At 68.7% G+C, this 56,929-nt stretch carries 56 protein-coding genes and 1 tRNA gene (1 of these 57 running past the window's edge); 22 read left to right on the top strand and 35 right to left on the bottom strand.

Annotated features, from left to right (window positions below; all coding sequences use genetic code 11):
* On the top strand, positions 1–222 hold the final stretch of the coding sequence (locus tag BLW75_RS27725; RefSeq protein WP_034310131.1) for an MFS transporter. The gene continues 933 nt to the left of window position 1, outside the view; the window shows 222 of its 1,155 coding nt (coding positions 934–1,155); the start codon falls outside the window, past its left edge; the stop codon is at positions 220–222.
* Here the strand turns inward: BLW75_RS27725 and BLW75_RS27730 are convergent.
* From BLW75_RS27730 to BLW75_RS27745, 4 genes are all read right to left on the bottom strand, one after another.
* Positions 167–1,129 (bottom strand): peptidoglycan recognition protein family protein, encoded by a 963-nt coding sequence (locus BLW75_RS27730; protein WP_091598446.1) that lies wholly within the window; start codon positions 1,127–1,129, stop codon positions 167–169. The two genes, BLW75_RS27725 and BLW75_RS27730, sit on opposite strands and share 56 nt — an antisense overlap.
* Positions 1,130–1,217: 88 nt before the next feature.
* Positions 1,218–2,093: an HhH-GPD family protein gene (locus BLW75_RS27735; protein WP_034310135.1), complete on the bottom strand. Its 876-nt coding sequence runs from the start codon at positions 2,091–2,093 to the stop codon at positions 1,218–1,220.
* A gap of 18 nt (positions 2,094–2,111) precedes the next feature.
* Positions 2,112–2,603: a beta-class carbonic anhydrase gene (locus BLW75_RS27740; protein WP_034310136.1), complete on the bottom strand. Its 492-nt coding sequence runs from the start codon at positions 2,601–2,603 to the stop codon at positions 2,112–2,114.
* A 51-nt stretch (positions 2,604–2,654) separates the two neighbouring features.
* Complete coding sequence (locus BLW75_RS27745; RefSeq protein WP_034310329.1) at positions 2,655–3,755, bottom strand: LacI family DNA-binding transcriptional regulator; 1,101 nt, start codon at positions 3,753–3,755, stop codon at positions 2,655–2,657.
* Between the two features lie 200 nt (positions 3,756–3,955).
* Here BLW75_RS27745 and BLW75_RS27750 point away from each other — a divergent pair, with 200 nt between their 5' ends.
* The 3 genes from BLW75_RS27750 to BLW75_RS27760 all read left to right on the top strand — a co-directional run bounded on the left by BLW75_RS27750 (position 3,956) and on the right by BLW75_RS27760 (position 6,714).
* The gene (locus BLW75_RS27750) at positions 3,956–4,888 is read left to right on the top strand and encodes a metal ABC transporter solute-binding protein, Zn/Mn family (RefSeq protein ID WP_034310138.1); all 933 of its coding nucleotides are present in this window, start codon (positions 3,956–3,958) and stop codon (positions 4,886–4,888) included.
* Positions 4,888–5,721: a metal ABC transporter ATP-binding protein gene (locus tag BLW75_RS27755; RefSeq protein ID WP_034310140.1), complete on the top strand. Its 834-nt coding sequence runs from the start codon at positions 4,888–4,890 to the stop codon at positions 5,719–5,721. The genes BLW75_RS27750 and BLW75_RS27755 overlap by 1 nt, the downstream gene beginning before the upstream one ends.
* 111 nt (positions 5,722–5,832) lie before the next feature.
* Positions 5,833–6,714 (top strand): metal ABC transporter permease, encoded by an 882-nt coding sequence (locus BLW75_RS27760; RefSeq protein WP_034310143.1) that lies wholly within the window; start codon positions 5,833–5,835, stop codon positions 6,712–6,714.
* A 184-nt stretch (positions 6,715–6,898) separates the two neighbouring features.
* On the opposite strand, the gene BLW75_RS27765 is transcribed toward BLW75_RS27760, so the two are convergent.
* From BLW75_RS27765 to BLW75_RS27775, 3 genes are read right to left on the bottom strand one after another with little or no spacing between them, the layout of a single operon-like run.
* On the bottom strand, positions 6,899–8,122 hold the full coding sequence (locus BLW75_RS27765) for a DUF445 domain-containing protein (protein WP_034310145.1): 1,224 nt from the start codon (positions 8,120–8,122) through the stop codon (positions 6,899–6,901).
* A 49-nt stretch (positions 8,123–8,171) separates the two neighbouring features.
* A complete protein-coding gene (locus BLW75_RS27770; RefSeq protein WP_034310149.1) occupies positions 8,172–9,398 on the bottom strand; it encodes a DUF445 domain-containing protein in 1,227 nt (408 codons plus the stop codon).
* Between the two features lie 50 nt (positions 9,399–9,448).
* A complete protein-coding gene (locus tag BLW75_RS27775; protein ID WP_034310151.1) occupies positions 9,449–10,678 on the bottom strand; it encodes a DUF445 family protein in 1,230 nt (409 codons plus the stop codon).
* Between the two features lie 123 nt (positions 10,679–10,801).
* Here BLW75_RS27775 and BLW75_RS27780 point away from each other — a divergent pair, with 123 nt between their 5' ends.
* Positions 10,802–11,740 carry a coiled-coil domain-containing protein gene (locus tag BLW75_RS27780; protein WP_034310153.1) on the top strand — a complete coding sequence of 313 codons (939 nt, stop codon included), beginning with the start codon at positions 10,802–10,804 and terminating at the stop codon, positions 11,738–11,740.
* A gap of 4 nt (positions 11,741–11,744) precedes the next feature.
* On the opposite strand, the gene BLW75_RS27785 is transcribed toward BLW75_RS27780, so the two are convergent.
* The 4 genes from BLW75_RS27785 to BLW75_RS27800 all read right to left on the bottom strand — a co-directional run bounded on the left by BLW75_RS27785 (position 11,745) and on the right by BLW75_RS27800 (position 16,281).
* Entirely contained in the window at positions 11,745–13,184 is a 1,440-nt protein-coding gene (locus BLW75_RS27785) for an FGGY-family carbohydrate kinase (RefSeq protein ID WP_034310155.1), read from the bottom strand.
* Positions 13,181–14,515 (bottom strand): MFS transporter, encoded by a 1,335-nt coding sequence (locus BLW75_RS27790; protein WP_091598449.1) that lies wholly within the window; start codon positions 14,513–14,515, stop codon positions 13,181–13,183. The genes BLW75_RS27785 and BLW75_RS27790 overlap by 4 nt, the downstream gene beginning before the upstream one ends.
* Positions 14,516–14,863: 348 nt before the next feature.
* Entirely contained in the window at positions 14,864–15,658 is a 795-nt protein-coding gene (locus tag BLW75_RS27795; RefSeq protein ID WP_034310157.1) for a DeoR/GlpR family DNA-binding transcription regulator, read from the bottom strand.
* 5 nt (positions 15,659–15,663) lie between these two features.
* A complete protein-coding gene (locus BLW75_RS27800) occupies positions 15,664–16,281 on the bottom strand; it encodes a histidine phosphatase family protein (protein ID WP_034310160.1) in 618 nt (205 codons plus the stop codon).
* 77 nt (positions 16,282–16,358) lie between these two features.
* On the opposite strand from BLW75_RS27800, the gene BLW75_RS27805 reads away from it, so the two are divergent.
* From BLW75_RS27805 to BLW75_RS27830, 6 genes are all read left to right on the top strand, one after another.
* Positions 16,359–17,045 carry an HAD family hydrolase gene (locus tag BLW75_RS27805; protein WP_034310162.1) on the top strand — a complete coding sequence of 229 codons (687 nt, stop codon included), beginning with the start codon at positions 16,359–16,361 and terminating at the stop codon, positions 17,043–17,045.
* The gene (locus tag BLW75_RS27810; protein ID WP_034310165.1) at positions 17,042–18,727 is read left to right on the top strand and encodes a dihydroxyacetone kinase family protein; all 1,686 of its coding nucleotides are present in this window, start codon (positions 17,042–17,044) and stop codon (positions 18,725–18,727) included. Before BLW75_RS27805 ends, BLW75_RS27810 begins: the two co-directional genes overlap by 4 nt.
* Before the next feature lies 1 nt (position 18,728).
* On the top strand, positions 18,729–19,184 hold the full coding sequence (locus BLW75_RS27815) for a ribose-5-phosphate isomerase (protein WP_034310167.1): 456 nt from the start codon (positions 18,729–18,731) through the stop codon (positions 19,182–19,184).
* Positions 19,185–19,280: 96 nt separating this feature from the next.
* On the top strand, positions 19,281–20,315 hold the full coding sequence (locus tag BLW75_RS27820) for a 2-hydroxyacid dehydrogenase (protein WP_034310169.1): 1,035 nt from the start codon (positions 19,281–19,283) through the stop codon (positions 20,313–20,315).
* Positions 20,312–21,760 carry an FGGY-family carbohydrate kinase gene (locus BLW75_RS27825; RefSeq protein ID WP_034310171.1) on the top strand — a complete coding sequence of 483 codons (1,449 nt, stop codon included), beginning with the start codon at positions 20,312–20,314 and terminating at the stop codon, positions 21,758–21,760. The genes BLW75_RS27820 and BLW75_RS27825 overlap by 4 nt, the downstream gene beginning before the upstream one ends.
* A 2-nt stretch (positions 21,761–21,762) precedes the next feature.
* Positions 21,763–22,413: a class II aldolase/adducin family protein gene (locus BLW75_RS27830; RefSeq protein ID WP_034310335.1), complete on the top strand. Its 651-nt coding sequence runs from the start codon at positions 21,763–21,765 to the stop codon at positions 22,411–22,413.
* A gap of 5 nt (positions 22,414–22,418) precedes the next feature.
* Here the strand turns inward: BLW75_RS27830 and BLW75_RS27835 are convergent, their stop codons facing one another.
* From BLW75_RS27835 to BLW75_RS27855, 5 genes are all read right to left on the bottom strand, one after another.
* Complete coding sequence (locus BLW75_RS27835; protein WP_034310173.1) at positions 22,419–23,102, bottom strand: HD domain-containing protein; 684 nt, start codon at positions 23,100–23,102, stop codon at positions 22,419–22,421.
* Positions 23,103–23,168: 66 nt separating this feature from the next.
* Positions 23,169–23,807, bottom strand: coding sequence for a hypothetical protein (locus BLW75_RS27840; RefSeq protein WP_034310175.1), 639 nt, complete (start codon positions 23,805–23,807; stop codon positions 23,169–23,171).
* A 40-nt stretch (positions 23,808–23,847) separates the two neighbouring features.
* Positions 23,848–24,894 (bottom strand): hypothetical protein, encoded by a 1,047-nt coding sequence (locus BLW75_RS27845; RefSeq protein WP_241783516.1) that lies wholly within the window; start codon positions 24,892–24,894, stop codon positions 23,848–23,850.
* Between the two features lie 149 nt (positions 24,895–25,043).
* Entirely contained in the window at positions 25,044–25,649 is a 606-nt protein-coding gene (locus BLW75_RS27850) for a transglutaminase-like domain-containing protein (protein ID WP_034310178.1), read from the bottom strand.
* On the bottom strand, positions 25,646–26,206 hold the full coding sequence (locus tag BLW75_RS27855; RefSeq protein WP_034310179.1) for a TetR/AcrR family transcriptional regulator: 561 nt from the start codon (positions 26,204–26,206) through the stop codon (positions 25,646–25,648). The genes BLW75_RS27850 and BLW75_RS27855 overlap by 4 nt, the downstream gene beginning before the upstream one ends.
* An 87-nt stretch (positions 26,207–26,293) precedes the next feature.
* Between BLW75_RS27855 and BLW75_RS27860 the strand changes: the two genes are divergently transcribed.
* Positions 26,294–27,013, top strand: a complete 720-nt coding sequence (locus BLW75_RS27860) for an alpha/beta fold hydrolase (protein WP_034310181.1) — start codon at positions 26,294–26,296, stop codon at positions 27,011–27,013.
* On the opposite strand, the gene BLW75_RS27865 is transcribed toward BLW75_RS27860, so the two are convergent.
* The 11 genes from BLW75_RS27865 to BLW75_RS27915 form a co-directional block, all read right to left on the bottom strand.
* Positions 26,941–27,420 (bottom strand): HIT family protein, encoded by a 480-nt coding sequence (locus tag BLW75_RS27865; RefSeq protein WP_034310184.1) that lies wholly within the window; start codon positions 27,418–27,420, stop codon positions 26,941–26,943. The two genes, BLW75_RS27860 and BLW75_RS27865, sit on opposite strands and share 73 nt — an antisense overlap.
* Before the next feature lie 9 nt (positions 27,421–27,429).
* Positions 27,430–27,783, bottom strand: a complete 354-nt coding sequence (locus tag BLW75_RS27870; RefSeq protein WP_034310186.1) for a hypothetical protein — start codon at positions 27,781–27,783, stop codon at positions 27,430–27,432.
* Between the two features lie 13 nt (positions 27,784–27,796).
* On the bottom strand, positions 27,797–29,230 hold the full coding sequence (locus tag BLW75_RS27875) for an MBOAT family O-acyltransferase (protein ID WP_034310189.1): 1,434 nt from the start codon (positions 29,228–29,230) through the stop codon (positions 27,797–27,799).
* Positions 29,231–29,315: 85 nt separating this feature from the next.
* Positions 29,316–30,272 carry a 23S rRNA (guanosine(2251)-2'-O)-methyltransferase RlmB gene (rlmB, locus tag BLW75_RS27880; protein ID WP_034310192.1) on the bottom strand — a complete coding sequence of 319 codons (957 nt, stop codon included), beginning with the start codon at positions 30,270–30,272 and terminating at the stop codon, positions 29,316–29,318.
* 35 nt (positions 30,273–30,307) lie between these two features.
* A complete protein-coding gene (gene cysS / locus BLW75_RS27885) occupies positions 30,308–31,699 on the bottom strand; it encodes a cysteine--tRNA ligase (RefSeq protein ID WP_034310195.1) in 1,392 nt (463 codons plus the stop codon).
* 46 nt (positions 31,700–31,745) lie between these two features.
* Positions 31,746–32,432, bottom strand: coding sequence for an HAD family hydrolase (locus BLW75_RS27890; RefSeq protein WP_034310341.1), 687 nt, complete (start codon positions 32,430–32,432; stop codon positions 31,746–31,748).
* A 107-nt stretch (positions 32,433–32,539) separates the two neighbouring features.
* Positions 32,540–32,935, bottom strand: coding sequence for a PPOX class F420-dependent oxidoreductase (locus tag BLW75_RS27895; RefSeq protein ID WP_034310197.1), 396 nt, complete (start codon positions 32,933–32,935; stop codon positions 32,540–32,542).
* Positions 32,936–32,957: 22 nt separating this feature from the next.
* Positions 32,958–33,353, bottom strand: coding sequence for a PPOX class F420-dependent oxidoreductase (locus tag BLW75_RS27900; protein WP_034310201.1), 396 nt, complete (start codon positions 33,351–33,353; stop codon positions 32,958–32,960).
* Positions 33,354–33,381: 28 nt separating this feature from the next.
* Positions 33,382–33,852 (bottom strand): 2-C-methyl-D-erythritol 2,4-cyclodiphosphate synthase, encoded by a 471-nt coding sequence (ispF, locus tag BLW75_RS27905; RefSeq protein ID WP_034310203.1) that lies wholly within the window; start codon positions 33,850–33,852, stop codon positions 33,382–33,384.
* Positions 33,853–33,924: 72 nt separating this feature from the next.
* Positions 33,925–34,557, bottom strand: coding sequence for an IspD/TarI family cytidylyltransferase (locus BLW75_RS27910; protein WP_034310205.1), 633 nt, complete (start codon positions 34,555–34,557; stop codon positions 33,925–33,927).
* A 74-nt stretch (positions 34,558–34,631) separates the two neighbouring features.
* Entirely contained in the window at positions 34,632–35,123 is a 492-nt protein-coding gene (locus BLW75_RS27915) for a CarD family transcriptional regulator (RefSeq protein ID WP_005165253.1), read from the bottom strand.
* A gap of 297 nt (positions 35,124–35,420) precedes the next feature.
* Here BLW75_RS27915 and BLW75_RS27920 point away from each other — a divergent pair, with 297 nt between their 5' ends.
* Both BLW75_RS27920 and radA read left to right on the top strand, forming a co-directional pair.
* Entirely contained in the window at positions 35,421–36,143 is a 723-nt protein-coding gene (locus BLW75_RS27920) for a copper chaperone PCu(A)C domain-containing protein (RefSeq protein WP_034310208.1), read from the top strand.
* Between the two features lie 138 nt (positions 36,144–36,281).
* On the top strand, positions 36,282–37,640 hold the full coding sequence (gene radA / locus BLW75_RS27925) for a DNA repair protein RadA (protein WP_034310209.1): 1,359 nt from the start codon (positions 36,282–36,284) through the stop codon (positions 37,638–37,640).
* Here radA and BLW75_RS27930 read toward each other — a convergent pair.
* A complete protein-coding gene (locus BLW75_RS27930) occupies positions 37,637–38,770 on the bottom strand; it encodes a CU044_5270 family protein (protein WP_034310212.1) in 1,134 nt (377 codons plus the stop codon). The genes radA and BLW75_RS27930 overlap by 4 nt on opposite strands.
* Entirely contained in the window at positions 38,757–39,368 is a 612-nt protein-coding gene (locus BLW75_RS27935) for an RNA polymerase sigma factor (RefSeq protein WP_198935711.1), read from the bottom strand. Before BLW75_RS27935 ends, BLW75_RS27930 begins: the two co-directional genes overlap by 14 nt.
* A 158-nt stretch (positions 39,369–39,526) precedes the next feature.
* Between BLW75_RS27935 and BLW75_RS27940 the strand changes: the two genes are divergently transcribed.
* The 4 genes from BLW75_RS27940 to BLW75_RS27955 all read left to right on the top strand — a co-directional run bounded on the left by BLW75_RS27940 (position 39,527) and on the right by BLW75_RS27955 (position 42,744).
* Entirely contained in the window at positions 39,527–40,192 is a 666-nt protein-coding gene (locus BLW75_RS27940) for a C39 family peptidase (protein ID WP_034310216.1), read from the top strand.
* 107 nt (positions 40,193–40,299) lie between these two features.
* The gene (locus BLW75_RS27945; RefSeq protein WP_034310219.1) at positions 40,300–41,256 is read left to right on the top strand and encodes a glycoside hydrolase family 6 protein; all 957 of its coding nucleotides are present in this window, start codon (positions 40,300–40,302) and stop codon (positions 41,254–41,256) included.
* Positions 41,257–41,418: 162 nt separating this feature from the next.
* A complete protein-coding gene (locus tag BLW75_RS27950) occupies positions 41,419–42,471 on the top strand; it encodes a WD40/YVTN/BNR-like repeat-containing protein (protein ID WP_034310221.1) in 1,053 nt (350 codons plus the stop codon).
* Positions 42,472–42,744, top strand: coding sequence for a MoaD/ThiS family protein (locus tag BLW75_RS27955; protein ID WP_091598452.1), 273 nt, complete (start codon positions 42,472–42,474; stop codon positions 42,742–42,744).
* A gap of 73 nt (positions 42,745–42,817) precedes the next feature.
* Here BLW75_RS27955 and otsB read toward each other — a convergent pair whose 3' ends face one another.
* The 3 genes from otsB to BLW75_RS27970 form a co-directional block, all read right to left on the bottom strand.
* Positions 42,818–45,346 (bottom strand): trehalose-phosphatase, encoded by a 2,529-nt coding sequence (gene otsB / locus BLW75_RS27960; protein WP_034310223.1) that lies wholly within the window; start codon positions 45,344–45,346, stop codon positions 42,818–42,820.
* 36 nt (positions 45,347–45,382) lie between these two features.
* On the bottom strand, positions 45,383–46,834 hold the full coding sequence (locus BLW75_RS27965; RefSeq protein WP_034310226.1) for an alpha,alpha-trehalose-phosphate synthase (UDP-forming): 1,452 nt from the start codon (positions 46,832–46,834) through the stop codon (positions 45,383–45,385).
* 81 nt (positions 46,835–46,915) lie between these two features.
* A complete protein-coding gene (locus tag BLW75_RS27970) occupies positions 46,916–48,481 on the bottom strand; it encodes a threonine/serine exporter family protein (RefSeq protein WP_034310229.1) in 1,566 nt (521 codons plus the stop codon).
* A gap of 149 nt (positions 48,482–48,630) precedes the next feature.
* On the opposite strand from BLW75_RS27970, the gene BLW75_RS27975 reads away from it, so the two are divergent.
* Both BLW75_RS27975 and BLW75_RS27980 read left to right on the top strand, forming a co-directional pair.
* Positions 48,631–50,199 carry an alkaline phosphatase D family protein gene (locus BLW75_RS27975; protein WP_034310231.1) on the top strand — a complete coding sequence of 523 codons (1,569 nt, stop codon included), beginning with the start codon at positions 48,631–48,633 and terminating at the stop codon, positions 50,197–50,199.
* A gap of 44 nt (positions 50,200–50,243) precedes the next feature.
* A tRNA-Thr gene (locus BLW75_RS27980) sits at positions 50,244–50,316 on the top strand.
* Positions 50,317–50,800: 484 nt separating this feature from the next.
* Here the strand turns inward: BLW75_RS27980 and BLW75_RS27985 are convergent.
* The gene (locus tag BLW75_RS27985; protein WP_034310234.1) at positions 50,801–52,051 is read right to left on the bottom strand and encodes a hypothetical protein; all 1,251 of its coding nucleotides are present in this window, start codon (positions 52,049–52,051) and stop codon (positions 50,801–50,803) included.
* Positions 52,048–52,632: an RNA polymerase sigma factor gene (locus BLW75_RS27990; protein WP_034310236.1), complete on the bottom strand. Its 585-nt coding sequence runs from the start codon at positions 52,630–52,632 to the stop codon at positions 52,048–52,050. The genes BLW75_RS27985 and BLW75_RS27990 overlap by 4 nt, the downstream gene beginning before the upstream one ends.
* 70 nt (positions 52,633–52,702) lie before the next feature.
* Between BLW75_RS27990 and BLW75_RS27995 the strand changes: the two genes are divergently transcribed.
* Complete coding sequence (locus BLW75_RS27995; protein ID WP_091598458.1) at positions 52,703–54,145, top strand: hypothetical protein; 1,443 nt, start codon at positions 52,703–52,705, stop codon at positions 54,143–54,145.
* A gap of 100 nt (positions 54,146–54,245) precedes the next feature.
* On the opposite strand, the gene BLW75_RS28000 is transcribed toward BLW75_RS27995, so the two are convergent.
* The gene (locus BLW75_RS28000) at positions 54,246–55,823 is read right to left on the bottom strand and encodes an MFS transporter (protein ID WP_091598461.1); all 1,578 of its coding nucleotides are present in this window, start codon (positions 55,821–55,823) and stop codon (positions 54,246–54,248) included.
* Between the two features lie 88 nt (positions 55,824–55,911).
* Here BLW75_RS28000 and BLW75_RS28005 point away from each other — a divergent pair, with 88 nt between their 5' ends.
* The gene (locus tag BLW75_RS28005; protein ID WP_091598464.1) at positions 55,912–56,604 is read left to right on the top strand and encodes a TetR/AcrR family transcriptional regulator; all 693 of its coding nucleotides are present in this window, start codon (positions 55,912–55,914) and stop codon (positions 56,602–56,604) included.
* The last annotated feature ends 325 nt before the right edge of the window (positions 56,605–56,929 follow it).

Below are 56,929 nucleotides of genomic sequence, written 5' to 3' on the forward strand. Positions count from 1 at the left end.
ACCGCGTTGCTCGCGGGCCCCACGGCCGACGCCGCCCAGTCGCTCACGATCGCGGCCTGGAACGGCGCCGTCGCCGGGGGCGCGCTCCTCGGCGGCTTGCTGCTGCCGCTGGGAACGGGTCTGCTCCCTTGGTGTGCCGCCTTGGTGATCTTGTCGCCGCTGCTGTTCAGCCGGCGAGTCGTGCTTTCAGCGCCTGGAGATCGGTGCCGGACCCGACGATGAGCGGCCAGACGTCGGAGCCGAGGAAGCCGGTCTCGTCGGTCGCCGCGGTCGCGCCGCAGGCGTCGCGCTCCAGCCCGTGCCGTGCCGCCACCGCGGCGACCGCGTCCTTTGTGGACTGTCCGAAAAGGCCGTCGGTGGGGATGGCGAAACCGCGTGCCCGCAGGAGTTCCTGTGCCATCCGCACCCGCGGCCCGCTGTCGCCGGGTTTGAGCAGCGGCCACTCCGGCAGATCCGCCTTCGGCGACGAGGTCCCCAGCAGCTTGCCGACCTCGGTGCGCAGCTCCGGAAGCCGGTTGTACAGCACGGTGCCTGGGCATTCGGTGGAGTTGAAGTCGCGGTGTCCCTTGATGAACTCCGGCGAGATCCCGTACTGCGAAGCCATGTACGCGACCAGCTTCACCAGCGAGTCCCAGAGCGCGGGCGTGACGTCCTCCGTGCTGTAGAGGCCTTCGTTCTCGATCCCGATGCAGGTGCTGTTGTTGTTGCCCACGTTCGCGCCCAGCACGTGCCGGGTTCCGCCGCGCAGGATCTCCAGGCTGCGGTGCCGCCCTTCGGTGATATGCCCGCCGCGGCTGTTCGTGAACTGCTGCCCGGTGTCGATCCAGCCACGGGTGTCCATATGGAAATCCTGGATCGCACGTGACGCCCAGAAGGCGTGTTCGAGGCTGTAGTCGGTGACGTTCCCCGGTTCGACCGTGTGGTGCACGACGATGTACGTCGGCTTGTGGTTCTGCACCTCGATCGCGCCGTTCGGCGGCCGCGCGCTCCACGCGGCCGTGCCGTAGATCTTCGGTTCTGTCACCCCGGACGCCGCGTCGGCGGCGGAAATCGTTGCTGTCCCCAGTAGCCCGACGGCGCTTGCCGTCAGGCCGCCCTTGAGCGCGGTACGTCGGTCGAAGTCGGCCACGGGCGAAACTCCCATCATGCGCGTTGGCCGGAAAACTAACCCGCCATCGCGCCGATGACAACCATTGACCAACTTTTGTCGTAATGCGTTAGTGTTCGCCAGGGAGAGCGAACAGGCCGTCCCCGGTCTGTTCGAGCAACCCGTCCACCAGCAAGGAGTCGAGGCAGCGGTCGCGCTGCCCGGATTCGTGCCAGACGAGATCGAGCCGCGCCTTCTCGACCGGGCCTTCGCTGCCGCGCAGGACGTCGAGCAGCAACCCGCGCACCTGGCGGTCGGTGCCGGCGAACTTCTGGACCTGCTTCGCGGGACCGGCGTACGCGGGCCTTCCCGCGTGCTGCCACGCGCAATCGTCGTAGATCGGGCAGTCCGCGCAGCGCGGCGAACGCGCGGTGCAGACGAGCGCGCCGAGTTCCATCAGCGCGGCCGAGAGCTTCGCGGCGGGCGCGTCTTCCGGCGGCAGCAGGGCCTCGACGTCGGCCATGTCGCGGGTGTTCGACGGCGGCCCGGCGTCGCCGGCGCCGTGCACCGCCCTGGCCACCACGCGCCGGACGTTCGTGTCCACCACCGGTGCCCGCTTGCCGTAGGCGAAGGCGGCGACGGCGCGTGCGGTGTACGCGCCGATGCCGGGCAACGCGAGCAGGGTGTCCACATCGGACGGAACGACGTCGCCGTGTTCGGCGGCGATGACGGCCGCCGCGGCGTGCAGCCGCAACGCGCGCCGCGGGTAGCCGAGTTTGCCCCAGGCGCGCACGACCTCACCCTGCGACGACGCCGCCAGCGCCGACGGCACCGGCCAGCGCGCCATCCATTCGAGCCAGATCGGCTGCACGCGCGCGACCGGTGTCTGCTGCAACATGATCTCGCTGACGAGCACACCCCAGGCGGTGCATTCCGGCTCACGCCAAGGGAGGTCTCGCCCCACCTCGTCGAACCACTCGGTCAGCACATCCGCGTCGACGCCCACCGGGCCAGCTTAAAACCCTTATGCGACCTCGGTCAGGCGGCCCAGCTTCACGTCGTAGACGAACCCGCGCACGTTGTCGGTGTGCGGGAGGAAGTCACTGCGCCGGACGCGCTGCACCGACCGGCGCACGCTGTCCTCCACCTCCCGGAACGCCTCGACCGACCACGTCGGGCGGAGTCCGCTGGCGGCTTCGAGTTCGTCCTTGAAGTCGTCTTCGGTGACCATGGAGAGGCCGCAGTCGGTGTGCTGCACGATCAGCACCTCACGGGTGCCCAGTTTTCGCTGGCTGAGCGCGAGCGAGCGGATCATGTCGTCGGTGACGACCCCGCCCGCGTTCCGCAGGATGTGGGACTCGCCCTGGATCAGGCCGAAGATCTCGAACACCCGGATACGGGCGTCCATGCAGGTCAGAATCGCCACCTGGAGTGATGGCCTCGGAGACGAGCGGTCACCAGGAGTGACATCACCCAGCTCCTGGTTGCGCTTGAGCAGTACGTCGATTGAGGTCACACGTTCATTGGAACCGACACACCAGGGGAGAGCAACGCGAGCGGACGCAGATCACGGCCCGAACCAGCGTTCTTCGGCCGTTCGTGGCGGCGCCGAGGTGCGGCCGACCCGCAGTTCCGTGTGCAGGGTGATCACCTTCGGCCCGACCCGGTCGGCCGAGCTGAGCAGCAGCTTGCCCGCCGCCTTGCCCTTTTCGAGCACCGGCTGGTGGACCGTGGTGAGCCCGGAGCGCTCGGCCTCGGTGATGCCGTCGAACCCGGTGACCGTCAGATCCTGCGGGACGCGCAGGCCCCGGCGCTCCGCTTCGGCCAGCGCGCCGAGGGCGAGGATGTCCGAGGTGCAGATCACGGCGGTGACCTGCGGATACGCGTCGAGCAGCTGACGCGCGGCCGACGCGCCGTCGTCCACGGTGTGGTCGAAGCGCTCGACCACCGGCACCGTCGCCCAGTCGACCCCGGCCGCCGAGAACGCGGCGGCCAGCGCCTCCAGGCGGATGCGCTGGACGTGGAAATGCGCGGCGCTCTGCCGCTGGATGGAGACGAAGTCGTCGTTGCGCTCGCGGGCCAGCCGCATGCACAGCACGCCGATCTGGCGGTGGCCCAGCGAGATGAGGTGTTCGGCCATGGCGGTGACCGCGGCCGCGTCGTCCGGGCCGACCCGGTCGACCCCGTCCACCCGGGGCTGGTCGACGATCACCGTCGGCACCGGGCGTTCCAGCACCGCGCCGAGATGCGGGTCGTCGTCGGGCACCGAGTAGACGACGAAACCGTCGACGCCGGCGCGGTGCACGGCCGCGACGTCCTCCCTGCCCGGGCTCGCCGGGACCAGGTGCAGGCCGACGCCCGCGTCCTCGCAGGCCAGCGCGAGCCCTTCGAGCACGCCGACGGCGGCGGGGTCGCGAAAGGCGTAGGAGAGGTTCTCGGTGAGCAAAAGACCGACAGCGCCGGCCTTGCGCGTCCGCAGTGAACGGGCCACCGGGTCCGGGCCCGGGTAGCCAAGGCGGCGTGCGGTCTCGAGGACGCGACGGCGCAGCTCAGGGGACAACTGGTCCGGTCGGTTGTAGGCGTTCGAGACGGTGGTCCTCGACACACCGAGCTCTGCGGCCAACGACGCCAGTGTCGCCTGCCTCCTGGTGCGGATAGGACGGCCCATCCGCAAACCGTAACGGTTCAGAACGTTTTGCAGAAGCATCACCCGACGTGTGGCAGGTCTCGATTCAGAGTGACCCTGGGTACAGCTCGGACCTGGACCGAAGGCGTCGTCAGCCGGATGGGGTACAGTTGAATCTGACAACGGTTTCCATTACCCGGCATTGGGGACACCTGGCCAGGGCATCCGCAGGAGTGCAGTAAATGAATTCCCGCCGTACCAAGAGTGTTTTCGCGGCCGTGTCGGCCCTGGCCGTCCTCGCGCTCGGCGCGACGGCTTGCGCGTCGAGCGACAAGGCGTCGACGGGCTCCGGTTCGCAGAACGCGTCCGCCGCGAACCCGGGCGGCGGCGAGAAGATCAAGGTCGTCGCCTCGACCGACGTCTGGGGCAGCGTCGTGACCGCCGTCGGCGGGGACAAGGTCGAGGTCACCTCGATCATCCACGATCCCTCGGCCGACCCGCACTCCTACGAGACCACCGCGAGCGACGCGATCGCCGCGAAGAACGCGAAGCTGACGCTGTCCAACGGCGGCGGCTACGACGACTTCTTCTCCAAGCTCGCCGACCAGGCCACCGGCGCGCAGAAACTGGTCGCCGTCGACATCGCCGCGACCGGCAACGAGAACGAGCACGTCTGGTACAGCCTGCCCGGCGTCGAGAAGATCGCCGACCAGGTCGCCGCGAAGCTCGGCGAGATCCAGCCCGCCTCGAAGGACGCCTTCACCGCCAACGCGACCGCGTTCAAGGGCAAGACCCAGGAGCTCCTGAAGAAGGTCTCGGGCCTGGGCGGCTCGGGCGCGAAGGTCGTCGCGACCGAGCCCGTCGCGCACTACCTGCTCGACAGCGCGAAGGTCACCGACGCGACGCCGCCTGCCTTCGCCGAGGCCGTGGAAGCGGAGCAGGACGTGCCCGCCGCCGCGCTCAACGAGGTCAAGCAGCTGATCTCCGGCAAGCAGGTCAAGGCGCTGGTCAACAACGCGCAGACGACCACCCCGGTCACCCAGCAGGTCGTCGGCGACGCCAAGAACGCCGGCATCGCGGTCGTCGACGTCACCGAAACGCTGCCCCAGGGTGTGACCGACTACATTGCATGGATGACCAAGGAAGTGGACGCGCTGGCGGGAGCACTGAAGTAGTGACCTCCGTACCTGCCGGAGCTCGCCCCGCGGTCCGTGTCCGCGGGGCGAGCCTCGCGTTCGGCACCAGGACCCTCTGGTCCGGGCTCGACCTCGACGTCGAGCCCGGCGAGTTCCTCGCGATCCTGGGGCCGAACGGCTCCGGGAAGAGCAGCCTGCTCAAGGTGCTGCTCGGCCAGCAGGGGCTGCCCGAGGGCACGGTCGAGATCGCGGGGCGGCGCCCCGGCGGGACGAACCGGCGGATCGGCTACATCCCGCAGCAGCGCGCCCTCGACGAGGGCCTGACGATGCGCGGGGTGGACCTGGTCGGCCTCGGTCTGGACGGGCACCGGTGGGGCACCGGGCTCTTCGGGATCTCGAAGCGGCGTCAGCTGGTGTCGCGGGCGATCGAGTCCGTCGGCGCGCAGGCGTACGCGAAGCAGCCGGTGGGGCGGCTTTCCGGTGGCGAGCAGCAACGGCTCCGCGTCGCGCAATCCCTGGTCGGCGACCCCGAAGTCCTCCTCTGCGACGAGCCGCTGCTCTCCCTCGACCTCGCGCACCAGCGCGCGGTCAGCGAACTGATCGACGAGCGGCGGCGCTCCGCCGGGACGGCCGTCCTGTTCGTCACCCACGAGATCAACCCGATCCTGTCCTATGTGGACCGGGTGCTGTATCTGGTGAACGGCCAGTTCCGGGTCGGCAAGCCGGACGAGGTGATGAACTCGGAGACCCTGTCCGAGCTGTACGGCACCCGCATCGAGGTGCTGAAGGTCGGCGGGCAGATCCACGTCGCCGGTGCGCAGAGCGCGCTGTGCGAGGACGAACCCCACCACATCGACGAACAGGCTTGCTGACGCCGTGGCAGACGAAGTGAGGTCATTCGTGCGGTCCAGGCCGACTCGACCGACGGCGCGAACCAGCGCCCTGGCGACGCGATCCCGGTCGCGGGTTCTTGGATAAACACCGTGGACAAGATGTTCGACTTCGCCCTGACCGGCGAACTCCTCGGTCTCGACTTCGTTCAGACGGCGTTGCTCGCGGCCGCCGTCCTCGGCCTGGTCGCCGGGGTGCTCGGCCCGCTGGTCGTCATGCGGCGGATGTCGTTCGCCGTGCACGGCACCGCCGAACTGGCCTTCACCGGCGCGGCGGGCGCGTTGCTGCTGGGAGTCGGGGTCGAACTCGGCGGCCTCGCGGGCGCGGTCATCGCCGCCCTGCTGATCGGGCTCCTCGGCGGCCGCGAGTCCGAACGCGACTCGGTGATCGGCGTGATCCTCGCCTTCGGCCTCGGCATGGGTGTCCTGCTGCTGTCGTTCTACGAAGGCCGCAGCGCCAACAAGTTCGGCATCCTGGTCGGGCAGATCATCACCATCGACTCGACCAACCTGAACCTGCTCGTCGGCGCCTCGGTCGTCGTACTGGTGGTGCTCGCGGTGATCTACCGGCCGCTGCTGTTCGCGACGGTCGACCCGGCGGTCGCGACGGCGCGCGGCGTGCCGGTGCGGTTGCTGTCGCTGATCTTCGCGGTGCTGGTCGGGATCTCGAGCGCGCTCGGGGTGCAGATCGTCGGTGCCCTGCTGGTGGTCTCGCTGATGGTGACCCCGGCCGCGGCCGCCGCGCGGGTCACGGCGAGCCCGTGGAAGGCGACCGTGCTGTCGATCGTGTTCGCGGAGATCGCCGCGCTCGGCGGGATCATCCTTTCGCTGGCGCCGGGGAAGCCGGTGAGCGCGTTCGTCACGACGATCTCGTTCGTGATCTACCTCGTCTGCCGGCTCATCGCGTGGCTGCGCGGGCGATCGTCGCGGGTTCGCATCGAGCCGACGGCGACGGCGCAGCCCGCCCTGCACTAGCGGACCTGCGTTTAGCGGGCTGAACGCGATCAGCCGCTCCGGGGCCGATGCCACCAATGCGACATTGGAGACGTCGAGCGTCCCTGATGTGACATTGGGCACCCCGGGATGCGGCCCGCTCAAATCGCATTTAGCCCGCTAAACGCAGGTCGGCGCGCACGTGCGTTTAGCGGGCTGAACGCGATCAGTGGAGCATCAGGAGGACCTGCAGTTCACCGACCAGGAACCCGATGAGCCCGCCCACCGCGATGAGCTTCCACTCGTCCTGCCGGAACGCCGGCCTCAGCAGCCCTTCGAACTCCAGCGGCGTCAGCCCGAGCATCCGCCGCTCGACGATCTTCGCGACGTCCATCGCCTCGGTCAGGTAGCCCTCGGCGTGGCGGATCGTCGGCGGCAGCCGCTCCAGCGCCTTCCGCGCGGCCGCCTGTTTGATCTCCTGCAGCCGCTGCCCGCCGACGGCCATCGCGACCATCGGTTTCGCGACGCTCACCTGCTCGTCGACGGCCCGCGCCACAAGCCGCTCGACCAGCGCGTACAGCCGATCCGACCGCGGCCCGCGCAGCACGGCGTCGAGCAGGTTCGGCACGGTGAGGATCTCGTTCGCGATCATCTCGCCGTACTGGTGGGCGACCTCCGCCCGCCGCCGCTGGAACTTGCCCTGCAGGATCACCCGGCCGAACCGCACCGGCTCGCGCGGCACGAAGATCAGTTTGATCGCGAGCCAGTCGGTGAACAGCCCGATGCAGCCGCCGAAGATCGGCAGCACCCACGGTTCCTTGGTCGCCGCCCAGACGATCGCCTGCACGATGCCGAGCCCGAAGCCGAAGTAGATCCCCGTCCGCGCGATGAACGCCATCTCCGGCCGCGACGTCTCGCGGATCAGCCGGACGAGCAGCTTCTTGTCCCTGGTGAGCCGCTGCACGGTCATGTGCTGGAAGTCGAGCACCTCGTCGAGGTTCTCGGTCATCTCCGCCATGAACTCGCGCACCAGCCGCGGCGTCGACGCCTGGACCTGCTTGATCAGCAGCTCCTGCGCCATCGTCGGCATGACCTCCCAGAGCCTGGGATGGTGCTTTTCGAGCACTTCGCGGGCGACCTCGTCCACGGCCCGCAGCAGCGGCTGCTCGATCTCGCGCGTGATGATCGCCGGATCGATCCGCCGGAAGACCTCCTTGACGTCCAGCAGATTGGACGTCAGCAGCTCGGTCGCGACGGCGGCCATCCGCCCGCCGTGTTTGGGCACCACGCCCTGCCAGCCGAGGAACGGTTTGATCCCGACGAACTCGAGCGGTTTGAACATCATCTCGATGGCGACGCGTTTGGTGACGTAGCCGATCAGCGCGGCGACGAACGGGATCGCGGCGTACAGCCACCAGTGCCGGGCGAGGTCGTCCAGGACGGTGTCCACACGACCTCCTCGCTTCGCTCAGGAAAGGGGAAACGGTATCGGGTCGCCGTCAATGGAGCAGTAGGAGCACCTGAAGTTCACCGACGAGGCCCCCGATCACCGCGCCGACGGCGATCAGTTTCCACTCGTCCTGCCGGAACGCCGGGCGCAGCAGCTGCTCGAATTCGAGCGGGTTGAGCCGCCGCATTCTGTCCACAATGGTGTTCCGGACGTCGAGCGCGTTGACCGCGTAGCTCTCGGCGTGGCGGATCGTCTCCGGGATCCGTGCCGCCGCCTTCGCCGCGGCCGTCTGCTTCATCTCCTGGAACCGCCTGCTCCCGACGGCCAGCGCCACGAACGGCTTGACGACGCTCGCCTGCGCGTCGATCGTCCGCTGCACCTCGCGGGTGATCATCGTGAACAGTTTGTCCGACTTCGGCCCGCTCAACACGGCTTCGAGCAGGTTGGGGATGGTGATGATCTCGCGCGCGATCATGTCGCCGTAGTCGGCGGAGACCTGGTCCTTGCGTTTCTGAAAGATGCCTTGCCAGGTGTAGACGCCGAAGAACCGCTTGGGCTCCCGCGGCAGGAAGATCATCTTCAGGGCGATCCAGTCGGTGAACCAGCCGATGCCGATCCCGAACAGCGGCAGCACGATCGGCGACTTCGTCAGCGCCCACACCAGCAGCTGCACGCAGCCGAGCGAGAACCCGAACACGATCCCCGACCGGGCGATGAACCGCATCTCCGGCCGCGAGATGTCGCGGATCAGCCGGTTCAGCAAGGCCTTGTCGCGCACCAGGTTCGTCACGACCATGTGCTTGAGGTCGAGCACGTCCTCGATGTTCTCCGCGATCTCGCCCATGATCTTCGTGATCGCGCGCGGCGCCTCGGTCTGCACTCGTTTGAGCAGCAGCTGCTGTGCGGTGTTCGGGAGCACTTCCCAGAGTCTGGGCTGGTACTGCTCCATGACCTCGCGCGTGACGTCCTCGACGATCCGCAGCAGCGGCTGCTCGATCTCCTTCGCCACCTGGGCCGGGTCGAGCCTGGCGAAGATCTCCTTCGGGTCGACGAGGTTGGTCGTCAGCATTTCGGTGGCGGTCGCGGCCATCCGCTCGGCGTTGGCGGGCAGTACCCCCTGCCAGCCGAGGAACGGCTTCACGCCGACGAATTCCACCGGTTTGAACATCATCTCGATGGCGACGCGTTTGGTGACGTAGCCGATCAGCGCGGCGATGAACGGCATGGTGACGTACACCGGCCAGTGCTCGCCGAGGTCGGCGATGACGGCGTTCACTTTCCAGCCCCTCCCGCGTCGCGCTTGAGGGGCAACCTAGCCGCCTGTCCTCAGTGGAGGAGTAGCAGGACCTGAAGTTCACCCACGAGTCCGCCGATCACCGCGCCGACCGCGATCAGCTTCCATTCGTCCTGCTGGAAGGCGGGCCGCAGGATCCCCTCGAACTCGAGCGGGGTCAATTGCTGCATCTTCGTGACGATGGTGTTGCGGACGTCGAGCGCGTCAGTGGCGTAGCTCTCGACGTGTTTCACCGTTTCGGGGAGATACGCGATCGCCTTCTCCGCCGCGGCCTTCTTCATCTCCTGGTATTGGACCCCGCCGACGGTCAGCGCCACCAAGGGTTTCGCGATGCTCGCCTGCGCATCGATGGTGCGCTGCACCTCGCGAGTGATCATCGCGAACAGCTTGTCCGACTTGGGCCCGGTGAGCACGGCCTCCATCACGTTCCGCACGGTGAGCACCTCGTCCGCGATCAGCGCGCCGTAGTCCTTGGCGACCGCCTGGCGGCGTTTCTGGAACATGCCCTGCCAGCTGAAGAACAGGAACCGGCGCGGCTCACGCGGGTAGAAGATCATCTTCAAGGCCAGCCAATCCGTGACGAAGCCCGTGACGAAACCGAAGATCGGCATGATCAACGGCTGCTTCGTCAGCGCCCACGCGACGAACTGGATCAGGCCGATGGCGAAACCGAACCAGATACCGGACCGGGCGATGAAGCGGAGCTCCGGGGTCGCGACCTCCTTGATCAGGCGGCAGGTCAGCGATTTGTCGCGGACCATCGCGTTGATCAGCATCTCGTTGACGTCGAGGACCTCGTCGATGTTCGTCGACACCTCACGCATCAGCCGCGCGACGACCTTCGGCGCCTGCGCCCGGACCTGGTCGACCAGCATGCGCTGCGCCCGGGTCGGCAGCAGTTCCCACAATCTGGGCTGGTACTGCTCCATCACCTCGCGGGTGACGTCCTCGACGGCCTTGAGGAGCGGCTCCTCGAGTTCCTTGACCACTTCCTCGGGATCGAGCCGGGAGAAGATCTCCTGCGGATCGACGAGGTTCTTGGTCAGCAGGTCGACGGCGGTGGTCGCCATCCGGCGGGAGTTGGCCGGGATGACCCCCTGCCAGCCGAGGAAGGGCTTGATCCCGACGAATTCCAACGGCCGGAACATCATCTCGATCGCGACGCGTTTCGTGATGTACCCGATGAGCGCGGCGATGAAGGGCATCGTGGCGTAGACGTGCCAGTGTTCGCGGATGTCTTCGAGGATCGCCGAGATGTCCAACCGGGCCTCCTCTGCTTACGACCTGTCAACAATGCAGGATGCCATGTGATCGACCCGTCGTACGCCGAGTGCAGCCGTTTGGCGGTACTACCCGACGGGTCCCCGCTCATTAAGGTGGCCGCCATGGTCGCTCCTGAGAAGACGGCGCCTCAGGCGCCCTCAGCGAAATCGTCCCAATTCGCGGGCTCCGTGCGGGGCTATGACAAGCGTCAGGTCGACGAGCGTCTCGCCGAGCTGGCGGCCGAAATCAAGCAGGCCTCACGCAGCCGCGACGAGGCCGTGGCGACCGCCGGCGAGCTCACCAAGGCGCTCGGCCACGCCCAGAAGGAACTGGACGAGACCAAGGCCGCTCTCGTGCGGATGAGCTCGAGCCCGTCCGGCGCCGGCGCGATGGCCGAACGCGTCCGCATGATGATGCAGCTCGCCGAGGAGGAGATCGCCGACCTCAAGGCCGCCGCGGAAGCCGACGCCAAGGCGACGCGGGCCGAAGCGGACAAGTACGCCCACGAGACGCAGCGCGCGATCGACAAGGCGGCCAAGGACGCGCAGGCGGAACGCGAGAAGCTGCTCGCGGACGCCAAGGCCGAGATCGAACGACTGAACTCCGAGGCGGCGCAGAAGCGCAAGCAACTGGACCTGGAGAGTGTCCGGGCCCGCGCCGCGGCGGACAAGAAGGCCGAAGAGGCATCGGCCGCTCGTCGCGCGGAGGCGGAGAAGGCGTCCGCGGACAAGATCGCGGAAGCCGACCGGGTGTCCTCGGCCAAACGTGCCGAAGCCGAACGGATCTCGGCGGCGAAGATCGCCAAGGCGGAGAAGTCTTCCGCGGAGGACATCGCCGCGAAGCAGGAGCAGGTCGCGGAGGCCCTCGCCGACGCGAAGACCCAGCAGACCGAAGCTCAGCAGGCTCGGAAGCTTTCGCTGGAACTCCGGTCGAAGGTCGCCGAGCGGCTTTCCGCCACGGACGCCGCCGTCCAGGAGGCCATCAAGCTGCTGGCTCCCGCTCCTGACGCCGAGGCACCGAAGCCCGCTCCCGACAAGACCAACGGCCCACGTCCTTCCTGATCTCTCACCGCAGGGTGACGGCGAACAGCTCGTCGTCGATCCAGCCCCTGGTGTGCAGCTCGGTGCAGAACCGCCGGTACGACTCGGCGAGCGCGGCGCTTTCGCGCTCGTCGGGTTCGACCAGCACGCCTCGGCCGAGCCCGGCGGAAGCCTCCGTGAGCCCGCCGGGCAGGACACCTGCCGCGGCGAGCAGCGCGGCGCCGTACCCCGTTTCGGCCTGGGGTGACACCCGCAGGCCGAGACCGGTGACGGTCGCCCGGATCCGCGTCCACAAAGGACTCTTGCTGCCGCCGCCCGCGGCCAGCAGCGGATCGGTGATCGTGACGCCGAGGCGGCGGAGGTGGTCCAACGCCAGCCGTTCGAGGAAGGCGACCCCTTCCAGCCTGGCCCGGTGGAGCTCGACCTCGTCGGCCTCGCCGGACACGAAGCCCTCGGCGTCCGCGCTGGCGAACGGGAACCGTTCACCCTTGCGCCGCAACGGATACGCGACGACCTTCGCCGGGCCCAGCGCGGCCGCCGCCGCGTCGAGTTCGAGCAGGCGCTCCTGCCCGGCGACGGCCTCGCCGCCGGTGTTCGACGCGCCGCCCGGGAGCCACCAGCCGTCCGGATGACGGTGGCTGTACATCGCCCCCGTCGGATCCGGCACCAGTTCTTCGGTGACTCCCTTGAGGACGTAGGTCGTGCCCAGGATGCCGACGAAGGTCCCCGGGGTGACCGCACCGGCCGCGAGCTGGCCCGCGCAGCCGTCGGTCATCCCGGCCACGACCGGGCAGCCTGCCGGGAGACCGGCGACCGGACGGGCCACCCTGCCCAGCACGGTGGCCGGCGCGACCACCGTCGGGAGCAGGCTTCCCGGTACCCCTAAGGCAGCGAAGACCTCGCCCGGCCATTCGAGGGCGAGCGGGTCGTAGCCGCTCTTCAGCGCGTGCGACCAGTCGGCGGCCACCGGCCCGCCGGTCAGTTCGGCGGCGATGAGGTCCGGCGTGTGCCGGATCGCGGCGACGCCGGGGACGTGCTCGGCCAGCCAGGCGATGCGGCCGAGCGCGGCCGTGGCGGACACGCCGAAACCGAGCCGCCGCCAGCGGTCCGCGCCGAGCTCGGTGGCCTTGCGGTTGAGTTCCGCGCCACGCCTGTCGTCGTACATCAGCGCGGGCGTGACCGGCTCGCCCGAGGCGCCGACCCCGACGATCGTCCCCGACGTCGCGGCGACGGCCACCGCGGCGACCTCGCCGCCCCTGCCCGGCAGCTCGCCGGTGACCTTCGCCAGCACCGTCTTCACCGCGGGCCACCAGGACCTCGCGTCCTGTTCGCTGCGCCCGCGGCCGTCGCGGACCGGTGCGGGCAGCGGCGCGGCGGCCGCGGCGAGGACGGTGCCGCCGCCCACCGCGAGGGCGCGGACCCCCGCGGTGGCGACGTCGATGCCGATCGTGACGGGCTGGTTCACGTGGTGACGACCTTCTCTCCGACTTCTTGCAGACTCTTGTCCTCTTCGATCGCCTTCGCCGTCTCATCGGGCAATTTCAGGTAGCGCACCATGACCGCCGCGACCAGGTACAGCGCGGCGAAGACGATCACCACTCCGGCCGCGCCCAGCGGGCCGAGGAACAGGCTGACGATCGCCGGCCCGACGAACGCCGCCGCGCCCGCGCCGAGGTTCAGCAGCGCCATCGCGCCGCCCTTGTTCTCCGGGGCGAGGGACGGGAGCAGCGCCGAGATCGGCACGAACCCGGCGAGCGTGGCGCCGTACAGCGCGCCGACGAGCAGCGCGAGCCAGTAGTACTCGGCGCCCATGGCGATCGGGACGAAGTACAGCAACAGGATCGAGATCGCGCAGCCGATCGCGCCGAACCAGAAGATCGTGGTGCGCCAGCCGATCCGGTCGCTCAGCACGCCGAAGATCAGGTTGAAGAAGATGTTCGTCCCGTAGATGACCGAGACCAGGAGGAGCCAGCGGCTCTCCCCGAACCCGATGTCCTCGATGAAGATCGTCGGGAAGAACACCAGCATCCCGAACTCGGGCGCGGTGTTGATGACGCGGACGAGCATCCCGACTCCGACGCGGGGCTTCTTCCAGGCGATCGACACGCTGGACACCAGGCTCTGCACCGGTTTCACGTCCGGCGGCGCGAGCCGCGTGTACCCCGTCCGCTGCCGGACCCCGAAGATCGCCAGCAGTCCGCCGAGCGCCAGCAGCGCCACCGACAACCAGAGCGTGCCGTACTGGCCCAGCACCGGGTTCGTGAAGCTCGCGACCAGCGCGCCCAGTGTCGGCAACCCGCCGGTGAACGCGAAGTAGAACCAGCCGACGGCCGCGCCGAGCCTGGCGACCGGCGCCACCGCGGTGATCCAGACCAGGAAACCGAACGCGAACATCGGATAGCCGAAGCCGCGGAGACCGTAGAACACCAGCATCAACGGGTAGCTCTCACCGGAGACCGCGACCGCGAGGAACAGCACGTCGAACACCAGCCAGATGGCCAGGCCGATCATCATCACGCGCCGCGGCCCCCACAGGTCCGACAGCGCGCCCGACAACCACGACGCCAGCATCACGGCGACGCCGTACACGGTGATCACGTACGAGGCCTTGATCTCGGTGCCCGCGCCGTTGTCCGCCATGAACGGCGCGATGAAGCCCGACTCGACCCCGTCGCCGATCATGAACAGCAGCAGCCCGGCGTAGCCGAGGAACAGCGGGGCGGGCAGGCCCCAACGGTTCAGTACGCGGGCGAACCCGCTCCCGGATCGCGATAACGTCGGTGTCATCTGGTTCATGCACGCCTCCATGACGTCGTGTTCAGCGTATCATGGATCGTGTTAACTTAACTTTCAAGATGTTACATCGATGGATTTTCGTGTTAGCCTCCCGCGCCCGGGCGGGTCGGAGTGGTGGGCCATCACGTCCATCCAGTCACGCGTGTCGTCCGCCGGATCACGCGAAACGGCGGCATCGGCATAGGGGGTCGTGAGTGTTTTGGGTCGTTAGAACGACCCAAAACACTCACGACCCCCTATGCCGTGGAGCTGCGTCGCCAAGGAGGCCCAGATCAAGGGAATGGGAAGTGGCGAGTCGGACTCTGACCCATTCGCCACTCGCGACCGACAGCCGAGCCCGCCGAAACCTCAGAGTTCCGCGATGTCCACTTCCACCTGGCTTCGCATCTCCTCGGCCAGGTGTTCTTCCACCCCGTCGTCGACGATCAGGACGTCGAAGTCGCTCAACGGCGCCAGCCGGTGCAGTGCCGTGCGTTCGGTCTTGCTGTGGTCCATCAGCAGCACCTTCATCCGGGCGCTGGCCAGCATCGCGCGTTTCAGCATCACGATCTCCGGCTCCTGGTGGAACGTCATCCGCGTGTTCATCGCCGAGGTGGAGACGAAGGTCGCGTCGACGTTGATCCGCTCGATCGCCTCGAGGCTCTGCATGCCGAGAAACGAGTCGTGGGTCGCCGAGTAGTCGCCACCGATGCAGATGAGCCGCAGGTCGGGGACGCCTTTGAGCAGTTCGATGGCGCCGAGGTAGTTCGTCGCGACGGTGAGCGGGGTGACCCGGTGCAGCATCTTCGCCAGCGCGAGGGCGCTCGTGGAGTCGTCGAGCAGGATCGACATCCCCGGTTCGACGCGGGCGAACGCGTGCGCGGCGATGGCCATCTTCTCCTCCGAATGCACGTTCATCCGGTAGTCGGCGTTGCTTTCGAAGACGGTCGACGGCATGGCCGAGACGCCACCCCGGTACTTCCGCAGCAGGCCGCGACGGGCCAGTTCGTCGACGTCGCGGTGCACCGTCATGGTGCTGACGCCGGTGAGTTCCACCAGTTCGGCGATGCTCGCGGAGCCGGTCTTGAAGACGTATTCGGTGATCAGCTGCTGACGCGTGTTACGAGAGTGTGCGCTCGCACCGGCCGTCTTCTCATCGCTCATACCGTTCAGTATCGCGTGTGCGCCGGCTGGTTGAGGCGCAGTAGGCCGGTGCGCGTGCCGTCGATCGCGATCTCGGTGACGGCCGCGTTGTCCAGCCGCGGGAACACCGTGCGGTAGGTCTCGAGCGGAATGCCGAGCAGTGCGCACAGGGTCAGCCTGATCAGCGTGTTGTGCGCGACGACCAGCACCGTCTGGCCCGGCGCCTCGGCGGCGATCCCGCGCAAGGCCCCGGCTCCGCGGGCGGCCGCCTCCTCCGGAGGCTCCGAACCGGGGAAGGCGCCGGTCACGGGATCGGCGAGAAATCGTGCGACCGCATCGGGATCCGACGCCGCCAGCTCGTCCCGGGTGCGTCCTTCCATCAGTCCGAAGTGGACTTCGCGCAACCCGTCGACCACTCGCAGGGGCAGCCCCAGGGCCTCGGCCGAAGGCTCCGCCGTGCGACGAGCCCGGCTCTGGGGCGAGCAGAAGACGGCCGACGGCTTGACCGCCGCGGCGAAGCCGGCGAGTTCGTCCGCCTGGCGCAGCCCTTCCTCGGTCAGCGCGACGTCGCTGCTGCCCGCATATCGGTTCTCGGCGTGCCATTCGGTCTGGCCGTGCCGTGCCAATAACAACCGTGCGACCACGGGATCCCTCCTCGAGGCTTGTCCAGATCACATCACCGATGTTAACTTAACAGTATCGATGTGAAAGGAGATGCCGGATGGCACTCGCCGCGGTGGTGTTCGACCTGGACGGTGTCCTCGTCGACAGTGAACACCTTTGGGAGGAGAACTGGGTGGCGTACGCCGCCCGGCACCACACCGAATGGACGGCTGAGGACACCGCGTCCGTGCAGGGGATGAGCGCGCCCGAATGGGCCGCGTACCTCGCGAAGCGGTCCGGCACCCCGGAAAGCGCGGCCGAGGTCGAGCGTGCCGTGGTGGACGGCATGATCGCCGCGATCGAGGCGGGCGAGGCGCCCTTGCTGCCGGGCGCCGGTGAGGTGGTCCGCGAAGTGAGCGCGAAGGTGCCGGTCGCGCTGGCGTCGTCGGCCGCCCGCCGGGTGATCGACGCGGTACTCGGCAAACACGGGCTCACCGGTGAGTTCTCCGCGACCGTCTCCAGCGCCGAGGTCGCCAGGGGCAAGCCGAGTCCGGACGTCTACCTCGAAGCCGCGGCCAGGCTGGGCCGGTCCGGTGAGGAATGCCTTGGCGTCGAAGACTCCAGCAACGGCATCCGTGCCGCCGCCGCGGCCGGGCTCACCGTGATCGCGTTGCCGAACCCGGTGTACCCACCGAAGCCGGACGCGCTCCGGCTGGCCGCCGAAGTCGCGGAGAACAACGACGACGTGCGGCGCAAGCTGCTCGCGTACCTGTCCGGTGAACTCGCGGAAACGAGCGGACGATGACCGTCCTCGGTGCCGCGGAGACGTTCAAACGCGACTGGCTCGACGGGTTCGTCACCGCCTACGGGCGTTCGGTGCGCAAGGTGCCCGATGCCTACGGCGTGCTGCGCCGGGAGGACTCCGCGCCCAAGGTCGCGGTGGTGATCGGCGGCGGCTGCGGGCACTACCCCGCGTTCGCCGGGCTGGTCGGCCCCGGCCTCGCCGACGGCGCCGTGGTGGGTGACGTGTTCACCAGCCCGAGCGCCGAGCAGGTCTACCGCACCGCGCGGGCCGCGGAGAGCGGTGCCGGCGTGCTCTTCGGTTACGGCAACTACCAGGGTGACGTGCTGCATTTCGGGCTCGCCGCGCGCAGGCTGGCCGCGGAGGGCGTCGAAAGCCGGACGATCCTGGTCACCGACGACATCGCCAGTGGCCCTGCCGACGCGCCGGAGAAGCGCCGCGGTGTCGCGGGCGACTTCCTGGTCTTCAAGATCGCGGGTGCCGCCGCCGAACGCGGTGACGATCTGGCCGCCGTGCACGCGGTGGCGGAGAAGGCGAACGCGAACACCCGCACCTTCGGCGTCGCGTTCGGCGGCTGCACCCTGCCCGGTGCTTCCGCCCCGCTGTTCACCGTCGGCGAGAGCGAGATGGAGCTCGGGCTCGGCATCCACGGCGAGCCCGGCGTGCGCACGGTCGGCAGGCTGAGCGCACGGGAGCTGGCCGACGAACTGGTCGACGGCCTCCTCCCGGAGCTGCCCGCCGGTGACGGCCGGGTGGTGGTCCTGCTGAACGGGCTGGGCCGCACCAAATACGAGGAGATGTTCGTCACCTACACCCGCGTGCACGAACGGCTCGCCGCGGCGGGGCTCGGCCCACTGCACACCGAGGTCGGCGAATTCGTCACGTCGCTCGACATGGCGGGTGTCTCGCTGTCGATCCTGGTGCTCGACGACGAACTCGCCGAGCTCTACGCGGCTCCTTGCGACACCCCGGGCTACCGGAGCACCGGTGCCGCGCTGGCACAGGTGCCGTTGGAGTCCACAGTGGACTCGCTGCTGGCCGAGACCGTGCCGGGCCAGGGCATCGTGGACCGCGCGTTGACGGCGGCCCTCCATGACATCGAGGCCAACGAAGCCGAACTCGGCAGGTTGGACGCGGTCGCGGCGGACGGCGACCACGGTCTGGGCATGACCAGGGGAATGCGGGCCGCGGTGGCCGCCGCGCGACGCGACGAAGACTCCCTGTCGACCGCGCTCCTGGCCGCCGGGACGGCGTTCGCCGACGCGGCGGGCGGTGCGTCCGGCGCGTTGTACGGAGTCCTGCTCGCCGAGACCGGCGCGGGACTGCGGGGTCTGTCGGGCGAAGAGGTCACCACGGAAACACTCGCGAGCGCGGTGGACGGCGCGGTAAAGGCGTTCGTCGAACTGGGCAAGGCCGAACCCGGCGAGAAGACCATGCTCGACGCCATCGAGCCGTTCAGGCTGGCGTTGCGCGAACAGGCCGAGGCGGGCGCCGACGTCCCGCAGGCCTGGCAGAAGGCGGCCCAGGTCGCCGTGAGCGCGGCCGAGGCCACGGCGGACCTGCTGCCCGCCAAGGGACGGGCGGCGCGGTTGGCGAAGCGGAGCGAAGGGCACCCCGATCCCGGGGCCACTTCGTTCGCACTGCTCGTCACCGCGGTCGGCCAGGCTCTGGGAAAGGAAGACTGAAATGCGGATCGTGGTGGCGGCGGACAACGCCGGGGTCGCCCTCAAGGACCAGCTGCGTGACCTGCTCCTCGCCGATGACCGGGTGGACGCGGTCACCGACCTCGGCGTGGCCGACGGCTCCGACGACAAGGCGTATCCACTGCTCGGCCTCGCGGCGGCGGAGAGGATCGCGCGGGGCGAGGCGGATCGCGGTGTGCTGGTCTGCGGGACCGGGATCGGCATGGCGATCTCGGCGAACAAGGTCCCGGGGGTGCGGGCCACGGTCGCGCACGACTCGTACTCGGCCGAGCGTTCGGTCAAGTCGAACGACTGTCAGGTGATCACCTTCGGCGCCCGGGCGATCGGTCCGGAGCTGGCGAAGAAGATCGTCGCCGAATGGGTCGGCTACCGCTTTGACCCGGCCTCGGCCAGCGCGAGCAAGGTCGCGCACATCACCGAATACGAGCAAGCGCACTGAATCGGCAGGCGAAGCCGAGCGGCGTCGATTGCGGTAGCGGGTTCACCAACAGACACTGAGAACTGCCCGATCCGGGCACGGAGAGAGGACGCAGAGTTGCGGATACTCGCTGCGGGAGACCATTTCGTCGGCACCGGCCTGCTGGCCGACGCCGTCCGTGCCGAGATCGGCGCCGGGCACGAACTCTCGGAACTGACCCTGCCGTGGCCGGTGGAGCCGTTCGGCCCGGTCGCGAACGTGCACGAAGCGAGCGGCACCGAGGAGCAGGTGATCGAGGCGCTGGCGGGAGCCGAGGTCGCGGTGACCCAGATGGCACCCTTCACCAAGCAGGTGTTCGCCGCCGCGCCGGGGCTCAAGCTCGTGTCGGTGTGCCGGGGAGGACCGGTCAACGTGGACCTCGCGGCGGCCACCGAGGCGGGTGTCGCGGTGACGTACGCGCCCGGCCGCAACGCCGGCGCCGCCGCCGAATTCGCGGTGGGGATGATCCTCGCCGCGATGCGCCGGATCTCGACGTCCTCTGCCGAACTGCTGGGCGGCACATGGCGCGGTGACTACTACGCCTACGACCAGGCCGGTCTCGAACTCGACGGGACCACCGTCGGCCTGGTCGGCTACGGCGCGATCGGCGCGCGGGTGGCCAAAGTACTCGTGGCGTTCGGCGCGAAGGTGCTGGTCTCGGACCCGTTCGCCGACCCGGCCAAGATCGCGGCCGACGGCGCGGAGCGCGTCGAGCTGGACGATCTGCTGCGCCGCAGTTTCGTGGTGAGCCTGCACGCCCGGCTCACCGAGGAGACCCGGCACCTGATCGACGCCGCCAAACTCGCCCTGCTGCCGAAGGGGGCCGTACTGGTCAACACCGCGCGCGGCGGCCTGCTGGACTACTCCCCGCTGCCGGAAGCCCTGCGCTCGGGACGGCTCGGCGCGCTCGCGCTCGACGTGTACGACGTCGAGCCTCCGCCCGCGGACTGGGCCTTGAGGGACGCGCCGAACGTGATCGCGACCCCGCATCTCGCCGGAGCCAGCAGGCAGACGGCGGAGCGGGCGGCGAACATCGTCGCCGCCGAGGTCGGCCGGTACGTTCGCGGGGAAGCGCTCGCGAATCTGGCGAACCCCGAGGTCCTGCGGCCATGATCATCGGCGTCGACATCGGCACGTCACTGACTAAGGCGGTCGTCTTCGACAAGGCCGGGATGTCCGTGGCGAGCGCGTGCACCACGTCCGAAGTGCACCACTTGCCGGGCGGGCTGGTCGAACAAGACCTCGACCAGGTGCTCGGCACCGTGGCGACGGTGGTGCGCAAGGTCGCCGCCGGTCTCGACGGCCGGGTCACCGCGTTGGCCCTCACCGGACAGGGCGACGGGCTGTGGCTGCGCGACGAATCCGGGGAGGCAGTGCGCCCGGCGATCTCCTGGCTCGACGGACGGGCGAATTCGCTGCTCGCCCAATGGCAGGCCGACGGAGTGACCAGGGAAGTGTTCCGCCGCACGGCGTCGGGAATGTTCCCGGGCTGCGCCGCGGCGATAATGTCCTTTTTGGACATCCATGAACCGGAGTCGCTGGACAGGGCGGCGGTGGCGGGTTACTGCGTCGACGCGGTGCTCCAGCGGCTGACCGGCGAGATCACCGTCGACGCATCGGATGCTTCGCTGCCCTTCCTCGACCCGGCGACCCGCCGCTACGACGAAGACGCCATCGCGGCCGTCGGCCTTTCCCACCGCCGGAGCCTGTTCGCGGAGCCCGCGGCGCCGAAGACCGTCTTCCGGTTGGACGAGCGCGGAGCCGCGTTGCTCGGCCTTCCGGTCGGGCTGCCGGTCAGCGCGGGCCCGTTCGACCTGCCCGCGAGTGCCATCGGCGCCGGCGTACGGCGCCCGGGCGACGGCATCCTCACGGCGGGCACCACCCTCGCGTGCCAGGTCCTGACGGATTCGGCGGAGTTCGATCCGGAGGGCGAGCCGGCGGGCATGTTCCTTTGCACACCGGAGGAAGGAGAGTTCCTGCGGGCGATGCCGGCGATGGTCGGCACCGCGGGAATCGACTGGGTGTGCCGCCTGTTCGGCATCGCGGTCGAGGAGATCGGCCCGCTGCTCGACGCGAGCAGGCCGGGCGCGGGTGGTGTTCGCGCGCTGCCGTTCCTCTCCGCGTCGGGTGAGCGAGCGCCGTTCGTCGACGCCTCGGCGAGGGCGCAGTTCTCCGGGCTGAGCCTGGAGAGCGAACGCGGCGACATCGTCCGGGCGCTGTGCGAGTCGATCGCTTACGCGGCAAGGCATTGCTTCGACGCCGCCGGGCTCACCGGCACGTTGTACGCCTGCGGCGGCGGGGTTCGCTCGCTCGAATGGACCCGCATCTTCGCCGACGTTCTCGGGCGGCCCATCGTGATCCCCGGCGATCCCGGTGTCGGCGCCCGGGGAGCGGTGATCGTCGCGGCGGACGCCCTCGGCGAACCGGTCGACCGGGAACTCTGGGCGGATAGCGCACGTGTCGTGGAGGTCCGGCCTGGGAACGTAGAGTTCTACGAGCAGGGCTATGCCGACTATCAGGCCTCACTGGCCGCGGCCCGCGGACTCTGGAGGTTGTGACGGTGATCCTGGCCAAAGAACGCTTGGCGGTCTGCGAATTCGCCCGGCGGATGACCACCGACGGGCTCGTGGTCGGCACCTCCGGCAACGTGTCCGCGCGGCAAGGCGACCTGATCGCGGTGACCCCGACAGGAGTCGACTACGCCGCGCTGCGGCCGGAGGACGTACCGGTCGTCGGCCTCGACGGGGAAACCGTCGAAGGCTCGCTCAAGCCGACGAGCGAACTCCCGATGCACCTCACCGTGTACCGGCAGACGGCGGATCCCGACGGAAAGCCGGTCTCCGCCGTGGTGCACACGCATTCCGTGCACGCCACGGCGGTCTCCACCCTTGTCACCGAAGTGCCGCCGATCCACTACATGCTCGCCGCGATCGGCCCGACAGCCCGCGTCGCGGCCTACGCGACGTACGGCACCGAAGAACTCGCCAAAGTGATGTTGGAAGCCCTGAAAGGCCGCCGTGGCTGCCTGCTGGCGAATCACGGCACCATCACCTTCGGCGACAGCCTCGCCTCCGCGTACAGCCGGGCACAGCAGCTCGAGTGGGTCTGCCAGGTGTGGCTGACGGCCCGGGCGGCGGGAACACCGAACCTGCTCCCGCCCGCCGAGATCGAGCACGTCGTGGAGAAACTTCGCGGCTACGGCCAGCGCTGACGACACTAGGAAGCGGCGGGCTCGGCCTCGAAGTCCGTGGCGTGTACCGCGTCGAGGAGCTCGACGACCGTCGGATCGTCGACGGCTTCCTTGATGCACTGCCACAACTGAAGATTCGCCAGCGCCCAGCGGGAGTAGTTCTCCGCCGCTTTGGGGTTGTAGAAGTAGTAGCCACTGTCGTGGACATCGCGTTGCTCGCCGACGATCTTGTGCGCCAGCTCGCGGAGGCTCAACCCGTTCTCCCGCAGATAGCGGTGGGCGAGCACGACGGGCGTCACCGGCAGCGCCTTGAACAGCGTGTCGGCGTCGCTCAAGGCCTGGGCCTCGAGCGAGATGTGCCGGCCTCTGGTGGCCATCTCGGCTTCGTCGATGATGTCGTCGATCCAGCGGGCCACGGTCTCTTCGACACCGCATTCCCGCAGGATGCTCATCCGAAGGTCTCGTCCGGCGGCCGCGGGGGAGTTCCGGTGCACGATGTAGTTCACATCGTGCACCAGCGCCGCCACCTCGACGACGGCGCGATCCGCGCCGTTGTGTTCGGCGAACCCCGCGGCCTTGGCCCGGACGAAACTCACGTGGTGCCAGCCGTGGAACTGCAGTTTGTCCGCATAACGCCAGCACAATCGCCGGACCTGGTGATCGACGGCTTCGATGGTATGGGAAGGAATCGTGTTCTTTCGCGCGCGCATACACCTCTCCGATCCCGTTTACGGACGGGTGGAGTAAGGGTATGCGCCTTTGGCGGCGGTATGTAGTCAGATGCGGCTTGCCAGGTCCCCCAATCGGACCTCGACCGGAACGTGACGATGTCCGATTCCGGTCTTCGGGTCATAGGAAAGACTGAACTCGCTTACCGGACGTGACTTCACCAGAAAGGTCATAGTCCCTTCGGTGGCCTCGGGAATCCGATGGAACTCGTCCGCGTACATGACCCCGGCCGACCCCGTCTGGCACAGCGTGCTCCGTCGTAACCGAACCGATGTGATCAATCCGGAAAGTTGATCTCGCAGGGTCGAATAACGCTCGTGGACATAGTTGCCACGGAGGATCGTGGTGCAGAAGTGATATCTGTGATTGTGGACGGAATCGGCGTACCCCTCACGCCAGTCCGACGGCGCCTTGTACTCGTGAAGCCAGATCGAAAAGGGGTCGGTCGGGCAATCGAGCAGGCACCAGGCGAAATGGGTGGTGGTCTCCCGGGACCGCTCGAGGACCGCGCTCGCCTCGTCCGGGCTCAGCGAAGCCAAATGCCGCCGGAGGTCGTCGCGCAGCGCTGGTCTCGACGTCCAGTCGCGGAAGATCCCGTCAACGATCTGCCAGTGCTGTGTCAGCGGCAGGTCCGTGGTCCGGAGCAGCGTGGAGAGCTGGGTGAGGGGGGACAAGCGAGTGAGCAACTTCAGCTCCTCAAATCTAGTGCCGTGCGACGCCGAGAGGTCAGGGGTTCAACCCGGCGAGTGTGGTGAACTCCCTCCGGAAGGTGTGGAATTTCCCTTCCAGATCGAGGAAGTTCTCTTCGGACAGGGGAGAGCCGGTGATCTTTTCGTACAGGGCGAGGAAATCCGCCCTCGTCGTCGTGGTCGAAATGCGGAAGTGCCGTCCGGAACGGGATTGGGACACACGCAGGAACTCGGAGCGTTCCTTGTTGTACAGGAACGAACCTTCGCTGAACCGCAGCGTGCGCGGATACAACGTGGTCGCGCCGCGGATGTCGCTGTACAAGGTCACCCAAACGCTCTCGTCGAACACTTCGAGCCGGTCCAGTGGCGGATCGGCGACGACGGTGATGTCCACCAGCGAGCACCGGCTGCGCGCCAGGAACAATCCCACGAGACCGATGCTGATCTCGTCGTTGAGCCGCTTCCGGATCGTCTCGTAGTCCATCCCCGCTTCTTCGCTGCGCAACAGGTAGCGCGCCCTGCCGGCGATCGCTCCCTCGTCGCGGGGGTCGGCGATGACCACGCGAAGCTCCCTTTCGGTGCGGGACAACAGCAAGCGAGCCGCCGCGTGCCTGCCGGAGAACCCGCGGAAGAAGTAGTGCCTGGTCATGTCGAGGTCTTCGGTCATGACCCGGTTGAACAGCGGATCCGGATCGGTGGTCGCCTCGAAGACGTGGGTGGGGAAGAATTCCTTGTTGAGCGAACGATATTCGGCGCTGAGCGCTTCCAGCGCCCGGCGGCTTTCCTCGATCACCGGGGTCACCATCGCGCGCTGTGACGCGGTGGCGGTGATCAGGGTCTGGCCGAAGCCGACCACCGCGGAGATCAGGGTGCCGGTGCCCAGTGAAGTGAGCAGCGTCTTGCCGGCGCCGGGATCCATCATGCTGGAGATCCACAGGCTGAAGCCCGCGACGACGACCAGTACGGTGAGCAGCAGACTCGTCCTGGTCCAGAAGATCTCTTGCAACGGGGTACGGCGGAGCCGATCGGCTTCCGCGGGCACGAAGGTCACCTCCTTGATCAGCACTCGAACGGACGAACGCAGTGCGTATCTGTTTGAGTGCGGGGAGTTACTCTACGCGCATCGTGACAATGTCGAAATAAGAAATTCGGGGGAAAGCTACCAACAACGAATGTGACGCACCGCGATGCCGGTTTCGCATCGGAGGTTTCGCCGGATCGCGGAAAAACCACTCACGGAGCGTGCGGAAGGATTCCTTCGTACCACGCGGGTCCGGGCTTCGCCGACGACAAGGTTTCGACGACCGCCGAAGACGGTGCGGCGTACACCGTGGGGAAGTCGATCTCGCCCTTGCTCGGGTCCAGGGGCCACGCGAGCCGCTCCTCTTCCGGCAGGCTCGCTTGTATTAAAGGAAAGCGCGCGTCCGCACCGTTTTTGTTGCCTCTGGGGTCGAGCCGGATCCACCGGTCCAGGCCGGCGAGGTACACGCCGTTGAGCCCGTGCAGAACGCCGATCCGCTGGTAACAGAACCCGGCCGGGATGCCTTGGCTGCGAAGCAAAGCGGCCAGCAGGTGGGCCTTCGCGTAGCAGAGCCCGACTCCCTCGCGCAGAACCTCGGAGGCCATAAGAGTGACCCGGGGATCGGCGGCGTCCACCGTATGGTCGATCTCGTCGCGCACGAAGTGAAACATCGAACGAATCACGTCGACTTCGGTGCCACCGGTCGGTGACAGTCCGTCAGCCGTTTCGCGGATCAGGGGGTGATCGTGATCGACGATCGCGTCGGCGGCGAGATAATCTTCGAGCCGCTCGGATTCGATCTTCAGTGCGGTTTTCACGCGGCACCATCCAATACCGTGTCGACGACCTCTTCGAGAAAATTCGGACCGGCTTCGTCCCCGCGCAACAGCAGCCGGAACCAGATCGATCCCGCGAGCAGATCCATCACCAGAACCGGATCGACGCCGCCGCGCAGCTCGCCTCTCGCGGTGGCGCGTTCGAAGATCGGCTCTTCGCGTGCCATGCGGTCGGCGAAGAAACTTCTCGCCACGTCACCGAGTTCGGGGCGCCGGGGGCCCGCGGTCAAGGTCGCCGTGACGACCGGTGCGGTGCGGTCCGAGGTCAGCAGCCGGTGGATTTGCGTTGCCACGGCGAGAAGATCGCCACGCAGGCTGCCGGTGTCGGGGAGGTCGACGGCGAACAGATCGGAATCGCGCAGCGCGGCGGCCAGAAGCGCGTCCTTCGACGGCCACCATCGGTACAGCGTCGTCTTGTTGACGCCGGACCGGGCGGCGACGGCCTCGATGGCGAGCTTGTCGTAGCCGTGCTCGGCCAGAAGTTCGAGGGTGGCGGCGAAGATCGCCTCGGCCTTGCGCGGGCCGTTCCGGGTGCTCACCGGGCAACAATACAACGCACCGTTGCGTTGTGTGGCGGGCAGGCGTACGTTGCAACGCAACGGTGCGTTGCTTTCAGGAGGTACTCCATGGTCCCCCTCGTTTTCGTCCACGGCATCCGGCTCAGTCGCGCCGCCTGGACCGAGCAGCTGGAACGCTCGGCGCATCCCGCGAAAGCGGTCGACCTGCCGGGACACGGCACGCGGCGAGGCGAGCGGTTCACCCTGGCAGCCGCGGCGGACGCGGTCGCCGATGCCGCCGAGGAGCCCGCTCTGGTCGTCGGGCATTCCCTCGGTGGTTACGTCGCCATCGCCGCGGCCGCGCGGTATCCGGAGCGCGTGGCAGGCCTCGTCGTCGCGGGTTCGACTTACCTGCCCGGCAGAACGCTGGAGACACCGTTCCGCGTAGCGCACCGCTTGCTCATGCGGCTCCCGGACCGGGGTGAAGGTCTCAGCCGACGGCAGTTCCGAAGTGCCCTGCCACCGAAACTCGCCGAAGAGGTGATCGGCGGCGGCATCGCGACCGAGGTCATCCCGGACGTCGCCAAGGCCTTCGCGGACTTCGACGTGCTGGCGGAACTCGCGGCCTATCCGGGCCCCGCCTGGATCGTCAACGGGTCATGCGATCACTTCCGTCGCCACGAACGCCGCTTTCTCGACGCCTGCGCCGACGGGCGCCTCGTCACCGTGCCGAAAGCCGGGCACTACCTGCCGATGGTGCGGGGCAAGGAGTTCGCTCAGCTTGTACTCGACGCGGCACGCAGCCTGTCGATCTCCGCGGTCAGCTCTGAACGCAGCGAGTCGTGCTGAGGTCCGAGCGAAGCGGCCCAGTTCTCCACTGGATACAGCCAGACCGGCCGTCCGACCACGTCGGCCGGTTCCCAGTCGTACCGCGGCCAAACATGGGCGTGCAGGAACGGATCCGTATTGCCCAGGATCTCCAGATTCACCCTGCGGAAACCCGGATCCCTACGCGCACAGACGTTTTCGACGGCTTCGCCGAGCAACTCCATGTCCCCCAGGAACTCCAGCCGCCGCGGCCGCGATAGGTCGGTCAGCCTGCCGGCGCGGGGAGAATCGGTCAGCAGAACGCAGTAACCAGGAAGGAACTGCGTATCGCCGATCACCGCGAAGCCCGCGTCCAGCCGCCGCAGCACCGTCGGGTTCTCCCCGCGCAGCGCCGAACCGATCCGATCCCGCTTCCAGTCGTCGGTCATGCGGCGAAGCTAGCCGACCGGGAAGATCGAACCACCCTTGCCGGTGAACTGGGTGGTCAGCCGGACGGGCTCCTGATGCGGAGCCAGGACGATCGAGGCGAACGGCGTCGCGGCGGCCTGTGACCCGTAATTGGTGTGCAGGTGTGCGCTGACGTGGACGTTCCGGTCGGCGGGGATCTCGAAGGTGACCGCCCCCCAGGAGACCACGAACTGCCTGCCGTCGATGCTCACGAAGGGCGCGTACGGCACCATGGACGACGGGAACGGGCGTATCTCGATGGTGAGCAGCCGCCGCGGACCGTCGTGGTTGTCGACGTACGGGATCACGCCGGGCAGCTTGGCCAGATCGGTCGGTTCGGTCATCTTCCGGGCTCCCTCAGAACTGGTAGTAGAGGAACGGGCTGAACGTCCCGGTCGCGATCAGGATGGCCGCGTACACCAGCCCGACGGTCATCACACCGATCCGCAGCGCCGTGGCGGCGCGGCTCCGCGAGGACTCCAGCAGCGGCCCGGTCACCGGATGCGCGGGCAGGAACACTATCGCCAGCGCGCACAGCAGGATGACCAGCCGCTGGTTGGTCACCGCGCTCTCGACGACGTCGGTGAGGCCCGTGAAGTCCGGCAGCACCATGTGCCCGATCATGCCGAGCGCGTGCGGCAGATCCTTGGCGCGGAAGAACACCCAGCCGAAGACCACGAGAACGAGTGTCAGCGCGCGGCGGCCGATGCGGGCGGCCTGCGACTCGGGGGTGACGTCGTAGCCGAAAGCGCGTTCCACGATCAGGATCGCGCCGTGATACATGCCCCAGATCAGGAACGTCCACTGCGCGCCGTGCCAGAACCCGGTCAGCACGAACACGATGCAGAGGTTCCGGTAGGTGCGCCCGGCGCCGGCGCGGTTGCCGCCCAGCGGGATGTAGACGTAGTCGCGGAACCAGCGCGACAGCGACATGTGCCACCGCCGCCAGAACTCGGTGATCGTCACCGACGAGTACGGTCTCGCGAAGTTCTCCGGGAGCCGGAAGCCGAGCATGCGGCCGAGCCCGATCGCCATGTCGGAGTATCCGGAGAAGTCGAAGAACAGCTGAAGCGTGTACCCGATCGCGCCGAGCCAGGCGATCGCGAAGGTCATCTGGTCCGGTGGCGTGTTGAAGCAGGCGTCCACCATCGGGCTGAGCGAGTCCGCGATGATCGTCTTCTTGCACAGCCCGAGCGCGAACCGAGGGAAACCGGCGGCGATGTCGTCGAGGCGGTGGGACCGTTGCTGCGGCAGCTGGTCGGCGATCTCCCGGAACCGCACGATCGGCCCGGCCACCAGCTGGGGGAACATCGCGATGTACGCGGCGAACGACACCGGGTTGCGCAGCGCGCGGCGTTCACCGCGGTAGATGTCCACCACGTAGGAGATGTGGTGGAACGTGTAGAACGAGATGCCGATCGGGATGACCAGGTCGGCCACCGGGAAATCGCCGCCGAACCAGTGCGTCACGGCCGCGATCTGCTGCGTCGCGAACCCGGCGTACTTCCAGATCAGCAGCATGCCGACGTTGAGGCCGATGACGCCGAGCAGCAGCCGCTTGCGCCGCTTGTTCTGCAGGTCCCAAGCGTTCGGCTCCAGCGCGGGCCCGGCCAGGAAGTTGACCACCATGCAGCCGAGCAGGACCAGCGTGTACGGCCCCGCGCCGGTGGCGTAGAAGATCAGGCTGCCGACCGCGACGATGCCGTTCCGCCAGCTGCGCGGGCACACCAGAACAGCGAGCAGGACCGCCGGCATGAAGTACCACAGGAACAGCGGTGAAATGAACGACATCGGTGCGGGGTCCCCCAGGGCGGTTACGCATTATCCGCTGGTGACCTTAGCCTGAGGTTCCCGCACCGTGTGGCGAAGTGCGGGGTCAGACACGTCCCGCGAGCCGTCGGCGGCGAGCCACCTCGGCCAGCAGCACCCCGGCCGCGACCGAAGCGTTGAGCGATTCGACGCCCGCCGCCATCGGGATCGACACGGTCGCGTCGCAGGTCTCGCGCACCAGCCGGGACAGCCCGCGGCCTTCCGAGCCGAGCACGATGACCAGCGGATCCGCCGCGAGGTCGAGTTCGTCGATGTCCACCGAGCCGTCCGCGTCGAGGCCGACGACCATCAGGCCGTCGTCCTTCCACGCCTTCAGCTGACGGGTCAGGTTGGTCGCGACGGCGATCGGCAGCTTGGCCGCGGTACCGGCGGAGGTCCGCCACGCGACCGCGGTCATGCCCGCGCTGCGCCGCTCCGGCAGGAGGACCCCCTGCGCGCCGAACGCGGCGGCCGAGCGGATCACCGCGCCGAGGTTGCGCGGGTCCGTGACGCCGTCGAGCGCGACGAACAGCGGGGTCTGCCCCGAGTCCTTCGCCACGGCCATCAGGTCACGCGGATCGGCGTAGACGAACGGCGGGACCTGCAGGCCGAGGCCCTGGTGCATGGCCCGGTTGGTCTTGCGGTCCAGTTCCTCGCGCGGGATCTCCAGGATCGAGATGCCCTTGTCGCCGGCGAGCCGGACGGCCTCGTTCACGCGGTCGTCGATCTCGATGTTGATCGCGACGTACAGCGCGGTGGCGGGCACGTCGGCGCGCAGCGCCTCGACCACCGGGTTGCGCCCGGCGATCAGTTCCGGCTTGTCGGCCTTCTTCTGCCGCGCCTGGTCCTTGCGGTCACGCGCGTTGGCCATCCGGTACGCCTTGTGGCCGGGCCGGTCCTCGGCCTTGGGCGTCGGGCCCTTGCCTTCGAGGCCCTTCCGGCGCTGGCCGCCGGAGCCGACGACCTGACCCTTCTTCGTGCCGGGCTTGCGAATAGCGCCCTGGCGCCGGGAGTTGCCTGCCATCAGTGAGAATCCTTGAGCTAGAAACCGAGTAAGTGTCAGACGTCCTTGACGGTCCACTGTGGACCGTTCGGGGTGTCCTCCACCACGATGCCCGCCTGCTGGAGGCGGTCACGCGCGGCGTCCGCACGGGCGAAGTCCTTCTCGGCGCGGGCCTGCTGCCGTTCGGTGAGCAGCCCTTCCACGAGTTCGGACAGCGCCTGCCGGGTGGGCGTCTCATTGCCGCCCGCCTCGGACCAGCGCGCGGAGAGCGGGTCGAGGCCGAGCACGTCGGTCATCGCGCGCACGGCGGCGGCGATTTCGAGTGCCTTGGAATTGTCGGCCGTGTCGAGGGCGGCGTTACCATCGCGGACGGTGTTGTGCAGCACTGCGAAGGCCTGCGGAGTGGCCAGGTCGTCGTCGAGCGCGGCGGCGAACCCGTCCGGGATCTCGCCGAGGTGGACCGCGCCGGCGATGCCCGCCGTGCGGCGGAGGAACTGCTCGATCCGCCGGTAGCCCTGCGCGGCTTCGGCGAGCGCTCCGTCGGAGTACTCGATCGTCGACCGGTAGTGCGGCTGGACCAGGTAGTACCGCAGTTCGGGCGCCCGGTAGTCCTTGAGCATCTGCGGGATCGAGACCGTGTTGCCCAGCGACTTCGACATCTTCTCGCCGGACATGGTCACCCAGGCGTTGTGCAGCCAGAACCGCGCGAACGGGTCGCCCGCCGCGTTCGACTGGGCGCGCTCGTTCTCGTGGTGCGGGAACACCAGGTCGACGCCGCCGCCGTGGATGTCGAACTCCGCGCCGAGATACGCCGTCGCCATCGCCGAGCATTCGAGGTGCCAGCCGGGACGGCCGGAACCCCACGGCGTCGGCCACGAGGGCTCGCCCGGCTTCGCGGCCTTCCACAGCGTGAAGTCGCGCGCGTCGCGCTTGCCCTCGCCGAGGCTCTCACCCTGCTGGACCTCGTCGAGCTTCTGGCCGGAGAGATCGCCGTAGCCGTCGAACGCCTTGACCGAGAAGTACACGTCGCCGCCCGAGGCGTACGCGTGCCCGCCGTCGATCAGCCGCTGCATCAGCTCGACCATCTGCGTGACATGCCCTGTCGCCCGAGGGGCGATCGAAGGCGGCAAGCAGCCGAGGGCTTCGTACGCCGACTCGAAGGCGCGCTCGTGCGTGGCCGCCCACTCCCACCAGGGACGATCCGCCGCGGCGGCCTTGGTGAGGATCTTGTCGTCGATGTCGGTGACGTTGCGGACCATCAGCACATCGAGTCCACTGTGGACGAGCCAGCGGCGCAGGACGTCGTAGTTCAGCGCGCCGCGGACGTGGCCGATATGGGGAACACCCTGCACGGTGGCACCACACACGTACATGGACGCCGTTCCGCTACGGGCGGGATGGAATTCCCGCACGCTCCGGGTCGCCGTGTCATAGAGGTGTAGTGCCACCCTAAAAGGGTACGGGGTCGGCGTGAGCGGTGTCGCAGTGACCGTATTACAGCACGTTATGGGCGCGCATGACGGTGAGCAGGGCGTCCGGCCGCTCGGTCGTCGGCAGCGGCTCTACCAGCGCGAACGCGCAGCCGATCTCGCGTGCGGCGCCGTCGGCCTCCTCGCTGTCGCCGACCATGAGCGTTTCCGCGGGGTCGACCCCGAGCCGCTCGACGGCCGTGCGGAAGATCTCCGGCTCCGGCTTCACCGCTCCGACCTCGAACGACAGGATGAACTCGTCGACGTAGGCGTCCCAGCCCCGGCGCCCGAAGGCGGGCCGGATGTCGAAGGCGATGTTGCTCAGCACGCCGAGTTTCACGCCCTTGCCGGAGACGCCCTTGAGAACGGCTTCGGTGTCCGGGTACGGCGTCCACTGGGTGGGATCGATCAGCCGGGTGTAGAGCGCGACGGCCTGGTCGGCGTGCGGCACCCCGGACTGCTTGAGGACCTCGAGGTACACCTTCCGGTGCAGCACCGGGTCGCGGTCGCGGTGGTTCCAGGCGTGCAAATGCTCCTCGTCGAGATCGACGACCTGGCCGACCGGCGCGGTCATCCGGCGCATCAGTTCGGTCTGGGCCTCGATGTCGAGGCTCTCGCCTTCGTGGTCGGTGAGGTCGGCGAGCCAGGTCTCGTCCTGTTCGAGCCGGAAGACCGTGCCGGAGAAGTCGAACAACACAGCGCGAAAGGTCACGAACCCCACATTAGCCACGATCGTGGGATCCTCGCCGCCCCCCGCTTGTGAGATGAAAGGCCCCTTCGTCGCAAAATTCGCGATGAAGGGGCCTCTCATGGCGTGTGTCAGGCGGCGTTACCGGTGATCTTGGTGGGCGTGATCCGGACCAGCACGCGGACGACGTCCGCCGGCTCCTCCGGGTAGTCCTTGCCGAGGTACTTGTGCGAGAGCTCGTTGATCAGCTCGCGCCCGCCCTCGTCGGTCATCTCCACGGTCCCGCGGATCTCGACGTAGTCGTACGGGTTCTCCTGGTCGAAGACCGAGACGGACACCCGCGGGTCCCTGGCCATGTTCCGCTCCTTGAGACGGCCGCGGACGGTCGCGAAGACCACCGTGTCGCCGTCCCGCTTCGCCCACAGCACGGACGTCTGCGCGGAGCCGTCGGCGTTGATGGTCGCCAGCACCGGGAAGTTGTTGCCGTCGAGGAGTTTCTTGGTCGCGTCGTTGAAGGTCACACCCATGGCTGAATCCTAAGCAGCCTGATCACCGGACGTTCCCGGCGATCCGTTCGACCCGCAGGCGGACGATCACCCGCTGGACGTCGTCGCCCTCCGGCGGCGGGTCCTGGCCGAGGTACTTGTGGCTGAGCGTCTTCGGCAACGTCTTCCCGGGGTCCGGGGTGATCGTGACCGTGCCGCGCAGTTGCGTGTGCCGGTACGGGTTCTCCGCGTCGGTGATCGACACGCTCGCGCGCGGATCGCGACGCAGGTTCCGCACCTTCAGCCGGTCTTCGGTGGCGCTGAAGACCAGATCGCCGTCGTCGAGGCCCACCCAGATGACCGAGGTCTGCGGACCGCCGTCGGCGTCCAGCGTGGCCACGGTCGCGAAGTTCTTGCCGTCCACCAGTTCGCGAACCGGTTCGGGAAGTGTGACTGCCATGACAGGCCGAACCGGCTCCCGGCGGCGGCTATTCCTGCGAGGGCAGGAGCAGCGCCGTCGCGAACGCCGCGATGCCCTCGCCGCGTCCGGTCAGGCCGAGCCCGTCGGTCGTCGTCCCGGAGACGCTCACCGGCCCGCCGACGGCCTCGCTCAACACCTTCTGCGCCTCTTCGCGGCGCTTCCCGACGCGCGGCGCGTTGCCCACGATCTGGACGGTCGCGTTCCCGACGGTCCAGCCGCCCGCCTCGACCAGGCGTCGCGCCTCCGCGAGGAACTCGACGCCGTGCTTGCCCGCCCATCGCGGGTCGCCGGTGCCGAACACCGCGCCGAGATCGCCGAGCCCGGCGGCGGACAGGAGCGCGTCGCACAACGCGTGCGCCGCGACGTCGCCGTCCGAATGGCCCGCGCAGCCGTCGACGCCGGGCCAGAGAAGACCGGCGATCCAGCATTCGCGGCCCGCCTCGACGGGGTGGACGTCGACGCCGTTGCCGATCCTCACAGGGTTTCCTCTTCTCGCCGTTAGACCGCGACCGCGATCACGTTAGCGACTCATCCCGGGAATCGGGGGGGATCACAGCACTTCCTCTTTCCCGGCCACCGCGATCGCCTCGGCCAGTTTCAGTTCGAACGCGGTGGTGACGCGCATCGCATCCGGGTGCCCGGCGATGGTGTGCGCGCCGTCGAGAGACGGCTTGTCGACATACGAGAGAAAAGTCTCACGGGTGAAGCCGAGCGGGGTTTGGGCCGTGCGCAGGTATGCGCGGTCTTCGGTGCCTGTGATCACCTTCGCCGCGTCGGTCACCTTCACGGTGTCCGCCATCGGCAGGACGGGAACCACGAAAGGCGAGCCCGCGCGGACCGCGTCCGCGACGGCACGGATCGTGTCCGCGGGGGTGAAGGCACGCAAGGCGTCGTGCACGAGGAAGACCGGATTCCCGGTGATCTCTTTTTCGACGGTGTCGAAAGCATGCTCCAGTGACGCGCCGGGTACTATCCGGCAACGCTCTTCGAAGCCGCTCAAAGCGGCCGAAAACAAAACAGCACACCGCTCGGGGGCCGCTACGACCACCAGATCGAGATCCGGCAGAGCGAGCAGCCCCCGCACAGTGTGCGTGAGTAGCGCTTCACCATTGACCGGCGCGAGAGCGAGCTCCGCGTCGGAGGCATGGTGACGAACGACAGTGACGAACACGATTGTGCTCATATGGACGGTGCTCATATGTGCGCGATCGTAGAGGTATCCCTCGCAGCCTCACCTGGCGTGGGACACCCGCCGGTTCAGACTGCCGCGGTTTCCAGAACTTCGTCGAGGAGGACTTCAGCCTTGTCCTCGTCGGTGCCCTCCGCGAGCGCCAGCTCGCTGACCAGAATTTGCCGCGCCTTCGCCAGCATGCGCTTCTCGCCGGCTGAAAGTCCGCGGTCCTTCTCTCGCCGCCAGAGGTCGCGCACCACTTCGGCCACCTTGTTCACATCGCCGGAGGCGAGCTTCTCGAGGTTGGCCTTGTACCGACGAGACCAGTTGGTGGGCTCTTCGGTGTGCGGAGCACGCAGAACGTCGAAAACCTTGTCCAGTCCTTCTTGCCCGACGACATCACGAACGCCGACGATCTCGGCGTTGTCAGCGGGCACGCGAACCGTAAGATCCCCTTGCGCGACTTTGAGGACGAGGTACTTCTTCTCCTCGCCCTTGATCACGCGGGTCTCGATGGCTTCGATGAGTGCGGCACCGTGGTGCGGGTAGACGACGGTCTCTCCGACCTTGAAAACCATGTGTCCTCTGCCCCTTTCGCTGAATTCATCTTAGCACGTGCCGACGAGGCCCACCTAGCGGCCCGCGATCGTCGTCGCAGGTCAGCGGCCTGACGGTGCTCCGCCCGGGGGTTGACAAACCCAATTCGCCCATGCTCACGCTGGTGAGAAGCGAACGATTTCCAAATCCTTTGTGGACGGTTGATCTTGGGCACGTCACCGCATTGGTGGGGTGTCAACACGCACCGGGTTCTCCGCCCGCGAAGGCGCCCGGCTAGTCTTCGCGGTGAAGAGGCCGTGAGATGGAAGGACTCCGACGTGAGGCTGCAGAATCGTCGCGTGTTCGGCGCAGGTGTGCTGGCGCTCGGCGCCGCGCTCGTGCTCGCCGGCTGCGGTGCTGGTCAGATCACCCAGACCGACTCGCAGCAGCCCGCGGTCAACGGGACGTACGCGCAGGCGAAGGACCTGGTGCTGCGGAACGCCGCGCTCCAGTTCCCGACCGATGGGCAGGCGTACCCGGCCGGTTCCGCCGCGCCGCTGACGCTGACCATCGTGAACCAGGGCAAGCTGGACGACGAGCTCGTCTCGGTCTCCTCCGAAGCCGCCGCCGGTGACGCCAAGATCACCGGATCCAAGGTCATCGCCGCGAGCCACGCGCTCGTGATCGGCCCCTCCGACACCGTCGAGTCGACCAAGGAGGTCGCCCCGACGAGCGCCCCGTCCTCCGCGCCGGCGTCGTCCTCGGGCGCGCCGTCGTCGTCGGGTGCCCCCTCGTCGTCGGGTGCCCCGTCGAGCTCCGCCGGGACGGTCACGCCGTCCGCGGGCCCGGAGACGACCAACGCGCCGGACCAGGTGGGCAAGGCCACGATCGAGCTGCAGGGCCTGAAGCAGCCGGTGTGGGCGGGCCAGACCATCAAGGTCACCTTCGTCTTCAAGAACTCCGGCTCGATCACGGTCGACCTGCCGGTCGCCGCGCCGTCGCACCCGGGCAGCCGGGCGCCCGCGCCGGAGAAGGAAGCCCCCAAGGGCGGCGGGCACTAAGTTCTCGTAGCCGAGCCGAAAGGGCCCTTCACCGCATGCCATGCGGTGAAGGGCCCTTTCGCTGCGTCACATGCGGGGAAAGCTCCCTTCAGCCCGTCGTTGCCGTGGTTTGTCGGTGGTGGCCGCTAGCCTCGCGGGGTGGTCAAGAAAGGCAGCACCTACCGCTGCGGTGAATGCGGATACGAGGCGCCGAAGTGGGTCGGGCGCTGCCCCGAATGTCAGGCGTGGGGGACCATCGAGGAACGCGGCGACGCCCGTCCCGCGATAGCCAGGGTCGCGGCGGGAGCGCCCAGCGCGCCGGCGCGCCCGATCGGCGAGGTCGACGTCGAGACGGCGCGTGCGAAGCCCACCGGTGTCTCCGAGCTGGACCGGGTGCTCGGTGGCGGCTTCGTGCCGGGCGCGGTCATCCTGCTCGCGGGCGAGCCCGGTGTCGGCAAATCGACCCTTCTGCTGGAGGTCGCCTACCAATGGGCGGCCACCGCGGGCCGCGCGCTCTACGTCACCGGCGAGGAGTCGGCGGGGCAGGTGCGCCTGCGCGCCGAGCGCACCGGCAACGTCCACGACGAGATGTTCCTCGCGGCCGAGAGCGATCTCTCCGCGATCCTCGGGCACGTCGACGCGGTCAAACCGGGGGTGCTGATCGTCGACTCGGTCCAGACCATGGCCTCGCCGCAGGTGGAGGGCGCGCCGGGCGGCGTCACCCAGGTCCGCGCGGTCACCTCCGGGCTGGTCGCGCTGGCCAAGGAGCGCGGGCTGCCGATCGTGCTGGTCGGGCACGTCACCAAGGACGGATCGGTCGCCGGGCCGCGCGTGCTGGAGCACCTGGTCGACGTGGTCCTGCAGTTCGAGGGCGACAAGCATTCGACGCTGCGGATGCTGCGCGGCATCAAGAACCGGTTCGGCGCCGCCGACGAGATCGGCTGCTTCGAACTGGTCGAGGAGGGCATCGTCGGTGTGCCCGATCCGTCAGGGCTGTTCCTCAGCCACACCGCGGAGCCGGTCGCGGGCACCGCGGTCACGGTGACCATGGAGGGCAAGCGGCCGCTGCTGGGCGAGGTGCAGGCGCTCGTGTCGGCGACCCAGTCACCGCAGCCCCGGCGCGCGGTGAGCGGGCTCGATTCGGCGCGCGTCGCGATGGTGCTGGCCGTGGTCGAGAAGCGGGCGAACATCAAGGTCGGCGACAAGGACGTCTACGTGGCGACGGTCGGCGGCATGAAGATCACCGAACCCGGGATCGACCTCGCGGTGGTGCTGGCCCTGATCTCCTCGGCGAGGGACACGCCGCTTTCGCCCAAACTCGTCGCGATGGGCGAGGTCGGGCTGTCGGGCGAGGTCCGGCGGGTGCCGAGCGTCGGGCGGCGGCTCGCGGAGGCCGCCCGGCTCGGCTTCACCTACGCGCTGGTGCCGCCGGACTCCGGCAAGATCCCGCCGGGGATCCGGGTGCTGGAGGTCCCGGACGTCGGAAGCGCGCTCAACGCCGCCAAGCACGCGCGCTAGCTGGGCTTGGGGCCGCCGTCGTCGGTGATCACCACCGAGATCGACGTGTCGAACAAGGTCAGCCCCGGCCAGCCCTCGTGCTGCCCGTTGGACCGGACGGCGCGGTTCCCGGCGACGGCGGCCGTCGCCTTGTCGACGACGAACGTGCGCGTCCGGTCCGGCAACGCGACCGTGAAGGACACCGCGGGCCGTCCGCCGGGAGTGACCACGCTCGCCACGTTGATACCGGGCATCCTCGCGAGCGCTTCGCACAGTGCCACCCGCAGCGCGCCGAAGCCTTGGGAGGACCGGAGGACTTGGAAGGCCATCTCGAACATCTCGGGGGTGGAGTTCCCCTGCTCCGGTGAGCGGCCGTCCGGCCAGAGGCCGTCGCGGCGGAGCCGCTCGGACAGCTTCGTCGGATCGGTAGGCAGTTCGGAAAGGAACTCCGGCGTCGGGTCGGTCCACCCGCTTTCCGACGGCAGCCGATCCTCGGAGGTCTTGACCGGAGGAGGCACCGGTGACGTGGTGGTCGTCCGCGGCGACCGGGCCTCCGTCACGGTGACGTGGGAAGACGGGCCCGGAAGTGTTTCGCCGTGGGACTTGGCCGTCTGGTAGTCGCCCTTGACCCAGCGGATCTCGCCGGTTCCGGTGAAGCGCGTCTTGACCCGCATCCAGCTGCGCGGCGGCAGCCATCGTTCGAGGATCTCGTGGGTTTGGTAGACGAGTCCCGTCTTGGTGACATGCGTGGTCCACGTGGACTCGGTGACGAGCCGGAACTGGTCGTCCCGGATCGGGAAGTCGTCGCCGTGGAGGCCTACGAGGGCGTCTTCGCCCTGGGTGACGGTCGAGTGGGCCGCGGGATCCGGGCCGTCGTCGACGGTGAAGACGTTCGTCGCCACGATCCCGCCGCCGGACACGAGCGCCGCGGCGGCCGCGGCCGCGATCCATCGCCAGGAGCCCGGCCGCTTCTTCACCGGGGGCGCGGTCATGGGAAGGAGTTCGTCCTCGGCGTCACCGGCCGCGCGCAGGAGCGCCGCCTTGGCGCGGGAAAGTTCGTCCTGCCGGGTTTCGGGCCCGGCGTGGAGGTCGGCCAGCGCTTCGTCGAGTTCGGCCTCGGACCACACCTTCCGGATGTTATCGCCGTGCACTTCCGCCGCCCTCCTTTGTGGACTCCGGTGCGTTGGCGCGCAGCCATCTCCGGATCCGGTGCAACCGTGATCTGACCGTCCCGGCGGGAATTCCCAAGGCCTCGGCGACCTCGCCGGGATCCAGCCCCGCCCACGAGACCAGCAGCAGGGTGTCGCGGTCCGCGACGCTCAGTTCCGCCAGGGCCCCCGCCAGCAGGGCCGCACGGGACTGGGCGTCGACCCGCTCGGCGACGCGGCCGTCGTGCCCGGCCGAGACCGTCTGGCCGGCGGCCGCGAGCCTGGCCGTGGCGTTGAGCGCCCTGGTCTCCGTGCGGACGTGGTGGCGCAGCAGGTTCGTCGCGATCCCGTAGAGCCACGCGCGCGCCGTGCCTGCCTCGGGGCGATACGTCTCACGTCGCCGGAGCGCAACGAGGAAGGTCTCGGCGACGAGGTCGTGCGCGGTCTCCGTGCCGACGCGGCGCGCCAGATAGCGCTGGAGCGGGGCCGCGTGGGCGTCGAAGAGCAGGCCGAATACGGGTGCGGGATCCGGACCACCGAGATCCGGTCTGTCCAGCCCGCGCGTGCCGGCCTGCTCGTGATCGTCTTTCATCACCTGCACGATCGCTATTGCCCGATGACGCCCGGAGCGTTCATCCGATCCTACTTTCGTCGTGGGCCGAACGGGGAAAGCGCAGGTGACACCGCAGACAAAAGCCGCGGGACCGGAGATCCTGTTCAGGATTCACCATCCAAAAGTGAAACTGGGGAAGGATTACCATGCGTCGACTCAGGACCGCGGTCGTGGCCGCGCTCGCGGTGTCCGCACTGATCACCGCTCCGGCCGCGGCCGTCGCCCAAGGCGAGAACGTCGTACCCGCGCCCGACTTCGTGAAGTCGATGGCGCCGCCCGCCAAGGTCGAAGGGGTCAGGGCGGCCGCGGAGCTCAACATCCAGTACCAGATCCAGGAGACCGGATACTGGTGCGGCCCGGCCGCCACCCGTATCGCCATCTCGGCCAAGAACGGCAACCCGCCGAGCCAGCAGCAGCTCGCGAACGAGCTCCCGACCAGCACCAACGGCACCGACTGGATCGGGCAGGTCACCCGCGTCCTCAACAACCACGTCGCCGGTGGCTGGTACGAGACCAAGGAGATGCCGAACGACCCGCCGACCCAGGCACAGCGCGATCTCCTGTGGCGCGACATCGTGCTGGACGTCGACAAGGGCTACGCGATCGTCGCGAACATCGTCGCCCCGGCGAACAACCACCCGCCGGGCTACCCGAACTACACCATCTACCACTACTTCACGATCATCGGTTACAACAGCGACAACATGACGGTGAAGATCGCCGACCCGGCCAACTTCGGTGGCAACCAGATCTACTGGCTCACCTTCAACCAGCTCGCCACCCTGATCCCGCCGAAGGGCTACTCGGCCTGACCCTCTTCGCGGTTCGTCACCTACTTGCGGCGCCCGCGCGCCGCAAGTAGGTGACGAATGGCGTGAGTTGTACGAATCTTGTACGGGAAGGCTCGAAGCTGACGGGCATGCGCATCAAGACGCTCGGTCTGCTGGCCGCCTCGCTACTGGCCCTCATCGCCGCGCCGGCCCAGGCCGCCGACGGCAACCCCCTTGAGAAGACCAACGGCTTCTACGTCGACCCGAACTCCAACCCCGCGGTCTGGGTGAAGAATCACCCGGGCAGCACCGCCGACAAGATCAAGGCCGCCATCTCCACCAAGGCGGGCGCGCGCTGGTTCGGCAACTGGAGCGGGAACGTCAAGACCGCCGTCGACGGCTACACCTACGCCGCCGACGTGGCCGACAAGCTGCCGATCCTGGTCGCCTACAACATCCCCGGCCGCGACTGCGGCGGTCACTCCGGTGGCGGCGCGGGCAGCCCGGAGGCGTACCGGACCTGGATCTCGAACTTCGCCGACGGTATCGGCGGCAAGCCCGCGGTCGTCGTCATCGAGCCGGACGCGCTCGCGCAGGTCGACTGCCTGCCCGCCGGTGAGCGCCAGACCCGCCTCGATCTGCTCAAGTACGCCGCGGAGCAGTTCGCCGCCAAGGCCCCGAACACCTGGGCGTACATGGACGGCGGCAACTCGACCTGGATCCCCGCCGCGACCATGGCCGACCGGCTCAACGCCGTCGGGGTGAAGTCGATCCGCGGTCTCGCGATCAACGTGTCGAACTACAAGACCACCACCGACTCGGCGAACTACGGCAAGGCCGTCAGCGCCGCGCTGTCGAGCAAATACGGCTACACCAAGCCGTTCGTGATCGACACGAGCCGTAACGGCAACGGCCCGCTGGGCTCCGAGTGGTGCAACCCGGCCGGGCGCAAGCTCGGGGCGACCTCGCAGACCGGCGGTGGCGCCGAGATGCTGCTCTGGGTCAAGGTGCCCGGCGACTCCGACGGCAAGTGCGGGATCGCGCCGAACGTCGAAGCCGGTCAGTTCAGCCCCGATCTCGCGCTGCGCCTGATCAGCGGGACCTGACCGCCCCGAAACCCGTCGCGCCGGCTGTTCGTCTGTGACCCTCGTTCTCCCGAGAAGGCGAGGGCCACGACCCCTTGGACAGCAGCCGGCGCGACGCCTCCATTTCCCCGCCTCCGGTAGTACGGTGACCTGAGTCACAGTGTCGACCGAGAGGATGGCGTCGTGGAGTTCCAGCTGGGGATCGGTACCAGGAAGGGCTTGTTCCTCGCCCGCAGCGAGGACCGCGAGAACTGGGAGATCTCCGAACCGAAGTTCCCCATGGAGGCCGTCCGGGCGGTCGCGCTGGCCCCCTCGAAGATCTACGCGGCCGCGGTCAACGAACACTTCGGCCCGACGATTGCGACGTCGGAGGACTTCGGCGAGACCTGGTCCCAACCCGATCACGCGCCGGTCGCCTTCCCCGCCGACACGGAGACCGCGCTCGAAGGCATCTGGCAGATCGTGCTCGCCGGTGACGTCGTCTACGCCGGTGTCGAGCCGTCGGCGCTGTTCCGGTCCGAGGACGGCGGCGAGACCTTCGAACTCGTCCGCGGGCTCTGGGACCACGAGCATCGTCCACACTGGACTCCCGGTGGCGGCGGCCAGATGATCCACACGATCCTGCCGCATCCCGCGGATTCCGGGCGGATCACCGTCGCCATGTCGACCGGCGGGGTCTACCGCACCGAGGACGGCGGCAAGAGCTGGACGGCGTCGAACCGCGGGATCAGCGCGGGTTTCCTGCCCGACGAGGAACCCGAGTTCGGGCAGTGCGTGCACAAGGTCGCGATGCACCCGTCGCGCCCCGAGCGCTTCTTCCTGCAGAACCACGGCGGGGTGTACCGCAGCGACGACGACGCGAAGACGTGGCACTCGATCGCCGACGGCCTGCCGAACGACTTCGGCTTCGCGATGGTGGTCCATCCGTCCAAACCGGACACTGTCTACAACTTCCCCTTGGTGGCCGACGTTCTCCGCTTCCCGCCGGAGGGCTGTTGCCGGGTCTATCGCAGCGAGGACGCGGGCGAGACCTGGACAGGCCTCGGAAATGGCTTACCGGACAAGGGGTTCTACGCGGGAGTGCTGCGGGACGGGATGTGCGTGGACTCGCGGGACGGCATCTACTTCGGCACGCGATCCGGTGAAGTGTGGGCGAGTCCCGACGAAGGCGACACCTGGCATCAGGTGGCCGCGCATCTGCCGGACGTGCTGTGCGTGCGGGCCCAGGTGGTCTAGGTGGTCCGGGTTCTGCTGCCCGCGATGCTGCGGCCGCTCGCGGACGGCCGCGGCACGCTCGAAGTCGAGGCCTCGACGCTCGACGGCGTCCTGGACTCGCTCGGCGCCGGGTTCCCCGCGCTGGAACGCCGTCTGCGCGACGAAACCGGCGCGCTGCGGCGCTACGTGAACTTCTATGTGGACGGTGAGGAGTGCCGCCGTCTCGACGGCGCCAAGACCTCCCTCGCCGAGGCGAAGGAAGTGCAGATCATCCCGTCGGTCGCCGGCGGCTGAACTCGCAATTCGGCACCTGCTTGCGATTCTTGCGTGTGCAACTACCGCAAGCAGGTGCCGAATTGCGTGAGCGCTACTGGGAAAGCAGGTTCGCGCAGCGGATCAGCCCGATGTGCGAGTACGCCTGCGGGTGGTTGCCCAGCGAGCGCTCCGCGATCGGGTCGAACTGCTCGGGCAGCAGCCCGGTCGGGCCCGCGGCGTCGACGATCTGCGTGAACAGTTCCTCGGCCTCGGTGCGCCGCCCGGTGAGCAGGTACGCCTCGATGAGCCACGCCGCGCAGATGTGGAAACCGCCCTCGCCGCCGGGAAGGCCGTCGTCGCGACGGTAACGGTACACAGTGGACCCACTGCGCAGTTCCGCCTCGATCGCGGTCACCGTGGACTGGAAGCGCGGGTCGGCCGGATCGATCAGCCCGGTCAGCCCGACGAACAGCGACGCTGCGTCGAGATCCGTTCCGTCGTAAGCGGTCGTGAAGGCCTGGACCTCTTCGTTCCAGCCCTTCTCCAGGACGTCCGCGGCGATCTCGTCACGCAGCGAAGGCCACGCGCCCGGCACCTCGCGGCCGTAGACCTCGCCCAGTTTGATCGCCCGGTCGATGGTCACCCAGCACATCACCCGCGAGTACACCCGGTGGCGCGGCACGTGCCGCTCCTCCCAGATGCCGTGGTCCGGCTCGTTCCAGCGCCGCGTGACGGCCTCGGCCATCGCGCGCACCATCTGCCAGTCCTCGTCGCGGAGCTCACCGCGCGCCGACGCGAGCGTCTGCACGAGTTCGACGACCGGGCCGAACACGTCCAGCTGGACCTGGTGGTTCGCCAGGTTGCCGACGCGGACCGGCCGCGAACCGGCGTACCCGGGCAGCGACTCGATGACCGCTTCGGCGCCGATCACGCTGCCCGCCAGCGTGTACAGCGGGTGCAGCCGTTCCGGACCGGCCAAAGTGGACAGGACACCGTGCAGCCAGCGGAGGTAGCCTTCCGCCTCTTCGGTCGAGCCGAGGTGGACCAGTTCACGCACGGTCATGGCCGCGTCACGGATCCAGCAGTAGCGGTAGTCCCAGTTCCGGACGCCGCCGATCTCCTCCGGCAGCGAGGAGGTCGCCGCCGCGAGCACGCCGCCGGTGTCGGTGTTCACCAGCCCGCGCAACGTGAGCGCCGAGCGGCCGACGAGGTCGGTCTGGACGCCGGGCAGTTTGAGCGTCCGCGCCCAGGTGCTCCAGTAGTCGCCCGCACGGGCCCGCCGATCGACTTCGGACAATTCGTGCGCGCCGAGATCCGAGGTGCCGCAACGGAGTTCGAGCACCACCGGGTTGTCCGGGGTGGGGGTGACGAGCGCCGTCGCGGTGTCGTTCATGCCGTCGGAGGTGATCTCCCACTCCACGCCCGGCGAACGCAGCGCGAACGGTTCCGAGGTGCCCTGCACCAGGATCCCGTCGCCCTCGGCGACCAGCTTCACCGGCACACCACCGAATTCGGGCCGCGGCGCGAACACGATCTCCGCCGCCGCCTCACCCGAGATCACCCGGACGAGATCGGTGCGGTGCGAGGGGCTCTCCGGCTCCAGGTAGTCGGTGACGAGCAGCCGGGACCAGCGGGTCTCGACCGTCATCGTGTTCGGCAGGTAGCGCTGCCCGAGCGGCAGGCCGTTGCGGTGCGGCTTGATCGAGAAGTGTCCGGCGCCGGCCCCGCCGAGCAGATCCGCGAAGATCGCGGGCGCGTCGGGCCCGGGGTGGCACAGCCAGGTCAGCCGGGCGTCCGGGGTGACCAGCGCGACCGAACGTTCGTTGGCCAGCATGGAAAGCCGCTCGATCGGCGGCGCCTGCTCGCCGTACAGCCAATTGCGCCGCTCTTCGAGGAGGAAGGCGAGCGCCATCGCGACGTCGACGGTGTCCGGGACCCGGTACTGAGCGAGGCTCTCCCCGTCGCCGACCTTCACGCCGACGTCCGGGCCGGAGATCCGGGCGAACGCCTTCTCGTCGGTGACGTCGTCGCCGAGGAAGACCGCGGCCGTCGCGCCGACCTGGTGGCGCAGGGTGTCCAGCGCGCGGCCCTTGTCCGTCTGGACGACCGCGAGCTCGACGACCTCCTTGCCGTCGGTCGTTGACACGCCCTCCCACCGGGCGGGTCCATTGTGGACGTCGCGCAGGACCCGGCGGCCCGCCTCGTGCTCGGCCCGGCGGACGTGCACCGCGATGCTGGCGGGCTTGACCTCGAGTGAGACGCCCGGCACGTCGAGCACCAGGTTCTCCAGCTCGGCTTCGAGCCGTCTGTGCAGCTCCCGGGCCTTGTCGTCGAGCGCGTGGATGAAGCCGATGTCGAATTCGGACCCGTGGCTGCCGACCAGGTTCACCTCGGCCGGGAGACGGGACAGGGTGGCGAGATCACGCAGCGCGCGGCCGGAGATGACCGCGGTGGTCGTCTCGTGCAGGCCGGCCAGCGACCTCAGCGCGCCTACCGATTCGGGCAGCGGCCGGGCTTCGTCCGGATTGGCCGTGATCGGAGCCAGCGTGCCGTCGTAGTCGCAGGCGACCAGCAACCGCGGGGTGCGCGCGACCTGGACGATCGCGCGCCGCAGCTCGGCGGGCAGTGCCTCGGCGGTCAACGATTTCTCCTCGGGAACGTAGCGGGGGTTGGGGAATCAGTCGGCCGGTTCGGCACCGAGTGCTTGGAGGAACGAGCGCGCCCAGCGGTCGACGTCATGCGTGAGGACCTGTCGACGCATGGCGCGCATACGGCGGCGTCCCTCTGCGGGGTCGAGCGTAATGGCAGTCTCCAAGGCGTTCTTCACCCCGTCCAGGTCATGCGGGTTGACCAGGAGCGCGCTGGTGAGCTCCGCCGCGGCGCCGGCGAACTCCGAAAGCACGAGCGAACCGCCCAGGTCGTGGCGGCAGGCGACGTACTCCTTGCAGACGAGGTTCATCCCGTCACGCAGGGGAGTGACCACCATGACATCGGCCGCGGAGAAGAACGCGGCCAGCTCCGTCCGGTTCACGGACTGGTGCAGATAATGCACGACCGGGTGACCCACGCGGGCGAATTCGCCGTTGATCCGCCCGACCATCTGCTCGATGTCGCCGCGCATCCGCTGGTAGTGCTCGACACGCTCGCGGCTCGGGGTGGCCAGCTGGACGAACGTCACGTCCTCCGGGCGGACGCGGCCTTCGTGCAGCAGCTCGTGCAACGCCTGCAATCGCAGGTCGATGCCCTTGGTGTAGTCGAGCCGGTCGACGCCGAGCAAGACCTTCTTCGGATTGCCGAGGTCGCGCCGCAGCTGGGCGGCGCGTTCGGCGACGCCCTTGGTCTTGGCGAGTTTGTCGAGGCCGATGGCGTCGATGGAGATCGGGAACGCGCCGACCCGCACCGTGCGATCGCCGACCTGCATCAGGCCGGGGCGGGTGCGGATGCCGACCGCGCCGCGGCTGGACTCGAGACCCGCCAGCTGCCGCGCCAGCCAGAGGAAATTCTGCGCGCCACCCGGCCGGTGGAAGCCGACGAGGTCGGCCCCGACCAGGCCGCGGACGATCTCGGTCCGCCACGGCATCTGCATGAACAACTCGACCGGGGGAAACGGGATGTGCAGGAAGAACCCGATCCGGAGGTCGGGACGCAGCTCGCGGAGCATCGCCGGGACCAGCTGCAGCTGGTAGTCCTGGATCCACACGGTCGCGCCCTCGGCGGCGACCTTCGCGCTCGCCTCGGCGAAGCGCCGGTTCACCCGGACGTAGGCCTCCCACCAGCTCCGGTCGAACACCGGCCGCTCCACCACGTCGTGGTACAGCGGCCAGAGCGTCGCGTTGGAGAAGCCCTCGTAGTAGTCGCGGACGTCGTCCGACGTCAGGGAGACCGGGTGCAGGACCAAGCCGTCGTCGTCGAATTCCTCGACGTCGACGTCGGGTACACCCGGCCACCCGACCCAGGCTCCCTTGCGTGACCGCAGGAACGGTTCGAGCGCGGACACCAGTCCGCCCGGGCTCGCCGTCCAGCGCCTGCTTCCGTCGGCGGTCCGTTCGAGGTCCACCGGGAGCCTGTTCGCCACCACCACGAAATCCGCGGAGGCCGTTCTGCTCGTCTCGGCAATCACTTCGTCCACCAGCCGCTCCCTCGATTCGCGGGTCGCTGCCCTAAGCGGAAACCCTATCGCGCGAGGAGGTCGCGGCCGGTCGGCGAGCGATCACTCCAAGCGTCGTTCGGCGGGTTCCATCGGGCCCGCCATCCTCGGCCCGGCGAACTTGCGTTCGAGCCTGCCGAGCCCGGTGCGTACCGGCTGCGCGAGGTATTCACCGAGTACCACACCCGCTGCCAGCGCAAGCCCGATCGCGACCGCGGTCATCAGCGTCGAGATGTTCCCGCCGGGCTCGACGCCCAATTGGTATAGACCACGATAGGTGGAGAGGCCGGGGAGGAGGGGCGTGATGCCGGACACAGCCACCACGAGAGGTGTCACCTTGAGCCGCCTCGCGAGCACGCCCCCGCAGAAACCGACCAGGGTGGCGGCCACGGCGGACGAACTGACGGCCTGGAAGTCGGTCAGCATCAAGGCCCCGTAGACCGCGCCGCCGATGGCGCCCGCCGCTCCCGCGACGATCATCGCGCGCAGCGTCGAGTACGAGGCCAGCGCGAAGCAGGCCGACGCGCCGACGCTGCCCAGAATGATGATCGGCAGGTCCTGCGGCGTCGACGAGACGACCTCGGGCAGCGGCGTCAGCGGCAGGCCGAGCAGCACCGCGATCTTCAGCGCCAGCACCACGCCCGCGATCAGCCCGGCACTCATCAGCGCCGTTTCCATCGTGCGCCCGGCCGCTGTGACGTAATAGCCGGTGATGGCGTCCTGCACGGCGGAAACCGTGGAAAGACCGGACAGCAGCACGGTGACGGCCGCCGCGACGACCAGCGTGGGTTTGTCCGTGGTGAGGAGGTTGCTGCTGACTATGGCCATCGCGGACAGGGTCGCGACCAGGCCGCCGATCACCTGCTGGAAGAAGAACGGCAGCGCGAAGCGGTTGAGGAAGCGGCCGAGGCGGTCGATGACCGCGCTGATCACCAGCGCGACCAGCGCGACGTCGATGCTGCCACCGAGGATCAGGGTGATGAACGCGGCCAGCCCGCCCCAGGCGGCCGTGGCCACCCAGCGGGGGTACGGGTGCGGCGCGGTCGTGATCCGCTGGAGTTCCTGCTGGGCCTCTTCGGCGCCGATGTTGCCGCGGACGATCCGGCGGACCAGCGTCTCGGTCTGGGTGAGCCGCGTGTAGTCGAGGCTGCGCGAGCGGACCACCCGCAGTGCCGTCACCGGGGCCATGTCGGTGCCGCGGTGGCAGGTCACCGTGATCGACGTGAAGATCACGTCGACCTCGCAGTGCGGGAGGCCGAGTGCGGAGGTCAGCGCGATGATCGTCGCCGTGACGTCGGAGGCGCCGGCGCCGCTCGACATCTGGACCTCGCCGATGCGCAGGGCGAGGTCCAGGACGAAGTTGACCGTCGAGTCGTCGGGCGGCTTCGGCCCCATCGCCTCGTCGGCCTCGACGGCGGGCTGCTCCGCCGTCGGCGCCTCGAGGATCTGCCAGGCGCGGCGGCGCAGCAGATTCGGCCGGTGCGAGCGGGCCTGGGGGATCGATCGCTCTCCGTCACGCTGGCGCGGCGCTTCCAGCAGCCATTCGCCACGTTCGGGTGTTTCGTCCTGGTTCTTTTCGACACCGCGTTCGCCCGCCTGGGCCCTCTTGGTGTGCTCGTTGATCTTCATGATCGATCCACCTCCTCACTCTGGTTCGAGGGACTTTCCCGAGGAGCATCGGGGCCGGTGCCTCGACCGTTGCAGGAAACCCGAAGTGGCGTCCACCACGTCGGAGGAAGATCATCGCGGGCGCACCGGTTTGCGGCACACTGCATGCCATGGCGTCCTCTGTGAGCAGGAGATCCGTTCTTCGCGCGGCGGGTGTCACCGCCGCCGGAACAGCGGCGACATTCACCCTTTCGGGTGCATCTAGCGGGGCCGAGGCCCCGGTTTTCGCGCACGGGGTGGCGTCGGGCGATCCGATGCCCGATTCGGTCCTTCTCTGGACCCGTGTCACGCCCTCGCCGGACGCGGTTCCGGGATCCGGAAAAGGGGCGACGGCAGACGTCCGGTGGGAGGTGGCCGAAGACGCCGGATTCATGCGCGTCGTCGCTCGCGGTCACGTCCGGACCGGACCGGACCGCGACCACACGGTGAAGGTGACGGCGGGCGGGCTGTGCGCGTCGACCGCGTATTGGTACCGCTTCACGGCTCAGGGGAAGGTCTCGCCGTCCGGGCGGACACGCACCGCGCCTTCGCACGACGAGGACGTCGCGAGCCTGCGGCTCGGTGTGGCCTCGTGCGCCAACTGGGCTGTCGGTCACTTCGCTCCCTACGGCTACCTGGCCGACCGCGACGATCTGGACGCCTTCATTCACCTGGGTGACTACCTCTACGAAGGGAATCCCAACCCTGCGGGTGATCTTCGGCCTTCGGTACCGCCCAACGAGTTGATCACCCTGCGGGACTACCGGCAACGCCACGCGATGTACAAGACCGACGAGCACCTCCGGCGGCTGCACGGCCGTCACCCGATGGTCGCGACCTGGGACGACCACGAGGCCGCCGACAACGCCTGGTCCGGCGGGTCACCGTCCCACGACCCGGCGACGGAGGGAAGCTGGCACGACCGGATGCGGGCCGCGCACCAGGCGTACTTCGAATGGATGCCGGTGCGGCACCGCGGTGACCGGCTGTACCGGCGGCTGAAGTTCGGGAGGCTGGCCGACCTCACCATGCTGGACCTGCGGACGTACCGGACGCGGCAGCCCGGCCCGGCCTCGGCGGAAGGCACCATCCTCGGCGCCGAGCAACGGCGGTGGTTCCTCGATGGCCTCGCGCGCGGGACCGCGTCCTGGAACCTGATCGGCAACTCGGTGATGGTCACGCCGATCAAGATCCCCGCGCTGCCCACCCGCGAACGGCTCGCCCTCGACGACCTGCTCGACGGCCAGCCGACCACGGTGAACACCGACCAGTGGGACGGCTACGCCGAGGATCGTCGCCGGGTCCTCGACACCATCGCGGCGCAGGGCCGGGGCAACACGGTGTTCCTGACCGGCGACGTCCACTCGTCGTGGGCGAACGACGTGCCGCGGGACGGCACGAGCGTCGCGGTGGAGTTCGTCTGCCCGTCGGTCACCTCGGACAACATCGACGAGCAGCTCGGCGTCCCGCCACGGACCGGCTCGCTGAAGGTGGAGGCGGCGATCCGCGCGCTGAACCCGCACGTGCGCTTCGTCGAGCTCGACTCGCACGGCCCCGGCGTCCTCGAAGTGACCCCGGAAGCCGTCCGGATGAACTGGTACTACGTCGCCGACCGCCGCGACCCGGCGACCGCCGTGACCTTCGCGCACGCCTTCCGGGTGGTGGCCGGGGACCCCCGGGTGCGCCCTGCGGACGGCTGAACGGGCGCCGATATACTGGCCGTGCCCGGGCTGCCCTGGGCACGGCCGCTATAGCTCAGCTGGTAGAGCATCTGTCTTGTAAACAGAAGGTCAGGGGTTCGAGCCCCCTTGGCGGCTCAAGATCGACATCGTGCTCCGCGTCGGGCATCGACCACGCCGTCGCCGCGGTTCCCCGAGCTTCGGTGAGGCTGCCGGCGCTCGTGCTTCGTGTCAATTCAGGTGTGTGGCCCTCGGTGGCGGTGTTGATCATCTGGGGATGATTTCTCGCTGGGGCGACCTCTGTGGCGAATCTGATCAACGTCTCGACGAAGCATCACGAGCGGTCAGGAGTATGTGAACTTGAAGCGTGCTTGGAAAACCTGGTGATCGGACAGGAGTCGTCGCGGCGATGACCCTCTCGCTGGGTGGCGTGGCGAGCGCGAAAGAGGCCGGCGACCACTACGGCCCGCTCGCAACCGAAGGGGAGTGCGAAAGCGCCAGACTGCAGCGATCCTTGCTACTGGTCGCTCCAGAACGGCGGCAGCTTGTGCTTACTCGGGTTTCACTGGTCGGAACGACAGATATTCTCGCGTCGATGGTGTCGCCGAGGGACGGCCCCGGGCTACAGAGTCCCTTCGAACACGACGGCGCCGTTGGCATCACGCGCTCGAGTGTGGACCTCCCGCGGGAACGGATCCTTCACCTCTTTCGGAACGAAGACCACGAAGGTCCCGTCGACCACATCGGATGTCGAGGTCAGTCCGGCGCCGAAGTCGCAGGTCACCGTCACCGCCGTCGACGGCAGCCGCGTCCCGGCGTACGGCGTCCGGGCGTTGCCCCGGTCACCGCCATCTTCCACACCGCCCAGAGGCTGCATCGGGATCACCCGGGGCTGCTCCGGCGGGATCTCGAACTGATCCTGGTAGACCCGCATCTTCATCCGGCCGGGACGCCGCGGGTCCGGAATGGTCGTGCACGCCAGGCTCCGGTCGCCCAGACGGCCGAGAACGACCCGATAGCCGTCCTTGTCCAGCAGCGCGCCCGGCCGGTAGCCCGTCACGTCGGAGACGGCGTCCACCGCGCCGGACAGGCAATCGCCCAGCGCACGGCCCGCGGGCGAGGTCCGGTCGGCCGGGGCGATCGGGCGATCGACGGCTGAAAGCAGGGGCGCCGGAGCCGGCGGCAGGTTTGTGGTCGTCGCTCCGACGGGCTCGTAGACGGATAGTTGCGTCTTCGCGGGGGCGGTCCAGGTGAACGAAACGAACTGATGTGTCAGAGGCGAAGCTTCCACGGCGTCCCCGCCGCCGGAATCCTCGGCTTGGAATGCGAGACCCGCGCCCGGCCAGGCCGGATCGAGTACCCCGCCGATCAGTCCGGTCGCGCTCTGCAGGAGCAGTCCGGTGCGGGTGCCCGGCGCATACGCGGGGGCGGCGTTCGGGTCGGACAGGGTCACGGAGGTCAGCGTCGTCTCGCAGAACATCGGCTTGCCCGCCGCCGTCGCGGCGACGACCGAAACGTCCAGCATGACGTCCGTGAAATGGGGGACCCATTCCTCGCGCGGGGCCACTCGGTCCGTTTTGCCCGCCGCCCGCACCGCGGCCCAACAGCGGTCGAGCGAGGACGCCGCCAGCCCGAGGTCCAGGTTGAGCCCGCCCGCGGCAGGCTCGGGGCGGGGGTCCGCGCCCTGCTGATGAAGTGACTGCGTCGCGGCGGCGACACCGGACGCGACGAGAACGACGGCCGCCGCGACGGCGTACCAGACACGTGCCGTCCGCCGCGGCTTCGCGATCCCCTCACGGACGGTCGATCGCATCCGGGCGCGGACGTCGTCCGGCATCCCACGGCGAGGCGGGTACACGGGTTCGCCGCTCATTTCTCCTCCAGCAACGTACGCAGCCGGGCTCGTCCCCGGGAAAGATGGGCGCGGACGGTGACCTCGGCGATGCCCAGCAACTCGGCGGCGTCGGCGATGCTCACCTCGGCGGCCAGGCAGAGTTCGACGACTTCGCGCTGCGATTTCGGCAGCGATCGGACGGCTTCGGCGACTCGCCCCAGCCGGCGCTGGCCGTCGATCTTCTCGGCCACCGAATCGGCGTGGTCGGATACGGCGGGCTGGGCGGGGATCTTCCCGAGCAGCCGCAGCCGGCGACGAGCACCGCGGTGCTCGTCACGGGCGACATTGGCCGCGACCGTGTAAAGCCACGGCAGGGCACTGTCCCGCACCAGGGTCACCTCGGCCCGCCGCCGCCAGGCGATGAGGAACGTCGTGGACGCCAGGTCCTCGGCGCTGCTCCACGAACCGGTCAGGCGATACGTGTAGTTCCACAGAGCCTCGGCGTGCCGCTCGAACAGCTCACCGAACGCCCCCTCGTCGCCGTCGGCCGCGCGGGCCCACAGTTCCCGGTCACCGGTCTTTTCCACCGGTACCCCCGCCCCGATCGCAAGACTGCTCACACCCTGGTTGTGGCCGGCACCGGCCGAACGTTGCGCGCAACTTTCCGGGGTGGAGAAGCCATGTCAAGCCATGATCATGGAACAGGTCCGGACGACGGACAACCAGGCGACGACCTGGCGGATGCCCCTGTCCGTGGCGGTGCTCTCGGCGGTGGTGTTCCTGCTCGCCCGCCCGCATTTGATCGACGACACGTTCATCACGCTGGCGTACGCGCGCAACGTCGCCTTCCACGGCCACTGGGGCCTGCTCGCCGACGCGACGTCGAACACCGCGACGTCGCCGGCGAACGTGCTCATCCTGGCGGCCCTGACCCTCTTCGTCCGCGACGCCGTCTTCGCCGCCGGAGTGCTGTTCGTGCTGTGCCAGGTCCTTCTCGCCCTGGGGTTGCGCAGGCTCGGCGCGGCGGCGGGGTTGCCGCCCCGGTTCCCCGCGCTGACACTCGCCGCGCTGACCGCGAACCCGCTTCTGCTCTCGTCGATCGGGCTCGAGGTCGCCCTCGGCGCGGCGGTCCTGGGCTGGCTCACCGTGTTCGCCGTCGAAAAGACCTCCTTCGCCTTCGGGCTGACAGCCGGCCTGCTCGCCCTGGTCCGGCTGGACCTGATCGTGTTCGCGGTGGTGCTCTTCGTCTTCCTCCGTCCCGGCGCGGGACGCGCGCTGCTCGGCGCCGGGCTGATCACGCTGCCGTGGTTCGGCTTCAGCTGGGTGGTGCTCGGCGCGGCGGTACCGGACACCGTGGTGATCAAGACGCTCCAGGGCTCGCGACATGCTTGGGGCGCCTGGAACTTCGGCAACGGCCCGCTGTTCTACGCGCGGACTTCGCCGGTGATGACCGCGCTGGCGTTCTTGCCCGCCGTCCTCGCCGTGGCGACACTGGCCGTCCGGCGGCGCACGATCCCCGCAGGGCTGCGGCCGTTCGTGCTCCTCGCCCTCGGCGGCCTGCTCTACCACGTCGGCTACGTGGTGCTGGCGGTTCCGCCCTACCACTGGTACTACGGCCCCGGCCTCACCGCGGCGACCGTTTTCGTCTGTGCAGTCGCGGTTTCCCGCCGGATCACGGCCGTCGGGGTGCTCGCGCTGATCGTCGCCGGTCTGATCGCGTACGCGGCTGCCGGACTTCCCCGCGCGTACGCGCCGCTCACGTCGAACTACACGTCGAGCGCGCAGTACGCCCGTATCGGAGCGGAACTGGGTGCGCTCGCCGGAGGCCGGATCGTCGGCAGCGCGGGCGAAATCGGCGTCCTCGCCTACAGTTGCGGTTGCCCGATCGTCGACGTCTTCTCCGACCGTGGCCTGCTGCCGTCCGCGATCGCGGCGCGCGGCGAGGAGAACCGCTGGATCCGCGCGATACTCCGCGTGAACTACGCCTTCTTCGACTTCGACGTCCGGCCACGCCGTCCCGAACTCGTGCTGCGCCGGCTGGCGGCCCCGCCGCCGGACGCGCTCGCGCATTGGACGCTCGAGGCGCCGACTCTCGGAAAGCAGGAGCTGTACCTGGTGCCGAACAAGGAGTGAGCGGTGCCGAGTCCGGGCCGCGAGGAGGCGGACGCGCGGTCACGCCTGGGAGGGCGACCGCGCGTCCGCGATAAGGCTGCGTAGCACCGCTGCTGGGGGGTCAGTGGTGCGCAGCGGGGCTGCTGTCCTGCTCTTCGACGGACGCTTGGCTGGTCGGCGGGACGCGGCGGAGGGCGACCAGCACGAATCCGGCGAGGACGAAGCATCCGGTGGTGCCGATCCAGGCGACCCAGTGCAAGCCGTTGACGAAGGTCTGACTCGCCGCCGCTCGAAGCCCGTCGCCCAGGGCGGCGGGTAGCTGGGCGGCCGCTTCGAAAGCCGCACCTAGGGTCTCCTTGGCGCTGGCGAGCACGTCCGCCGGCAGCCCCGGCGGGACGAGGTTCTCCAGCTCGCCGCGGTAGACCACCGCGCCGAGGCTGCCGAGCAAGGCGATACCGGCGGCGCCGCCGAACTCGTTGGCGGTCTCGGAGATGGCGGCGGCCGCTCCCGCGCTCTCCTTGGGGGCGGTGGCCAGCACCAGGTCCGTGGAGAGGGTGGCCACCGCGCCGATACCGCTGGACATGACCACTTGCGAGGCCACCACCCAGCCCACCCCGGACGCGACGTCCACCTGAGCGAAGAGGACGAAACCCACGCCGCCGAGGGCCAGCCCCACCGCGACGATCCTGGACGGTTTGACCCGGACGGCCAACGCGGTGCCGGTGCTCACGCCGATCAGCATCCCGGCGATGCCGGGCAGGCTCCACAGCGCCGCCTGGAACGGGCTGAAACCGAGCACCAGCTGGAGATACTGCGAGATGAACATGCCGAGCCCGGCCAGGACCAGGAAGGTGGACGCGCACGCGGCCACCGCACCGCTGAACTGCGCGCGCCGGAACAGCTTGATGTCGATCATCGGATGCTCGGCGGTCAGCTGCCGCCGGACGAACAGCACGCCGAACGCCAGGCCCAGCGCCACTGAACCGAGGTAACCCCAGGAAAATCCGTCGGCGGCGATCTTCTTCACGCCGAACATCACCGGCAGCACCGTGGCGAGCGAGAGCACGGCGCCGGCGAAGTCGAACCTTCCCGCACCCGGGTTGCGGAATTCCGGAAGCAGGATCGGACCGAGGATCAGCAGCAGCACCATCACCGGCACGTTCAGCAGGAAGACCGATCCCCACCAGAAGTACTCCAGCATGAGCCCGCCGATGATCGGCCCGACGATGGCACCGCCGGCGAAGCCCAGTGTCCACACGCTGATCGCCACCTGCCGTTGGCGTGCGTCGTGGAACATGTTGCGAATCAAGGAAAGCGTGGACGGCGCCAGGGTCGCGCCGGCGATTCCCAGCAAGGCCCTCGCCGCGATCAGCATCTCGGTGGAGTTCGAGTACGCCGCGATCAGCGAGGCGATGGCGAAGAGTGTGGCGCCGACGAGCAGCACCTTGCGACGGCCGACGCGGTCGCCGAGGGTGCCCATGGAGATCAGGAAACCGGCCAGCACGAACCCGTAGAGATCCAGGATCCACAACAGTTCGGCGCTGCTCGGTGCCAGGTCCGCGCTCAGAAACGGCAACGCGTAGAAGAGCACCGACAGGTCCATCGAGACCACCAGGCACGGCAGCACGATGACCGCCAGGCCGAGCCACTGCTTGCCGGTGGCTCGTTCGGAGCCCGTCGGCGGTGGTGGTGAAGTCATGGATCCCCCTACTTGATTACAACGTAAACAAGGACGTTGACAATGTATACTGAACCCTCGGGATCACGCAAACAGGATGTGAGGAACGGTGGCATCGAAGGTTCGGGCGGCCCTGTCGCTGTCGCTGATCGTCGAGACCGCGATCAAGGTCGCCGACGAAGGCGGCCTTGAAGCGGTCACGATGCGCGGGGTGGGGCAGCGGCTCAACGCCACGGGGATGGCGCTCTATCGCCATGTGGCGAACCGGGAAGCGCTGATCGAGTTGATGATCGATCAGGTGGTGAAGGAGTTCGCCTACCCGGAGGGCAGGCCGGAGCATTGGCGCGACGCGTTGCAGGCGGCGGCTCGGCAGGATTGGCGTTCCTACTTCGCCCACCCTTGGATGCTGGCCGCGACGGCGACGGCGAAACCCCCCATGGGGCCCAACATGCTCGCTTCGATGGAGTGGTCGCTGGCGACCTTCGACGGGCTCGGGCTTTCGGGTGCCGAGAAGCTCTACCTGCTCGGCGTGGTGAATTCCTATGGTCAGGGGCTGGCGCTGAGCTGGGGCCACGGCTTTCTTGCCCGTGGGGAAGACCGGGAGGATGCCGCGGAGTGGTGGATGGCGAATCTTCCCGGTGAGGGAGAGGTCGAGACATCGCCGCGGTATTCGCGGTTGCTCGAGGTCACCAAGTCACTGGGGGTGAGCCCGGCCTCCGAGGGATACATCGACGACGAGTTCGAATTCGGCCTCCAGCGGGTGCTCGACGGAATTCAGGTTTACCTCGACAGCCGAGGCTGAGTCGCGGCGCCGACGTCTCGCGGGCGCGTTTCGAAAGAAGCGCGCCGAATGCCGCTACGCGCGCTTGTCGAGGTGGTCGGCGGCGGGTTTCGATCACGGCTCCGGGCGATGGCCATTGCTGTGGATGAGCCTACCGGCTCCGGACGGGAATTGGCCACCATCCGAAAATCGGTGTGGCCGAATCGGCCGCGCTGCTAGTTTCGATGCCGTGGAATGGGGGCGGTGTGCGTGGCGCGCGGAACGAGCCGATCGGTCGCTCGATTTCCGGCTGTCATCTCGTGGTAACGCGCGTGGGGGGCGTCGACGTGTCGTTCCCGCTCACTGG

It is taken from the genome of Amycolatopsis lurida, assembly GCF_900105055.1.
In the GTDB taxonomy this organism is placed as follows: Bacteria; Actinomycetota; Actinomycetes; order Mycobacteriales; family Pseudonocardiaceae; genus Amycolatopsis; species Amycolatopsis lurida.

Excerpts from the sequence above, each read along its gene's own strand:
- BLW75_RS27900 (WP_034310201.1), bottom strand. The coding sequence starts at position 33,353 with ATGGCAGTCACACTTCCCGAACCGGTTCGCGAACTGGTGGACGGCAAG.
- BLW75_RS27815 (WP_034310167.1), top strand. The coding sequence starts at position 18,729 with ATGCGGATCGTGGTGGCGGCGGACAACGCCGGGGTCGCCCTCAAGGAC.
- BLW75_RS27825 (WP_034310171.1), top strand. The coding sequence starts at position 20,312 with ATGATCATCGGCGTCGACATCGGCACGTCACTGACTAAGGCGGTCGTC.
- BLW75_RS27870 (WP_034310186.1), bottom strand. The coding sequence starts at position 27,783 with ATGACCGAACCGACCGATCTGGCCAAGCTGCCCGGCGTGATCCCGTAC.
- BLW75_RS27995 (WP_091598458.1), top strand. The coding sequence starts at position 52,703 with ATGATCATGGAACAGGTCCGGACGACGGACAACCAGGCGACGACCTGG.
- rlmB (WP_034310192.1), bottom strand. The coding sequence starts at position 30,272 with ATGGCAGGCAACTCCCGGCGCCAGGGCGCTATTCGCAAGCCCGGCACG.
- BLW75_RS27915 (WP_005165253.1), bottom strand. The coding sequence starts at position 35,123 with ATGGTTTTCAAGGTCGGAGAGACCGTCGTCTACCCGCACCACGGTGCC.
- BLW75_RS27945 (WP_034310219.1), top strand. The coding sequence starts at position 40,300 with ATGCGCATCAAGACGCTCGGTCTGCTGGCCGCCTCGCTACTGGCCCTC.
- BLW75_RS27985 (WP_034310234.1), bottom strand. The coding sequence starts at position 52,051 with ATGAGCGGCGAACCCGTGTACCCGCCTCGCCGTGGGATGCCGGACGAC.
- BLW75_RS27940 (WP_034310216.1), top strand. The coding sequence starts at position 39,527 with ATGCGTCGACTCAGGACCGCGGTCGTGGCCGCGCTCGCGGTGTCCGCA.
- BLW75_RS27875 (WP_034310189.1), bottom strand. The coding sequence starts at position 29,230 with ATGTCGTTCATTTCACCGCTGTTCCTGTGGTACTTCATGCCGGCGGTC.
- BLW75_RS27910 (WP_034310205.1), bottom strand. The coding sequence starts at position 34,557 with ATGAGCACAATCGTGTTCGTCACTGTCGTTCGTCACCATGCCTCCGAC.
- BLW75_RS27805 (WP_034310162.1), top strand. The coding sequence starts at position 16,359 with ATGGCACTCGCCGCGGTGGTGTTCGACCTGGACGGTGTCCTCGTCGAC.
- BLW75_RS27790 (WP_091598449.1), bottom strand. The coding sequence starts at position 14,515 with ATGAACCAGATGACACCGACGTTATCGCGATCCGGGAGCGGGTTCGCC.
- BLW75_RS28000 (WP_091598461.1), bottom strand. The coding sequence starts at position 55,823 with ATGACTTCACCACCACCGCCGACGGGCTCCGAACGAGCCACCGGCAAG.
- BLW75_RS27795 (WP_034310157.1), bottom strand. The coding sequence starts at position 15,658 with ATGAGCGATGAGAAGACGGCCGGTGCGAGCGCACACTCTCGTAACACG.
- BLW75_RS27745 (WP_034310329.1), bottom strand. The coding sequence starts at position 3,755 with ATGGGCCGTCCTATCCGCACCAGGAGGCAGGCGACACTGGCGTCGTTG.
- BLW75_RS27865 (WP_034310184.1), bottom strand. The coding sequence starts at position 27,420 with ATGACCGACGACTGGAAGCGGGATCGGATCGGTTCGGCGCTGCGCGGG.
- BLW75_RS27975 (WP_034310231.1), top strand. The coding sequence starts at position 48,631 with ATGGCGTCCTCTGTGAGCAGGAGATCCGTTCTTCGCGCGGCGGGTGTC.
- BLW75_RS27860 (WP_034310181.1), top strand. The coding sequence starts at position 26,294 with ATGGTCCCCCTCGTTTTCGTCCACGGCATCCGGCTCAGTCGCGCCGCC.
- BLW75_RS27750 (WP_034310138.1), top strand. The coding sequence starts at position 3,956 with ATGAATTCCCGCCGTACCAAGAGTGTTTTCGCGGCCGTGTCGGCCCTG.
- BLW75_RS27780 (WP_034310153.1), top strand. The coding sequence starts at position 10,802 with ATGGTCGCTCCTGAGAAGACGGCGCCTCAGGCGCCCTCAGCGAAATCG.
- BLW75_RS27835 (WP_034310173.1), bottom strand. The coding sequence starts at position 23,102 with ATGCGCGCGCGAAAGAACACGATTCCTTCCCATACCATCGAAGCCGTC.
- BLW75_RS27970 (WP_034310229.1), bottom strand. The coding sequence starts at position 48,481 with ATGAAGATCAACGAGCACACCAAGAGGGCCCAGGCGGGCGAACGCGGT.
- BLW75_RS27895 (WP_034310197.1), bottom strand. The coding sequence starts at position 32,935 with ATGGGTGTGACCTTCAACGACGCGACCAAGAAACTCCTCGACGGCAAC.
- BLW75_RS27810 (WP_034310165.1), top strand. The coding sequence starts at position 17,042 with ATGACCGTCCTCGGTGCCGCGGAGACGTTCAAACGCGACTGGCTCGAC.